We start from the raw sequence: 54,654 nt of genomic DNA, 5'->3' as shown, positions 1-54,654 counted from the left end.
TCACCGCCGTCACGTCCTCACCGACCGCCGCGGTCGCCTCCGTCCGTTGACCAGCCCTGCTGGAGGGAATGTGTCCACACTGGACAGCGCCACCGGTCCCGCCGTCGAAGAACCCGCCACCGACCCCACGGCCGAGCAGCTCACCAGCCTGAGCACCCGCGCGGCACGCCAGCTCGCCACGACCACCAAGTCCGAACCGCAGATGCAGGCCATCACCTCGCGGTGGCTGCTGAAGGCCCTGCCGTGGGTGGACGTCAAGGGCGGCACGTACCGGGTCAACCGGCGTCTGCAACTGCGCACGAACCGCGGCCGCGTGCACTTCGAGCACAACGGGAGCGACGACATCCGCGTCATCCCGCAGTCGCTCACCGAGCTGCCGGTCCTGCGCGGCTACGGCGACACGGACGTCCTGCGGGAGATCGCCGGCCACTTCCGGCCCCAGGAGGTACGTGCCGGGCAGGTGCTCTTCGAGGCCGGCCAGCCCGTGACGGAGGTGTACCTGGTCGTCCACGGCAGGTTCACCCGCTACACCAGCGGCAAGTACGGCGACGAGGGGATCATCGGGGTCGTCACGGACGGCGACCAGCTCGGCGACGAGGCCGTGGGGCAGTCCGACCCGCTGTGGTCGGCCTCGGTGCGGGCCGAGACGGCCGGGGTGGTCCTGGCGATGCCCTGGGCCGCCGTCGAGGACCTCACCGAACGGGCGCCCTCCCTCGGCGCGCACCTGCGGTCCTACGTCGACCGGCAGCACCGGCCGATGAACCGCAAGGGCGAGGCCGACGTCCCGGTCCAGGCCGGCCATGTCGGCGAGCCGACGCTGGCGGGCGGCTTCGTGGACTACGACCTCGCGCCGCGCGAGTACCAGCTGTCCCTCACCCAGAGCGTGCTGCGGCTGCACAGCCGGGTCGCCGACCTCTACAACGACCCGATGGACCAGACCGAGCAGCAGCTGCGCCTGACCGTCGAGGAGATCCGCGAACGGCAGGAGTGGGAGCTGGTCAACAACCGGGAGTTCGGCCTGCTGCACAACGTCGACTACGGCCAGCGGGTCAGCACCTTCGCCGGCCCGCCCGTCCCGGACGACATGGACGAGCTGCTGTCGATGCGGCGCAAGACGAAGGTCTTCCTCGCCCACCCGAAGGCGATCGCGGCCTTCTTCCGGCAGTGCAACCGGCGCGGTCTGATGCCCGGCACCGCGACCCTCGACGGCCACGAGGTGCCGGCGTGGCGCGGCGTCCCGATCCTGCCCTGCGGCAAGATCCCGATCCGCGACGACCAGACCACCAGCATCATCGCCCTGCGCACCGGCGAGGCCGACCAGGGCGTCGTCGGCCTCTACCAGACCGGCATCCCGGAGGAGCACCAGCCCGGCCTGAACGTCAGGTTCATGGGCGTCGACTCCGCCGCGATCATCAGCTACCTCGTCACCGCCTACTACTCGCTGGCCATCCTGGTGCCCGACGCGGCAGGGATCCTGGAGAACGTCCAGGTCGGCCGGCTCCCCGAATGACGGCCTGGAGCAGCCCGTGACCACACGACCCACCACCTTCACCCTGCCCGGACCCCCGAGCGTCGCCCGCGGCGCGGGAGCGCGGCGGCACGGCCCGATCCCCGGACTGCTGTACCGGCCCGCGGTGCCCGCCGACCCGGAGAAGGTCCAGGAGGTCGACCTGCGCGTGGAGGCCTGGGCCCGCGCCAACGACCTCTTCCCGGCGGCCTGGCGGGGCGACTTCGCCGGCTTCCAGTTCGGCCGTGCCGTCGTGCTCCAGCACCCGGGGGCCGCCGACCTGGAACGCCTCACCGCCGCCGGCAAGCTGCTGCTCGCCGAGAACATCGTCGACTCCTGCTACTGCGAGGAGGACGAGGGCCGCGGGGCAGCGCGCAAGGGCCTGGGCGGACGCCTGGTCATCGCTCAGTCGGCCCTTGACCCGTACCACGGCACCCCCGCGCTGGAGGAGGAGTGGCGGCGCGGCGTCCAGGCGGACGGCCCGCTGCGCTCGTACCACCTCGCGCTGCGGGACTTCGCCGTCCTGGCCTCACCGAGCCAGACCGACCGGTTCGTGCACGACGTCGCCCGGCTGCACCTGGGCTACCTGGCCGAGGCCGCGTGGGCGGAGACCCGCCACGTGCCGCAGGTCTGGGAGTACCTCGTGATGCGGCAGTTCAACAACTTCCGGCCCTGCCTGTCCATCGTGGACGCCGTGGACGGCTACGAACTGCCCGAGCAGGCGTACGCCCGCCCCGAGATCCAGCGGATCACGGCCCTCGCCTGCAACGCCACGACCATCGTCAACGACCTGTACTCCTTCACCAAGGAACTGGCCGGCGACCCGGCGCACCTCAACCTCCCGCAGGTCGTCGCCGCCAACGAGGGGTGCGGCCTAAAGGAGGCCTACCTCCGGTCGGTCGGGATCCACAACACGATCATGGCGGCCTTCGAGGAGGAGTCGGCCCTGCTCTCGGCCACCTCGCCCCTCGTGGAGCGCTACGCCCGGGGGCTCGCCGCCTGGGTGTCCGGCAACCACGAGTGGCACGCCACCAACAGCCACCGCTACCACCTGCCCGACTACTGGTGACCGACGCCCGTCAACACACCGGCACACCACCCATGCACCACGAGGAGCAACAGTTGACCAACGCCCCTGCCGCCCGGCCCGCGGTCCTTCCGGTCCCGGCCCAGTCCACCTACCAGAGCCGGATCGCGGACTACTGGAACGCCGAGGAGAACCCGGTCAACCTCGAACTGGGAAGGATCGACGACCTCTACCACCACCACTACGGCATCGGTGAGGCCGACACCTCGGTGCTCGACGAACCCGATCCCGACCGGCGGCGCAAGCGCCTGACCGCCGAACTGCACCGCCTGGAGCACGCCCAGGCCGAACTGCTCGCCTCCAACCTGGGGGACCTCTCCCCGGACGACCGGGTCTTCGACGCCGGCTGCGGACGGGGCGGCGGCAGCGTCGTCGCGCACCTGCGCTACGGCTGCCACGCCGACGGGGTCACCCTCTCGGCCAAGCAGGCCGCCTTCGCCAACGACCAGGCCCGGGCCCGGGGCATCGAGGACAAGGTCCGCTACCACCACCGCAACATGCTCGACACGGGCTTCGGGACCGGCGCCTACGCGGCGTCCTGGAACAACGAGTCCACCATGTACGTCGAGCTGGACCTGCTGTTCGCCGAGCACGCCCGCCTGCTGCGCCGCGGGGGCCGGTACGTGACCGTCACCGGCTGCTACAACGACACCTACGGCCGGGCCTCGCGCGAGGTGTCGCTGATCAACGCGCACTACATCTGCGACATCCACCCGCGCTCCGCGTACTTCCGGGCGATGGCGCGGCACCGTCTGGTACCGGTCCACGTCGAGGACCTGACCGAGGCCGCGATCCCGTACTGGGAGCTGCGCAAGCAGGCGGACCACCTGGTCACCGGCATCGAGGACACGTTCCTCGACGCCTACCGCAACGGCAGCTTCCAGTACCTGCTCATCGCGGCCGACCGGGTCTGACCCTCCGCACGGCGGCGGTCCCCGGTGCCCCGCGGACGCCCCCCGCGGGCAACCGCCCCCCACCGGCGCGTGACAGGCGCGCCGGTGGGGGGCGGCCGTGCGGACGAAACGGAGCCGTCGTGCTACGCGGCACCCCCTGATGGGACAATTCACCCAGGGGCGAGTCCCCGCCTGTCAGGGAACCGCGGGCGGAGGCCGTCGTGAGCCCCGCTCCCGGTTCTGGGAGGTGCACCGCGTGCGTCAGGTCCGACTCAGCAAGAGCTTCGTCCTCCTGCTCCTCAGCGTCGTGCTGATCTCGGTCGTGCGGCTGGCGCTGGCGGCCGCCGACGTGCACGTCATGGGCATAGCGGAGTACGCCGTCCTCATCCCGGTCGTGGCCAGTGCCCTGCTGCCGGTGCGGGAGACCGTGATAGTCGGAGTGTTTAACCTGGCCGCCGCCGTCGGGCTCTACGGGGTCCTGCTCCGGGACATGGGGCGGGCCAACCAGATCACGATCATCACGGCCCTGGCCCTGGCCCTGGGCGTCAGCTGGGCCGTCTGCAGCATCCGTGTCGCGGGCGAGAACCGCTTCCGGCGGCTGGTGATCGCCCGCGAGCGGCTCGCGCTCCTGAGCGAGGCCAGCAGCCGCGTCGGGAGCACCCTCGACGCGGCGCGGACCACCGAGGAACTGGCCGAGGTCGCCGCGCGCCGCTTCGCCGACCACGCCACCGTGGACCTCTTCGACAGCGTCCTGAACGGCGACGAACCCGTCCTGCGGCCCGGTTCGGGCGACCTCACCCTGCGCCGTACCGCCGAGGCGGGGGCGGCGCCGGCTCCCGGAGGCGTCCGGCCGGGCGGGAGCGTCGTCTACCGAGAGGCGGCGGAAGCCACCCCCGGGCTCTTCACCGGCACGCCGAAGCTGCTGGAGGTCACCGATGGAGCCCCCGTGCCCGGCGCCGCGGGCACGGGCACGGGCACGGGCACGGGCGGAGCGTACTCGGCGCTGGCGATCCCCCTGCGCGCGCGCGGGGTGACCCTCGGCGCCGCGCTGTTCTCGCGTTCCCCGGGCCGGGACCCTTTCGACGCCGACGACCTGCTCCTGGCCCAGGAGATCGGGGCCAGGGCCGCGGTGTGCGTCGACAACGCCCGCCGCTACACCCGTGAACGCAACACCTCCCTCGCGCTGCAGCGGAGCCTCCTCCCACCGTCCGCACCGAGGCAACCGGCGGTGGAGGCGGCCACGCGCTACCTGCCCGCGGGGCTGTTCGCGGGCGTGGGCGGCGACTGGTACGACGTCATCCCGCTCTCCGGCGCCCGGGTCGCCCTGGTGGTCGGCGACGTGGTCGGCCACGGCGTCCACGCCTCGGCGACGATGGGGCGGCTGCGCGCCGCCGTACGCACACTGGCCGACATCGACCTGCCGCCCGACGAACTCCTCACCCACCTCGATGACGTCGTCACCCGCCACCACGTCGCCGGCGACGCCAGGGACGCCAGCCGCGGTACGGGACCGGCCGCCGGCGAGATCGTGGCGACCTGCCTGTACATGATCTACGACCCGCTGTCGCGCCGGTGCACGGCGGCCAGGGCCGGCCACCCGCCGCCCGCCGTCATACGCCCCGGATCGGACGTCGAGTACCTCGACGTCCCCGCCGGTCCGCCGCTGGGCGTGGGCGGGCTGCCCTTCGAGACGGCCGAACTGGAACTGCCGGCGGGCACGCGGCTCGCCCTCTACACCGACGGCCTCGTCGAATCCCCGGGACACAGCATCGACGAAGGCCTCGGAGCCCTCCGCAAGGCCCTGTCCGAGCCGCTCTCCTCGCTCGAGGACATGTGCGACCACGTCCTGCACACGGTGGCGGCAGAGGGGTCGCGGGACGACGTCGCCCTCGTCATCGCCCGCACCATGGAGCTCGACGGCACGCACGCCGCCTCGTGGAACCTCACCGAGGACCTCGCCGAGGTCGCCCGCGCCCGCGACCTCGCCGCGTCCCGGCTGGAGGGCTGGGACCTGGGCGAGCTGGCGTTCACCACGGAGCTGGTCATCAGCGAGCTGGTCACCAACGCCATCCGCTACGGCTCGGGCCCGGTCCAACTGCGGCTCATCCGCGAGGACACGCTGATCTGCGAGGTGTCGGACGCCAGCAACACCGCACCGCACCTGCGCCGGGCCCGGATGCTCGACGAGGGCGGCCGGGGGCTGTTCATCGTGGCGCGGCTCGCCGAGCGCTGGGGCACCAGGCAGCGCCCCGACGGGAAGACCATCTGGGCCGAGATCGCCCTCCCGGACCTGGGCCCCTGGCGGGCCGGGGACACCTCCGTACGGTAGGGCCCCGCGTCGGCGGCGGGGCGGGCATCGGCCGCAACAGTGCCTGAGCGGGGCCGGCGCCGCGGGCCGGGCCCACCGCCGGGAAGGACAGGGATCCACGTGGACGAACTGCTCGGCGCGGCCGTCGAGGCACATGGCGGAAGCGCGCGCTGGAGTGCGCTGACCCGGGTGCGGGCCACCCTGGTCAGCGGAGGACTCCTGTTCGCGGCCAAAGGCCTGCCGCAGGATCCCGAGCCACGCGAGATGACCGTACTGCTCCACGAGCAGCGTGCCTCCGTCACACCCTTCGGCGCCCCCGACCGGCGGACCGACTTCACGCCGCGGCGGGTGAGCATCGAGACGCTCGACGGGCGGACGGTGGCCGTGCGCGACGACCCGCGGTCGTCCTTCGCCGGCCACACCCTCGACACCCCCTGGGACCCGCTGGACCGCGCCTACTTCAACGGCTACGCGATGTGGACCTACCTGACCACGCCGTTCCTGCTGACCATGCCCGGCTTCACCGTGACCGGGATCGAGCCGTGGCGTGAGGGGGACGAGCTCTGGCACGGCCTGCGCGCCGCCTTCCCTCCCTGGATCGCCGGCCACAGCACCCACCAGGACTTCTACTTCGGCCCCGACCACCTGCTGCGCAGGCACGACTACCACGTCGACGTGGCGGGCGGTCTCGCCACCGCGCAGTACGTGTACGACACCGTGGAAGCGGACGGCATCGTCGTGCCCACCAGGCGCCGGGCCTACCGCCGCGACGCCGGCGGCCACCCCCTCCGCGACCAGGTCATGGTGGCGATCGACCTCAGCGACATCCACTTCGGCTGACGCACGACGCGGCACCGGCGTACGACGCGGCACCGGCGCGGCCACAGTGCGTGATCGGTCAAGGTGCCATGCGCTGGGTGTCAAGATCCGCCGTCCCCCCGCCCCTACGGTCGTGCTGACCACCACGTCCGGACCGTGCGTGTACGCGTCGGCCGGGCCGGCCCCGCGCCACGCGCGCAGGACGGGAGGCAGGGAATGAGCGGCCCGAAGCAGTTCGAGGAGAGGTCGCAGGACGCGGCACTGGTGTGGCACGCGGTAGGTGCGGGGGCCCTGATAGGGGTGGCGACGGTCTGCGCCGTCGTCCTGTCGTGCCCCAGGGTGCGGCTGGTGTTCCCGGTCACCGCGTCGGTCGTCGCGCTGGCGCACGGCTGGCTCCAGTGGCGGGACCACCGGCGTGCGAAGGCCGCCCGTGAGGCGTCCGAGGTGGTGCGCGGTGTCCTGCTGCGGCCGCTGCCCGCGCGCATGGGCGGCCTGCTGCTCGCCTCCGTCTACCGTCCGTGCGGGGGCAGGGAGCTGGTCGGCGGCGACCTGTACGCCGTCGCGCGCACCGCGGGGGCGACCCGGCTCATCATCGGGGACGTGCGCGGCAGGGGACTGTCCTCGTTCCTGGACGTCGCCGCCGTCCTCGGGGCCTTCCGTGAATGGGCCCCGCGGGCGGCCTCGCTGACCGAGCTGTCCCTGCGGCTCGAGGAGAGCTACCTGCGCCACCTGGCCGACACCGGCGACGGCGCGGCCTCGGAGACCGACGAACGCTTCGTGACGGTGCTGATGGTGGAGGTGCCGGACGGTGACACCGTCGCCCGGATGGTCAACTACGGCCATCCGCCGCCCGTCCGGGTCCGGCCCGACGACGTGCGGCTCCTGCCGGGCGTCCCCTGCCCGCCGCTCGGGCTCGGCCCGCTGTGCGATGCCGAGGCGCACGAATGCACCTTCCTGTTCGGCCCGCACGACACGCTCCTGCTGTACACCGACGGCCTCATCGAGGCCCGCGACTGCGCAGGGGTCTGCTTCCCGCTGCTGGAGCACGCCCTCACCTGGATGTCGAAGGGGCGCTTCGCCGGCGGGGAGGGCCGGCTCTACGGGATCCTGGGGGACATCCTCGACGACGTCGTGGCCCACTGCGGTGTCCTCCCCGCGGACGACCTCGCGATGATCGCGCTGGCCCGCAGGCAGGAGGAGGGCGGCGGCGCGATCCCCCGCCAGCCGGCCGGTCAGGACCAGTCGGGCGACATGAGCCCGGCACGCCCCGCACGCCCGGACCGGTCGCCCCCGGGCCCGGGGTGAAGCCGTCGCTCGTCAGGGTCCCCCGGGTCGGCCCGGGCCGGCCGCCCTGCCGCGCCACTCGACCGGGGACATGCCGTACGCGGCGCGGAAGGCACGGCTGAAGTGGGCGTGGCTGCCGAACCCCCGCCGGTGCGCGATCGCCTCGACCGTCAGGCCGGCCAGGTCGGGACGCTCGAGGTCGTTCCGGCAGGCCTCCAGCCGCAGGTGCTGGATCAAGCGGCCGACGGTCCGGTCCTCGTCCTGGAACAGCTTGTGCAGGTACCGCACGGAGATGTGGTGCGCGGCCGCGACGGTGGCGGGGGTCAGTCCTGGCTCGTCCGCGTGCGCCCGGATGTACTCGCGGACGCGGAGTCTCAGCGTCGCCCCGGAGCCCGGCGCCTGCGGGTCGCGCCGGGTCTCCCCGGTGGCCAGTGCGGTCAGCACGTCGACCAGGCCGCGCTGCAGGAACCGTTTCGGCCCGGTCACGCAACTGCCGGCCGCAGCCGCGGTCGCGAGCCGGTTCACGTACGCGGCGAGGATCGCCGCGACGTAGTGCTCGGGAGGGTAGGTCCGGCCCGTGACGTCCAGCAGGATCGCGTCGGGAAGGTCGAGGAGTTCGAGGGGGACGACCGCGGCGTTCTGGAACACGCCTCCCGGGAAGTCACGGACGAAGGGCCGCCGGGTGTCGAGCAGGAGCAGCTGTCCCGCGGTGAGGAGCATTTCCCGTCCGTCCTGGACCGCGACGCTGCTGCCCGCCCCTTGAAGGCTCACGATGAGTGCGCCGACGCCATCGGCGGTGGCCATCTCCGGTGTCCGGGCCATGCGTTGGGCGCTCGCCTCGACGTGCCCCACGCGTATCGCGCCGACGGAGGTGCGCCGGAGGGAACCGTGCAGGGCGACACTTCGGTGACAGCTGACCTCGAGCTGGGTGAAGGAACTCCGGACCGTCTCCGTCCAGAATTCCGCCCTCTCGTCGGGCGGGACGACGTCGGTGTGAAAGGACTCGATCACGATGCCCTCCCTCGAGGGGAGCCGGATCACAGGAATTCCGGTCCCCGAGTGGAGTCGCTTCGCAGGGGGCACGCCCGAGCGACCGCTGCTGCCACGATAACCGTCCTGGACGGCCGGTGTACGGGGCGTCCCGACTGTGCGGGGAACCCGCAGCCGGGCGCCGCGGAACTGCGGGAAAGCCGCACGGGGCCGCCGGCCCGGCCGCGGGCGGGGTGCCGGAACCGTCGGCGCGTGTCGCGGTCATGCCCCCGCCAAGCCGCCCGCCGCCGCGGGCGGTTCGGGGGCGCGGGCCGCGGCGGCGGGCGGCGTTCGCCCGGTGCGCCGGCGCCCTCGTCGCGCGGACACGAGGGGGATCGCGAGGGGGCGCCGGCACCCGGCGGAACAGGCCGTGTCGTCACATGCCCTCCCCCAACCTTCGGCCGGGGGTGCCCCCACCCAGCGACGCTCCCCCAGCTCCGCTGTGAGGTGCCCCCACGCTGCGTTGTCGAATCGTCCGAGTAGCCCACTACGAGGACGACTCCCCGCCTTGCGATGCACCGCACCTGGGGGCACCTCCCGGCGCAAGCCGGGGGAGCCGCTGAGCCCGCCCTTCGGGCGGTGGGGGCACCTCCCAGCGGTAGCTGGGGGAGCTCGTTTGACGACACGACCTAGCCGCGCAGCAGCGAGGCGAGCAGCGGGAGGAAGTGCTCGAACGGGGGCGTGACGGCGTCCGGGTCCTTCGCCTCCTCGTCCCAGCGGCGGACGGCGACCGCGTCGGCCGCGCCCGGCAGCCCGGCGAACTCCGCCGCCTGACGGGGCGTCATCACGCCGCCCTGGACCGCCAGGGTGTACTTCGACGCCTCGGACAACCGGTCGTGGTAGCCCGGTTCGACCGCGCAGAGGTAGCGCTTGGCGGCCACGTGCAGCCGCACCGGCTCGGTGACCTCGGGGCCGAACCAGCGGCCCAGCAGGTCGGCGCCGGTGTGGCTGTGCCGGTTGTCGCTGCCGCTCATCAGGTCGTGGCCGGTGACGACGTCGCCCCGCACGTGCCCGAGGTCGTGCAGCAGCGCGGCGGCCACCAGGTGCGGCGGGGCGCCGGCGGCCTCGGCCAGGGCGCCCGCCTGCAGCATGTGCTGGGCCATGGTGACGGGTTCGCCGAGGTACTCCGCGGACACCGCGCCCGCGAACAGCTCGGCGAGCGGGTCCAGGGTGTCCGCACGGCGCAGGACGGCCAGGGTGCTCGCCAGCCCGTCCAGGTCGGCGTAGCAGCCCTGCAGGTGGCGCGCCCCGTCCTGGGCGAAGGCCGTGCGGGCGTGCAGCAGCCGGGTGTTGTCGAAGACCAGGCAGTCGCCTGGCGTCAGGCGCAGGTCCAGCTGCAGCTCGGGGCGGAGCAGCAGCTCGGCGAAGGTGCGGTAGGCCGTGTAGAACGCCTCCAGCTCGTCGGCGGCCATCCGCAGCGTGCCGATCGAGCGGTTGTTGAACCGCACCTCCCGCACGCGGCCCAGCGGGTCGGTGCCGATCAGCGGGCGGTCGGCGCGCAGCCCGGTGCCCGCGTCGCGGAAGACGAACGGGACGGGCGTACGGGTGAGCACGTCGAAGGCCTCCGGGTCCTCGCGGCGCAGCAGCGCGGCCGCGGCGAAGCCGTCGACGAGGCCGGAGTCGCCGCCGGCCGCGTCGTTGACCAGGCAGTGCAGCAACTGGAGCGTCGGAACCGGGTCCCGGTACGGGTTGTCGGTGTGCGGCGTGATGGCGGCCGAGGTGAAGGCCAGGTTGTTGGGGTCCGGCTCGACGCGTACGTCGAAGAGCTTGCCGTAGTTGGTCTCGCGGACGTACCCGAAGGTCTCCGCCACTTCGAGCACCTGGCCCTCGCGCCCGGGCACACCGCGCAGCAACATGAACCCGAGCCGCAGCACGGACTCCAGCATCCGGGCCCGCACGCCCGGGTCGCCCGCGTACTCCTCCCAGCCGGCCTCGGGCAGGCGTCCGGCGACCTCGCGCGCGGTCCACAGCTCCTTCCCGGCCTCGCTGCGCAGGTCCCCGTGCCCGGTCCGGCCGGGCCGGACGGCCTGCAGCCACGCCAGCGGGTACGACGAGCGGTGCCCGTCGGGTTCCCAGACCACCGCCACGACGGGTTCCCCGTCCCCGGCGGCGTCGGCCGCCGAGCCCACCCGCAGCCCGTCGGGCAGGGAACTGATCTGGAACAGCTTCTGGCCGGACCGCGGGTCGCGGCACTCGGCGCAGGGGCAGTTGTCACGGAGCCACATCGCCGGCAGGTCACCGACGGGGAAGCTGGGCAGGGCGGACACGGTCACTCCTCGGGGCAAAGTTGTATAGCCAACTTCTCCGACCGTCACAGGCGGACGCGACCTGGAGATGACCTGGATGTGGCGCGGCGGCGAACAACGCCCCGGCGCGCGCGGAGGGGGGACACGGGGCGGCGTTGCTTGTAGCATGGCGACCGGTTACCGACCGGTAGGTACGTCCCCGGGCCGCCCACCAACCCACGGAGCAGCCATGCCCACGCTCGACCGCCAGGACGACGTCTTCATCCTCGACCTCGGGGACACCGAGAACCGCTTCCACCCCGACTGGATCGCGTCCCTCGACGCGCTCCTCGACGAGGTGGAGAAGGCGGAGGGGCCGCGCGCCCTGGTCACCGCGGCCACCGGCAAGTTCTGGTCCAACGGACTCGACCTGGAGTGGCTGTCCGCCCACAGCGACGGGGCCGGCGCGTACGTCACCGGCGTGCAGGCGCTGCTCGCCCGCTTCCTGACCCTGCCGGTGGCCACCGTCGCCGCGCTGCAGGGCCACACCTTCGCCGCGGGCGCGATGCTCTCCCTGGCCCACGACCTGCGCGTGATGCGTGCCGACCGGGGCTTCTGGTGCCTGCCGGAGGCGGACATCCACATCCCGTTCACGCCGGGCATGTCGGCCCTCATCCAGGCCCGCCTGCACCCGCAGACGGCCCACGAGGCCATGACCACCGCGCGCCGCTACGGCGGTTCCGACGCGCTGGCGGAGCGCATCGTCGACCGTACGGCGGGCGAGGACGAGGTCCGCGCGGCGGCCGTCGCCCTCGCCCGTCCCCTGGCGGGGAAGGCGGGTCCCACCCTCGGCACGATCAAGACCCGTATGTACGGTCCCGCGCTGGCCGCCCTCCGTCAGGAGGACGTCCCCCTGGGCTGAGCCGCGCGCCGGGGGCCGGCGTCAGCGGGGGTCGTGGAACCAGCTGCCGGGCAGGTCGTCGCGCACCCGGTCGAGCGCCTCCCCGGTGCGGGCCCGTGCCCACAGGAAGGCGCGGTCGTCCTCGCGGAGTATGACGTCGGTCCCGGCGAACCAGCGCGTGCCCGGGTCCTCACCGGCCGGGTAGGCGGGGAACGGCAGCGGGGTGAACCGGCCGCCCAGGGACTCGAATTCGGCCTCGTCGAGGTCGTCGCGGAAGTCGCCGAGCCCGGACGGCCCGTGCAGCGACTCCGACAGCACGATCTCGACGCAGGCCCACGAGAAGCGGTCCAGCCACCCCGACCACCGCTCGGCCGACGTGTCCGCGAGGTCCGGCTTCATGACGACCGGCGGATCGGCCCTGTGCAGGTCGGTGAGGAGGACGCCCCACGACGCGGCGCCCTGGTTCTCGTACCGGAAGACCAGCGCCTCCTCGCGGGGGTCCACGTGCAGTTCCGCCGGCGTGAGCAGCCTGTCGTGGTTGCTGGTCAGGTCCGGGCGCCGGCCGAAGAGCCGGTAGGCGTCGCGGAGCACGGCGGGGAGGGCGAAGCCCAGGCGCTCCTCGGCGGCGGCCAGTTCCGGCTCACCGCACCCGTCGCCGTCCCGCAACGGCGCGAGCCAGTGGCCGGCGAAGCCGCGCACGAACCGCAGGGCCCGGGCCGGGTCCGTCATGCCCGCGGCCAGCTCCCGCCGCACGTCGAAGTCGTCTGTCATGCGCGCACGTTATCGCGCCGCCGCTCCGCGCCCGCCACCGCGGACCGCGCGCGGCGCGACGACCGCGAGGGCACGTGGAGGGCGAGGCCCGCCACGGGGCGGAGGGCCCGCCCCGCGGCTCCCGGCGGTGCGCGCGGCATCGTCACGGGACCGGCCGCCACCGCGCGGAGGCGGCCCGGCCACAGGGTCACCGTCGCGGCGACGGCGACTCGACCGCGAAGCGGTCCTCGTCCATCAGCGACCCGGACTGCTTCACCGACGTCACCACCGGGGTGAGCTGGCTGCTCTGCACACCCTCGATCCGGGCGATGCCCTGGGTGAGGAACAGGTAGAGCTCGTCGAGGGAGCGGCACATCACCGCCGCGAACAGGTTCTGCCGACCCGACATCGCCCCGACGTACGTGACCTCGGGCATCGCGGCGATCGCCCGGCCGGCCGCCTCCAGCCGTGACGGCGCGACGCTGAGCCACAGCCCGGCCCGCGACGTGTAGCCCAGCGCGGCCACGGCGAGGTCGACGTCGATGGCCACGACACGGGCTTGCGTCAGCAGCTCGAAGGCCCGCGCGGCCCGGCCCTCGGTGATGCCGGCCGCCGCCGCGAGGTCGGTGTAACTCGCGCGCCCGTCCCTGGCCAGCACGGCGATGATCGCGCGGTCGTGGTCCTCGAGCGCGACCGCTCCGCCGTGGAAGGGCGGCGCCGGGTCGGGGGCGTCCTCGGCGCGGAGCCGGGCACCGGCGGTCCCGCCGAGGGCGTCGGCGAACATCGACCGGTAGCGCGCCGCGCCTCCGAGGTACTGGTGGAGTTCCACCGCCGCGTCGATGGCCAGTACCGGAGTGCTGCGCGGAAGGCGCTGGATCAGGAGGTCCTCACGCGTCTCCGCCGAGAGCGACCGGACGGCGAAGGTCACCTCGGCCCCGTCGGCGCTGGTCGTGACCCAGGACACGTCCTCCCGGTCGGCGAGCGAACGGGCCAGCGCCGCGGTGCCGTGCGGCTTGCAGCGCAGGCGCACCATCCACGTCGCCTGCCCCAACGGCCGGGGGTTGACCACCCCGATGACCCGCACGAGACCCGCCCGGACGAGGCGGTGGTAACGGCGTGCCACCGTCGGCTCGGACACCTCCACCGCCGCGGCGATCCGGCCGAAGGCCGCGCGCGGCGCGATCTGCAGGGCGTGGATGATTCTGCGATCGACGTGATCAACCGTGAGGTTTCTCGTCTCTTTGGCGCTGATCATATGGGCGATCATACGCCGTGCGGCAAAAGCGTGAGGGATGTCGACGGGGCCTCGGTAGCGTCGGGGCACCGATTCGAGGAGACCTTCATGCGTAAATGGCTGCCCCTGCTCACCGTGTGTCTCGGCACCTTCATGTTGCTGGTGGACGTGACGATCGTGAACGTGGCGCTTCCGTCGATGGCGGAGGACCTGGACACGTCGTTCGGTTCGCTGCAGTGGGTGATCGACGGTTACGCGCTGGCGCTGGCGGCGTTGCTGCTGGGCGCGGGGGCGTTGGCGGACCGGCGCGGGCACCGGTCGCTGTACGTGCTGGGGCTGGGGGTGTTCGCGGCGGCGTCGCTGGCGTGTGCGTTCGCGCCGTCGGCGACCGGTCTGGTCGTGGCACGGGTCGTGCAGGGCGTCGGCGCGGCGGCGATGTTCGCGACCACGTTCGCGCTGCTGAACAGCAACTACACCGGCCGCGACCGCGGCCACGCGTACGGCGTCTGGGCCGCCGTGGCCGGGGCGGCGTCCGCTGCCGGGCCGCTGCTGGGGGGCCCGCTCACCCAGGCCCTGACCTGGCATGCGATATTCCTCGTGAACCTGCCGGTGTGCGTGCTGGCGATCGCGTTGTGCGCGGTCGCGGTCGAGGACACCCACGCCCCCGAGAAGCGGCACCTCGACCTGACCGGCCTGGCCACCTTCACCGCGTCCGCGGCCGCGATCACCTTCGGTCTCATCGAGGCCAACGAGGCCGGCTGGTTCAGCCCCCGCAGCTGGGTGCCGATCGTGGCCGGCGCCGTGATGCTCGCGCTGTTCGCCCGGGCCGAAAGCCGGGCCCGCGTCCCGCTGCTGGATCTGCGTCTGCTGCGCAACCGGGTGTTCGCCGGGGTGCTGCTGGTCTCGTTCTCGCTGAGCGCGGCCGCCTTCGTCTCCTTCACCTACACCTCGATCTGGCTGCAGTCGGTGGCCGGGCTCTCGCCGGTCTCCGCCGGCCTGGTCGGGTTGCCGATGTCCGCCGCGGCGTTCGTGGTCTCGCTGGCCGTGGGGCGGGTCCTGCACCGCTGGCACGCCGGGCCCACCATCGCCGTCGGCCTGGCCCTGATCGGCGTCGGGAACCTGGCCACGTGGTTCGTCCTCGGCCGGGCCACCGGCGCTGCCGCGTTGCTGCCCGGCTACCTCGTCGTCGGCCTCGGTGTCGGGCTGATCGCCCCCACCCTCAACTCCACCGGCATGGCGGCGGTCCCGGCCCAGCGCGGCGGAATGGCCGCCGGCGCGGTCAACACCGCCCGCCAACTCGGCGCCGCCTTCGGCATCGCCCTGCTCGGCAGCGTCTTCGCCGCGGGTGTGCGTTCCTCGCTGAACGGTACGACGCTGCCCGATCCGGGAGCGCTGGCCACCGCCGTGGCTTCAGGACAGGCCGGCTCCGTCCTCGCCGGCGCCCCCGCAGCGGCACGCGACACCGTCCAGGCCGCGTTCAGCGCTGCCGCCGTCCACGGCATCCGCGAACTGTTCCTCGTCAGCGCCGTGATCGGCCTCGTCGTCGCCGCGGTGACCCCGGCACTGATCGTCCGGCGCCCGAAGGAGAACGGGCGGCCGGTCCCGTCGTCGCCGCCGGCCCGTCCCGCACGGGAGAACGCATCCGACCCCGGTTCCGGGGCCGACGCCGCCGGCCGGCCGTGACCTTCGGCGCGGCGGCGCGGCGACGCGGCGTCTCGCGTCGCCGGACGCGGCGCGCGCCACGCGGGATCAGGGCGCGTCCTGGATCACTCCGCCGGGGCTACCACCCTGCGCGGCCGATCAGCCGGCGACGGCGAAGGAGTGGTGCTCGTGGGCCACCAGCCAGCGTCCCTCGTGCTTGCGCAGCCCGAGCGTGAGCCGCAGCCGGAGTCCGGGGTCCGCGGCGAAGTCCTCCGCGGTTCCGCAGCGGAGCAGGGCGTGGGCGAACGCCACGTCGTCGCCGGCGGTGACCTCCAGGGACACGAGCTCGAACGCGGCGCCGCCGGCCTGCCACGCGAAGAACGGCGGCCACACCTCCCGGTACGAGGCCAGGCCCCGGACGCCGTCGTGGGGAGGCGGGACGTCGAACATCACGATGTCCTCGGCGTGGTCCGCGACCACGGCGTCCAGGTCGCCGCGGTGCACCGCCTCCGCCCAGCGTTCCACCAGCGCCCGGATCCGCGCCTCGTCGTCCCGCATGCCGGCCCTTCCCGTGCCGCCCGCGCGGCGGACACCCACCGGCGTCATCCTGCCACCCGGGGGTGACGGTGCGCGTGGGGCGCGTGGGCGGGAATCCCGCGAGTCGGTGCGGTGGCGTGCCCGCCGGATTAGCGTGCGGGCATGGCACTCCGCTTCCCTGCTCCGGTCACCATCGACGGCCGGTACGCGCGGCTGGTCCCGCTGTCGCCGCTGCACGTACCCGCGTTGTTCGCCGCCGCGCGCGCCGACGAGGGCATGTGGCGCTGGCTGTCGACGACACCACCGGGTTCACCGGGCGAGATGGCGTCGCTGGTGGAACAGCGGCTCGCGCAGGCGGCGGCGGGGGAGTCCGTGGTGTTCGCGGTCGTCCCGCACGCCACGGAGCGCCCGTCGGGATGGGCCGCGTACATCGACGTCTCGGTCGTCGACGAGCGCGTGGACATCGGCTGGAGCTGGCTGGATCCGGCCCTGTGGGGCAGCCCGGTGCACCTGGAGACCCACTTCATGCTGGTCTACTACGCCTTCGAGGACCTGGGCTTCGGGCGCGTCCAGTGGCGCCTGGACGACCTGGACCTGCCGACCCAGGACGCGGTCTCCCGCATCGGCGGCATCCGCGAGGGCGTGCTGCGCCGGCACTGCCGCCGCGTCGACGGGTCGTGGCGTGACACCGTCTACTACTCCCTGGTCGCCGCGGAGTGGCCGGCCGTGCGGGAACGCTGGATGGCGGGCTGGATCCTCGAGTGACGCCGGGGGCCGGTGTCGGCCCCGGTGCCGGCGTCAGTGCCCCTTGCGCGTGCGCCGCCAGGAGAACGGCCCCGGGAGGTCGACGGACTCGGTGCGCTCACCGCGGGTGTTGACCGTGTGGTGGACGCCCTTGCTGCCGGTGGTGATGGACAGCGAGCGCTTGTTGATGTTCAGGCGGACGCCGGGCAGGATCCGGAACGACTTGCGGAAGTGCAGAGGCATGTCGCGCTCCTTTGCGAGAGTTCGGTCTGGAGTACGTGTGCCCTGCTGACGCCCTTTCATCAGGGGCTCTTCGCGGCGGAGTCGTGCGACGCCGGGTCAGCCCCCGGGGCCGAGCTCGAACGGCACGCGACCGACGCCTTCGGCGCCCCCGTGCCGCTGCGCCGGGCCGGGGACACCGTCGGCGTCCCCCTCTCGGTCACCCCGGTCTTCCTCTCGGCGGAACCCGGGGGCGGGTGACCGCGCGGGGCTCAGGCCCCGGCAGCGTGGGCCCAGAACGCGCGCATCGTCGCCGGGGCCGCCGGGCCGGTCAGCTCGACCTGGGTGAGGAGCACCGTCACGGTGTCCGTGGCCGGGACGATGTGCGCCGCGGTGCCGGTCCCGCCGATCCAGCCGTAGCGTCCCGTCACGTTCCACGGGGCGAGGGGCACGACGTCCACGGACCCGCCGAACCCCCAGCCCTGGCCCTCCAGGAAGAGCTCGTTCGCGCCGCGCTCCTCCGGCGGCAGGTGGTCGGTCGTCATCAGGCGCACGGACTCCTCCGACAGCAGCCGCCGGCCGCCCGCGGTGCCGCCCGCCAGCAGCATCCTGCCGAAGGCGTACCAGTCGTCGACGGTGGACACCAGGCCGCTCGCGCCGGACGGGAACGCCGGAGGGCTGCTCCACTGCCCGCCGGGGGCGTCCACCAGCTCGAGACCTCCCGGCGGATCCGGACGGTAGTAGCCGGCGAGGCGGCCGATGCCGGAGGGCGGCACGGAGAAGCCGGTGTCGGTCATGCCCAGCGGTCCGAAGATCCGCTCCGCCAGGAACTCGGGCAGCGGACGGCCGGACACCCGCGCGACCAGGACGCCCTGGATGTCGGAGCACGTGTTGTAGAGCCAGGCCTCGCCCGGCTGACGCAGCAGGGGGATCCCGCCCAGCGTCGCCATCCAGGCGTCCGGCGCCATGACCTGCTGCGGCCGGGGCGGCCCCTGCAGCAGCTCGCCGAACAGCGGGGCGAGCGCGGGCAGGGAGAAGTCCGCGGGGAATCCGTAACCGGCGCGCGAGGTCAGCAGGTCGAGGACGGTGATCGGCGCCGCCGCCGGCACCACGTCGTCGAGCGCGCTCGCCGGGGTGCGGACGACCACGGGCCCGGCCAGCTCGGGCAGCCAGGCGGCGACGGGGTCCGACAGGGCGACGAGCCCGTCGTCTACGAGCATCATGACCGCCGCGGCGACGACCGGTTTGGTGATCGACGCGATGCGGAAGAGGGAGTCCCTGGCCATGGGGGCCGGGTCCGCGACGCCCAGTGTCCCCACGGCCGCCACCTCCACCCGGTCGCCGCGCGCGACCAGGCCCACCGCCCCGGGCACCGACCCGTCGTCCACGAACGCCTGCAGGACCTCGCGCAGCCGCGGCTCCATCGCCTCCACCTTCCCTCGTCTGCCGTCACAGGGAAGGACCCCCGGAGCGACGAGGACTCATCGGCGCGCGGACGGCGCCCCGTTCGGCGGTGTGTTGCAGGGGGCGGCCCCGGGCACCCGCGTAGCGTACGGAAGGCCGGCCCGTATCGGGGTGTATGCGGAGGAAAGGGCACCGGATCCATGCAGCAGGAACGCGGTGGCCGCTGTGACGTGATCGTGGTCGGGGCGGGCGCCGCCGGGCTGGCCTGCGCGGCGGACCTCGTCGTGGCGGGCCTGACGGTACGGGTGCTGGAGGCCTCGGACGGCGTCGGCGGGCGGATGCGCACCGACCGGCACCGCGGCTTCCTCCTCGACCGCGGCTTCCAGGTCTTCAACACCTCCTACCCCCAGGTGAAGCGCCGTCTGGAGCTGGAGGCGCTGCGGCTGCGGCCGTTCACCCCCGGCGTCCTGGTGCACACCGCCCGCGGCCGGCTGCGCTTCGCCGACCCGACCCGCCCGCCGTACGCGACCGCCGACCTGCTGCCCGGCCGGCTCGCGTCGGGGCGCGACCTGGCGGCGCTGGGCGTCCTGAGCGCCCGTGACATGGTGCTGCCCGCGGGCAGGCTGCGCGCGGGCGCCGACACCACGACGCTCACCGCGCTGGCCGCCGCGGGCATCTCGCCCGAACTGGTGGAGACCCTGTTCCGGCCGTTCCTGTCCGGGGTCTTCCTGGAGGACGAACTGGAGACCTCCAGCCGCTTCTTCCACTTCGTCTGGCGCAGCATGCTGCGCGGCACCCTCGCGCTGCCCGCCGAGGGGATCGGCGCCGTGCCCGCGCAGCTCGCCGGGCGACTGCCCGCCGGCACGGTCCGCACCGAGGCCCCGGTGCGCGAACTGACCGGCGACGGGGTGCTGCTGGAGGACGGCACGGACCTCGCCGCGCCCGTCGTGGTGGTGGCCACCGGACCGGGAGCGGCCGCACGCCTGCTGCCCGGCCTCACGACCCCGGCCACCCGGACCGTGACGACCTACTACCACGCCGCCGACGGGTCGCCGCTCGCCGAGCCGACGCTGATGGTGGACGAACGTCGCCGCTTCCTCAACACCGTGGTCCTCACCGAGGTGCAGCCCGGACTCTCCCCGGACGGCCGCGCCCTGGTGGCGACCTCGGTGCTCGGCGCGCCGGGGCCCGCCGACGAACCGGCCCTGACCGCCGCGCTGTCGGACGCGTACGGCACGGACGCCGCCGCCTGGGAGTCGTTGCACCGCTGCACCGTGCGCGAGGCCCTGCCCGCGATGCCGGCGCCCCATCCGATGAGCCGCACGACCCGCTTCGCCCCGGGGCGCCATGTGTGCGGCGACCACCGGGCGACCGGGTCGCTCCAGGGCGCGCTGGCCTCGGGGACGCGGGCGGCCCGCGAGGTGCTGTCGGACCGCCGAAGGGCGCAGACGCGGCTGCGCTGAGCGCCTGAGTTCCCGGGGCCCCGGGTGCCGGGGGCGGCGGTGCGCCCGGGCGCTCAGTCGATCGCGGCGTCCACCAGCACGGTGGCGATGGCGCGGGCGTGGGCGCCCGGGCCGCTCGCGTTCAGCGCGGTGCTGCGCGAGACGGCGCCGTCGTACAGCAGGGCGAGCCGCTCGCCGAGTTCCTCGGGGTCGCGGGCACCGGCCTGCCGCGCGAGGGCGGACAGCCTGCGGGCGAACTCGGTCTTGTAGGCGGCCACCAGCACGTGGACCGGGTGGCCGGGGTCCGGGACCTCGACGGCGGCGTTCAGGAAGGGGCAGCCGCGCAGCGGGCCGTCCGTCGTCCGCGGGCGCCAGTCGAAGATCGCCAGGAGCTGCCCCCGCGGGTCCGGGCAGGGCTCCCCGGGGACCACCTCGGGGGGGAGCAGGCCGTCCTCGAGTGCGCTCAGGTAGGCCTGGACGAGGTCGTCCTTGCTCGCGAAGTGCGTGTACAGGGTGCGCTTCGACACGTTGGCGACGGTGGCCAGCTGGTCCATCCCGGTCGCGTTGACCCCCTGGGCGATGAACAGCTCCGTCGCCGCCTTGAGGATCCGCTCCCGGGCGCCTCGGCCACTGCGCCGGCGTACGGGGGAGGGTGCGTCGCTCATGCGTCGAGGATACCGATCGTTTTACTTCACCGGAAACGGCTGCTACGGTTGCGCTTAAGTAAACCGATCGGTGTACTTAAGTCGGTGGGGCTTCCCCCGCCGGAACCCGCCGCCCCGTCCCCGTTCCGTCCCCTTCCCGCGGGGACGAGGGCCCCGTTTCCCCCACGCCCGCACCGCTTCGCGCCGCGACGCCGCGGCGACCCTCCGACGTCCCGTCGTACCGGGCCGCCCCGGCCCGTGTACGGCGCGACCGTGCCCCTTCCGGGAGACAGACCATGACCCGTACCCCCTCGCACCCCGTCGGCGCCGGCGCCGTCGGGCGGACGCCGGCCGCCGGCGGCCCGGCCGTCCCACGCCGCATCCCGCACCCCGGGGTCGTGCTCGCCGTCCTGGCGACCTCGGTGTTCCTCTCGGCCCTCGACGCCTTCGTCGTCAACGTGGCCCTGACCCCCATCGGGCGCGGCGTGGGCGAGACCTCGCTGTCCCGGCTCAGCTGGATACTCAACGGCTACGCGATCGTGTACGCCGCGCTGCTCGTCCCGGCCGGGCGGCTGAGCGACCGCTACGGCCGCAAGGCCGGATTCCTGCTCGGGCTGGGCGTGTTCACCCTCGCCAGCCTCGGCGCCGCCCTCAGCGGCGACCTGTGGGTCCTGGTCGCCTTCCGCTTCCTGCAGGCCGCGGGCGCGGCCGTCCTCACCCCGGCCAGTCTCGGTCTCGTCCTGACCACGGCGCCGCCCGCGAAGGTCGCCCGCTCGGTGCAGATCTGGGCGGCCAGCGGCTCGCTCGCCGCCGCGGCGGGGCCCGTGGTCGGCGGTCTGCTCGTCCAGCTGGCCTGGCAGTGGATCTTCCTGCTCAACCTGCCGATCGGCGCCGCGGCGTTCGTCCTCGCGGCGCGGCTCCTGCCGGGCGGCCGGGCCGCCACCGACGCGCGGCTGCCCGACCTCGCCGGCGGGGCGCTGCTGGTGGTGGCCATCGGCGCGCTCGCGCTGGGCCTGGTCCAGGGCCCGGAATGGGGGTGGGCGACCGCACCCACCGCCGGTGCCTTCGCCGTCGCCGCCGCGGCGCTGGCCGCCTGCCTGCTGCGCTCGGCCCGCCATCCCGTCCCCGTGGTCGACCTCGCCCTGCTGCGCGACCGGGTGTTCGCCTCGGCGAACGTCGCCGCCCTGCTGTTCTACGCCGCCTTCGCGATCCAGTTGCTGGGCCTGACCCTGTGGCTGCAGCAGGTGTGGCACTGGTCGGCCGTCGAGACCGGGCTCGGCGTCGCGCCCGGCCCGGCCATGGTCTTCGCCGCCTCGGCCCTCGGGCGGCGGATCGGCCGGCGCGTGCCGGTCGGCACCGTGGCGGCGCTCGGCTCCGTCCTGGTCGCCCTCGGTACCGCCTGGACCGCCCTGCACGCCGGAGGGGACCTCGACTACGCCGTGGACATCCTGCCCGGCTGGCTCGTCGCCGGTGTCGGCGTGGGGCTGGCCCTGCCCACGATGATCTCCTCCGCGACCGCGGGCCTGCCCAGGGAACGCGCCGCCACCGGCAGCGCCGTCGTCACCATGGCCGGCCAGGTCGGCACGGTGCTCGGCGTCAGCGCCCTGGTCGTCGTCCTCGCCGCCGCCGGTCCCGGGGACCCGGCGCACACCTTCGCCGTCGCCTGGTGGATCTCGGCCGGCGTCGTGGCGCTGAGCGCGCTCGCCGTCCTCGGGATCAGCCCCCGCGCCGCCCGGCGCGGCTGACGAACCGCCGGCGGCCCCCCCGAAGCCCTCCCACCCCACCTCACCCCGCAATACAGCGACCACCCGTCAAGGAGAGAAGCCCCCATGCGTCACACGACCTTCGGACACCGGACCGGACTGCGCGTCTCCGAGTACGCCCTCGGCACCGGCAACTTCGGCACCCGCTGGGGCGCCGGCGCCGACCTGGACGAGTCCCGCCGGATGTTCGACAGGTTCGCCGAGGCCGGCGGCACCTTCATCGACACCGCCGACACCTACCAGGCCGGCGAGTCGGAGGAAGTCCTCGGCACCCTCCTCGCCGCGGACCGCGACCACTTCGTCGTGGCGAGCAAGTACAGCGTCGGGGCCGGCCCGCACCCGGACGTCTCCCGGAGCGGCAACGGCCGCAAGAACATGGTCCTGTCGCTGGAGGCCAGCCTCAAGCGCCTCGGGACCGACCACCTCGACCTGTTCTGGGTGCACTTCCCGGACGACCTCACCCCCGTCGAGGAGATCCTGCGCGGCCTGGACGACCTCGTCAGCGCCGGCAAGATCCTGCACCTCGCGCTGTCGAACTTCCCCGCCTGGCGCGTCGCCCGCGCCGTCACGCTCACCGAGCTGCGGAACCTGGCCCCCGTCGCCGGCATCCAGGTCGAGTACAGCCTCGTGGAGCGGACCGCCGACCGCGAGCTGCTGCCCATGGCCGAGGGCCTCGGGCTCGGTGCCGCCCTGTGGTCCCCGCTCGGCGGCGGCCTGCTTACCGGCAAGTACCGAGGCGGTTCCGAGGGCCGGCTCAGCGACCTGAAGACGCTGATCCACACCGAGTCCTCCGCCCGGAAGACCGCGGTCGTCGACACCGTCCTGGCCGTCGCCGAGGAGACCGGGGCGACGCCGGCGCAGGTGTCCGTGGCCTGGCTCCGCGAGCGCGCCGCCCGCGCCGCCACCTCCTTCGTGCCGATCATCGGCCCGCGCAACACCGCCCAGCTCGAGGACTACCTCGGCGCGCTCGACGTACGGCTCGCCCCCGAGCAGTACACGCGCCTGAGCGAGGTCAGCGCCGTACCGCTCGGCGTCCCCCACGAGGCCACCGCCGGCATGATGGGCCGGCTCCGCGGCGGCGACGCCTCCCTGGTGGCCGGGCCGGTGCGGCCGGTCGCCTGATCCCGTGCGGCGGAGGCGGCACCGGTCACCGCGACCGGGGCCGCCGTCCGGCGGGCTCCGGTGGACCGGATTCCCCCGGTCCGCGATGCTGGGGGTCCGCACCACGGGCGAGCCGGGGCGGCGAGCAGAGGAAGGACGGCGCGGCATGCCCATCATCTCGCGCGGATTCCACGGCCGGCGCCCCACGTCGGGCAACAAGCTCCCGCCGGGACAGTACGAGACCTTCGACTTCCCGGTCTTGTCCGCCGGCCCCACCCCGCGGATCTCCCACGACGACTGGGAGTTCACCGTCGTCACCGAGGACGGCACCCGCCACCGCTGGAACTGGGCGGAACTCCTCGCGCTGCCCGCCGAGACCCCGACGGTCGACCTGCACTGCGTGACGAAGTGGTCCAGGTTCGGTACCCACTGGCGGGGCGTCTCCCTCGACACGCTGCTCGCCGACGTCGAGACCGCCGCCGAGTACGCCCTCGTTCACTCCTACGGCGGCTACACCACCAACCTGCCCTTGGAGGACCTCCTCGACGGGCAGGCGTGGATCGCCCACGAGTACGACGGCGACGAACTCGCCGCCGAGCACGGCGGTCCCGCCCGGCTGCTGGTCCCGCACCTGTACTTGTGGAAGTCGGCGAAGTGGGTCCGCGGCATCCGGCTGCTCCTGGAGGACGAGCCCGGCTTCTGGGAGAGCGTCGGCTACCACGACTACGGAGACCCATGGCGCGAACAGCGGTACCAAGGCGACTAGGCGACCGCCTGCGCTGGCAGGCGGCCGAACTGGCCGAACGGCGACCCGAGTCGGTGGCGGCGTGGACCCTCGTGTTCGACGTGCCCGGCTGGCCGGGCCACCTGCCGGGACAGCACGTCGACGTCCGGCTCACCGCGGAGGACGGCTACAGCACCCAGCGCAGCTACTCCCTGGCGTCCGCCGCCGACGGCGACCGGGTCGAACTGACCGTCCAGCGCGTCGAGGACGGTGAGGTCTCGCCCTACCTGACCGACGACCTCGCCGTGGGGGACGCCGTCGAGATCCGCGGCCCCGTCGGCGGCTGGTTCGTGTGGCACCCCGGGCAGACCGAGCCGGTCCTGCTGGTCGGCGGCGGCTCCGGGCTCGTCCCCCTCATGGCGATGCTCCGCGGCCGCGCCGCCGCGGGCAGCCGCGCCCCGTTCCGGCTGCTGTACTCCGTGCGCACGCCCGAGGACCGGTTCTACGCCGCCGAACTCGACCGGGGCGCGCCCGGCGTCGACACCACCTACCTCTACACCCGTTCGGCACCGGACGGCGGCCCCCGCCCCGCGGGCCGGATCCAGGCGCGCGACCTGGCGGAATGGGGCTGGCCCGCGGACTTTGAACCCACCTGCTACGTGTGCGGACCCACCGGCTTCGTCGAGACGGCCGCGGGACTGCTGGTGGCCCTGGGGCACCATCCGGACCGCATCCGCACCGAACGCTTCGGCCCCAGCGGGGGCTGACCCCGCGTCACCGCACCGTGAGGAGACCGACGGCCATGACCGAGCGCTACGCGGCCCGCCTGATCGAGGTGCCCGACGAGGGCGTCCGCCTCCACCCGGAGCAGGGCACGGCACCGCCCGAGCGGCCGACGGAGGTCAACCTGCTCGGCATGGCCGTCGCCCTCGCGCTCGGTGCGGCCGGCTACGAGCACCACCCGGCCCTGCGCGACCCCCGGCTGCAGACCCTGGAGGCACTGCTCGCGGGCGAGGCGGTCATGCCCTGGCGCCCGCCCGCCGCGGAGGCCGGGACCGCCGCGTACGTCGAGTGCGAGCGGTCCGGCTCCGGCGTCTTCACCTGCGCCGTACGTCACCGGCCCGCCGAAGGGGCCTGACCCCCGCGCCGGGGTGGTACCGGCGTTCCCAGGTTCACCGGGGCCTGCCCGTCCTGCGATGGAGGGCGCCGCGCCCGCTGTTCCAACGGATCGACGGGTGGTGGTCCGGGACACGGCCGCCACGGAGACCCGAACGAGGAGAGCAGTGCCGATGCTTGCCACCGCCGCCCCCGGGGACCGATGGTTCGTGGGCTTGCAGTTCAGCACCCCCCGCGGTGCCGTGCGCAGTCACTACTACGTGGTCGGAGAGGCCGCCGACGCCGACGACGCGGTGCGGACCGCGATGGACCGTGCCGCGGACGCCTACGAGCGCGCGGCACGGGAGGACGCCGTGATCGACGGCGTCGAGGTGCGCCGGCTGTGCTGGAACCCCCTGGGCTGGGCCTACCTCACCGCCCCCGACCGTGCCGCCGGCGCGACCGGACGCCCGGGGCCCGGTCGCGCCGGCGGCACGGAGGACCGGTGGGCCCCCTCCGTGGGAGGCGGGTGCGCGACGGCGTGGAGCACCTGATCACCCGGGGCGACTCCGGGCGCGTGGTGCCCACGGACCGCGCGGCCCCGGCACGCGCGGTGGCCGGCCTGCTCGACGGACCCCTCGACGGTCCGGGCCCGCTGCGCCGGGCGGGCCTGGGACTCCTGGTGCTGGGCCGCCACGTGGAGGCGGTCACAATCCTGGAGCGCTCACTTGCGCTCGCCGACGAGCGGTTCGCCGTCGCCGTGCACATCCACCTGGGCGACGCCCACCGCTGCGCCGGTGCCCCGGACGCGGCCGGGCCCCACTACCGGCAGGCCCTGCGCCCGGCCGAGGAGCACGCCCCGGACCTGCTCTCCTTCTGCTGCCGGCACCCGGGCAAGCATCGCCTGGAGCAGGGACGCACCGAGGAGGCCCGCGAGTGCCTGGAGGAGGCGCTGCGGCTCGTCGACCGGGCCGGACGCCCCGCCCGCCGCCGCCCCGCCCCCGGTGGCGCGGCCGGACCATCGGCGGGTTAACTGGGTGGGTCGATGGGAGGTGGACCGTGCCTCGTGACCAGCGACCCGGGCACGGACCGTCAGCGTGAGCGGCACCGGCGCCCCCGACGGGGCGGGCATCTACGAAAAGGCCCTGTTCGAGCAGGCCAGGACGGCCCTCGAGGTGTACGACCTGCGACTGCGCGTTCTGCGGGCCAACCCCGCGGCGCTCGCCGTGCGTGGCCTGCCCGAGGACGCCGTCGTCGGCGCCGCGCTCGCGGACCTGGACGACGGCATCCCGCTCTCACCCGTCATGCAGGAGGTCCTGGACAGCGGCTCCGCGGTCTTCGACCGTCCCGTCAGCGCCCGTCCGGCCACCGATCCGGGCACCCTCCACGACTACGCCGTCACCGGCTACACCCTGCGGGACGACGGGCGGGCCATCGGCGTCGCCGCGATGGTCCACGACGTGACGGAGGAACTGCGCAAGCGCAGGGAACTGGACCTGCTGAACATCGCGCGCGCCACCATCGGCAACTCGCTGGACCCGCTGCGCACCGCGCAGGAACTGGCCGACATGGCGGTGCCGTGCTTCGCGGACGCCGTCGCGGTCGACCTCATGGAGTCCGTGCTGACCGGGGACGCGCCCGTCGGCCCGGTCACGGTCCGGCTGCCGATGCGCCGTGCCGCCTTCTCGTCCCGCGACGGGCAGTACGGCGCCTACGCCGTGGGCAGCGCCAGTCACTTCGCGTTCCCAACGCCGTACACGCAGGCCCTGGGCGACCTGCGGCCGCGGCTGGTGGAGGCGGTGCCGTCCTCCGGCGGCTGGCTGGTGCACGACCGGGCGCGCGCGGACTTCATCGCCCGCTCCGGGACGCACTCGCTCATCGTGACGCCGCTGACCGTCCACGGGCTCGTCATGGGCCTGGCCAGCTTCTACCGGGGCGACCCGCGGACGTCCTCCTTCGACGAGGAGGACCTGTCCCTGGCGACCCAACTCGCCACCTGCACCGCGATCTGCGTCGACAACGCCCGCCGCTTCACCCGCGAGCACACGGTCGCGACCACGCTGCAGCGCAGTCTGCTGCCCCGCATGCCGCCCGACGCGGCGGCGGTCCGGTCCTCGCACTGCTACATGCCGGGCCGCTACGGCGCCCACTGGTTCGACGTCCTGCCCCTGTCGAGCTGCCGTGTGGGGCTGGTCATCGGGTACGTCCCCGGCGAGGACCTGCAGGCGTCCACCGCGATGGGGCGGTTGCGGACCGCCGCCTCCACGCTGGCCGCGATGGACCTCCCGCCCGACGAACTGCTGGCCCACCTCGACGACGTGGGCCGCCGGCTGGCGCTGGAGCAGGACGCGGACCCCGTCACGCTGCACCGCGCGCGGCCGCCGTTCACCGCCTCCTGCCTGTACGTGACGTACGACCCGGTCACCCGGGAGTGCGCGGCGGCGACCGCCGGGCACGCCGCCCCGCTGGTGACCGCCCCCGACGGGGTGGTGAGCACGCTGGAGGTGCCGCCCGGGGCGGACCTCGGCCAGGGCTCGCCCTACGAGACGGTGACGAAGCGGCTGCGGGCCGGGAGCCTGCTGACGCTGTACTCGGACGGCAGCAAGCGGCGGCACCCCGCCGAGGCCGAGGAGAGGCTCAGCCGGCTGCACGAGGTGGTCGCCGATCCCTGGACGTCCCCCGAGGATGTGTGCGACCAGATCGTCTACAAGGTGCTGCGCGGTGCGACCCCGCAGGACGGCTCCGCCATCCTGGTGGCCAGGACCCGGGTCATCGAACCCGGCCACATCTCCTGCTGGACCTTCCCCGCGCAGGCGTCCTCCGTCCGCGAGGCCCGCCGTGCCGCGCACGGCCGGCTCGCGGAGTGGGGGCTGGAGGACCACGCACCCGTCACCGACCTGGTGGTCAGCGAACTCGCCACCAACGTCGTCCGGCACGCGAAGGGACCCATCCGGCTGCGGCTGATCCTCGACCGGGCACTGACCGTGGAGGTGCACGACGACGCCGACACCGCGCCGCACCTGCGCCACGCGCGGCTGCAGGACGAGGGCGGCCGCGGTCTGTTCCTCGTCGCCTCCCTCACCCAGCACTGGGGCACCCGCTACGAGGAGACCGGCAAGACGATCTGGGCCGAGCAGGAGCTGACGGACGCCTGACGCGGGCAGGGGCCCTCTTCGTCCGCACACCGCCCTCCCGCCGCCCCTCCCGCCCTCCCGGCCCGGACCCAACCGGTGGCGGGGAGGGCCCATAGGCGGACGTCGCGGGACCGTCTTCCGCGGTGCGCGATCGGGACGCCGCGACGGACCCGGGGTTCCGGGATCACGCCCGCCCCGGACGCAGGGCCGAACCCGTCGCGGAGGCGCCCCGGTCCCGGGCGGTGACCTCGGGGTACCCCGGCGTGGTCGTTCCGCTCCTCCCGGGCACGACCGCCCTCCGGCCTCCCGGGGCGGCTGCTAGGGTGGCGCGGATCTCCGAATCGGGAACCAAGGGAGTCAGAACGTGGCGGGTGACGACGACATCTCCGGGTGATACCGGGTGTCCTCGGCCACCGGCGGGTGCGCACGATGCGCCGGCGCCGTGGCCGTTTCGTCATGCCTTCCCACACCTCCCTTCCCGCGCGGCGGCCCCTTCGCCGTCCGCGGCGACCACCCGAGGGCCCACCCATGTCCGACGCGTACGCCATCTGCGCCCATCTGCCCTTCTCCTTTCCTGACGACACCCCCGTCCTTCAGGACCTGTCCTTCACCGACGGCGGCGGGCGGACCGCCCTGACCGGCCCCGACGGCGCCGGCCAGTCCACGCTGCTGCGCCTGCTCCACGGCGACCCCGAACCCGGGGAGGGCGGCCTGGTCAGGCGCGCCGACGGCCGCGTCGCCCACCTCTCGCAACGTCTCGACGTGCCGGACGCCGACCGCACGGTGACCGAGAACCTCGTGCGGTTCGCCCAGGCCGCACCGGAGGCCGAGCCAATGAACCCGCTCGCCCGCTTCCCGTTCCGGGGCTCGCGTGCGCACCTGCCGGTCCGGGTGCTGTCCGGGGGCGAACGCCTGCGCGCCGCCCTGGCCCGCTTCCTGTGCGCCGGGCCCGCCCCGCACGTGTTCCTGGACGAGCCGACCGACGACCTCGACCTGGTCAGCCAGGACGAGCGCTGCATCGAGCGGATCGGCGCCGGGCGCCGACCGCACCTGCCGGAGGGGCGGCTGCGGGAGACCGGCGCCGCCGCTCCCGCATAGCCCGCGCTCCGCGCCCGGCCCCGGTCCGCCCCCGCCCTCCGTCCTCCCCGCCCCGGCCGCCGTCGCGGCGGCCGGGGCCTGCGACCCCCTCCCCTGGTGATGCCGTGAACCAGCCAGTCCTGTCCGCCCTGTCCGCCCACGACCTCGTCCGCACCTTCGGCGGCCGACGTGTGCTCGACGGCTTCTCCCTCACCGCCGCCCCCGGGCACCGGATCGGTCTCGTCGGCGAGAACGGCGCCGGCAAGTCGACCCTCCTCGAACTGCTCGCCGGAGTGGCCGAACCCGAGGCCGGCACCGTGGTCCGCCCGCCCGACCTGGGCTTCCTGCGCCAGGAACTGCCCTTCCCCGGCAGCGCGACCGTCGGCGACGTCCTCGACGACGCCCTGCGCGAGGCGCGCCGGTCGCTGGCCGAGCTCGACCGTCTCGCCGACGCCCTCGCCGCGACCCAGCAGGACGCGCCCGGCCACGGCGGACTGCTCGACGCGTACGCGGCGGCGCTCGACACCGCACAGACCCAGGAGGCATGGGACGCCGACCGCCGCGCCGACGTCGTGCTCGCCGGTCTCGGCCTCGGGGACGTCACCCGCGACCGCGAACTGGCGCGGCTGTCCGGCGGCCGACGCGGCCGTCTGGCGCTCGCCGCGCTCCTGGTACGACGGCCCACCGCGCTCCTGCTCGACGAGCCGACGAACCACCTCGACGACACCGCCGCGGCCTTTCTGGAGGAACAACTGCGCGGCCTGCCGGGCGCCGTGGTGGTCGCGAGCCACGACCGGGCCTTCCTCGACGCCGTCTGCACCGATGTGATCGACCTCGACCCGGCGGCGGACGGCCCGGTCCGCCACGGCGGCAACTACAGCGCCTACCTGAAGGAGAAGCACGCGGAACGGGCCCGCTGGCAGCGGCGCTTCGAGGCCGAGCAGGAGGAACTCGACCAGCTGCGGGGGTCGGTGGAGGTCACCGCGCACCGGGTCGCGCACGACCGGCCGAAGCGCGACAACGAGAAGATGGGGTACGGCCACTCCGGCGGCCGCGTGCAGCAGCAGATCTCCCGCCGCGTGCGCAACGCCGCCCGCAGACTGGGCCAACTGGAGCGCGACCAGGTCGCCAGGCCGCCGGAGCCGCTGAGGTTCCGCGCCGCCGCGCTCGCCGCCCGGTCCACCGAGGGCGTCCTGCTGGCGCTGCGCGACGTCCATGTGCCCGGCAGGCTCACCCTGGACCGCCTCGACGTGCCGGCGGCCGACCGGCTGCTGGTCACCGGCGTGAACGGCGCGGGGAAGTCGACCCTCCTGGCGGTGCTCGCCGGGCGGCTGGCGGCGGCCGGCAGCGTACGCCGCAGGGAGGGTCTGACCGTCGGGTTGCTCACCCAGGACACGGTCTTCGAGCGGCCGCACCGCACGGCACGGGAGACCTACCTGGCGTCGCTCGGCGCCGGGCGCGCGGAGGCGGTTCCGCTGGCCGACCTCGGGCTGCTGGGCGCCCCGGAGCTGGACCGGCCGGTCGGGCAGCTGTCCGTCGGGCAGCGGCGCCGGCTGGCCCTGGCGCTGCTGGTGGCCGACCCGCCCGAGTTGCTGCTGCTCGACGAGCCCACCAACCACCTCTCGCCGCGGCTCGCGGACGAACTGGAGGACGCGCTCGGCCCGGGACCGGGCGCGATCGTCGTCGCCAGCCACGACCGCCGGCTGCGTTCCCGCTGGAGCGGCCGCGAACTGCGGCTGGACGCCTTGTGACCCGTACCGGGCCCGCCGCGCCCCACGCCCCGCGGGTGTAACCTTCAAAAACGCAATGGAGGGTTACCTGGGAACGGGGGCGCCGAGCATGACGGCCGCTACGACGGACGACGACTTCCTGCTGGAGCTGCTCAACACGACCCCGGTCGTCGACGGGACACCGGTGGACGAACTGGCCGGCCCGGACGCCGGCCGCCGCTGGCTGCGCGCCCACGGCGGCACGGGGACCGCCCCGGAACTGCGCCACCTCCTGGCGGCGCGCGACGCGCTGCAGGGCGTCACGCGCGGCGAGGGGGATGCCGCGGACCTCCAGGAGCTGCTCACCGGCGTGGCCCGGGTACCGCGGGTGGGCGCGCACGGCATCGACTGGGTGCTGGAGGCGCCCGCCGACCGCATGCCGGCCGTCCGCGCCGTCACGGCCTGGGGCGCGCTCCAGGAGGGCAGGCCCGGACGTCTGCGGCCCTGCGCCAACGACGAGTGCCGGCTGTTCCTGCTCGACCGCAGCAAGGCCAACACCGCCCGCTGGTGCTCCATGGCCGCCTGCGGCAACCGCATGAAGGCCCGGCGGCACCACCGCCGCGCCCGCGCCACGGCCGCCGACTGAACGTACGACCGGCGGAACGTACGACGGCGGCCCGGGACCGCAGGGGTCCCGGGCCGCCGAGGGCCGCCACGCCGCCCGAGCCCGTCACCAGGGCGACGCGGCGGGGCCGGTCAGTCCTTCGCGCGCACCGGCAGCCGCCAGTTCGCCCGCGGGAAGTGGCAGGTGTACCCCTCGGGGTAGCGCTCCAGGTAGTCCTGGTGCTCCGGCTCGGCCTCCCAGAACGGCCCCACGGGCTCGACCTCGGTGACGACCTTGCCGGGCCACAGGCCCGAGGCGTCGACGTCGGCGATGGTGTCCTCCGCGACCTGCTTCTGCTCGTCGTCCACGTAGTAGATCGCCGAGCGGTAGCTCAGGCCGATGTCGTTGCCCTGGCGGTTGCGGGTCGACGGGTCGTGGATCTGGAAGAAGAACTCCAGCAGTGCCCGGTAGTCCGTCGCCTCGGGGTCGAAGAGGATCTCGATCGCCTCGGCGTGGGTGCCGTGGTTGCGGTAGGTGGCGTTGGGCACGTCGCCGCCCGTGTAGCCGACGCGGGTCGCGACGACGCCGGGCTGCTTGCGGATCAGGTCCTGCATGCCCCAGAAGCAGCCGCCCGCGAGCACGGCCCTCTGTGTCTGTCCTGCCATGTCAATCCTCCGAATCGGTCCTGTCACCATTGTCGAACAACCCGAGGTAGGCCCCGTAACCTTCCCGCTCCAGGTCGTCGGCGTGGACGAAGCGCAGCGAGGCGGAATTGATGCAGTACCGCAGTCCGCCGGTCTGCCGGGGACCGTCGGGGAAGACGTGCCCCAGGTGGCTGTCGCCCACCGCCGAGCGGACCTCGGTGGCCAGCAGCCCGTAGCCCGGGTCCGGGCGCTCCACGACGGTGGTCCGGTCCAGCGGCCGGGTGAAGCTCGGCCAGCCGCTGCGGCTGTCGTACTTGTCGACCGAGGCGAACAGCGGCTCTCCGGAGACCACGTCGACGTAGATCCCGGGCTCCTTGTTGTCCAGGTAGGCGCCCGTGAAGGGGCGCTCGGTGCCGTTCTCCTGTGTCACGCGGTACTGCTCCGGTGACAGTCGCGAGACGGCCTCCGGGTTCCTGCGGTAGCCGGTCACGGTCCCTCCTTGCTCGCGGCTCTCTCTTTTCCGTACGCCCATTGGTGGCGCGCAACGGCCGGGTCTTACCTCCCGGGAGCGGGCGGTTTCCGGCGGCCGTTCCCGGCGGGCGCGGCGGGGCACCGCCGTGGAGGTGGGGGCGGGCGGCCGCGTCTAGGATCGCTGCATGGGTTCCGCAGAGAACGACGGCCGGGCCGGCGACGGCGACCGCGGCGGCCGCACCCTGGACGCGGAGTCCGCGCAGTGGGTGCGGGCGCTGTCCGCGGACGGCGAGGTCCACGAGGAGGCGACCGGCCGGCTGCACGCGCTGCTGCTGCGGATCGCCTACGCGGAACTGAACCGGCGCGGGTCGCGGCACGGCATCACCGGGCCGGAGCTGGACGACATCGCCCACCAGGCGGCGGGCGACGCCCTGCTGTCGATCACCCGGAAGATCGGCGACTTCCGCGGCGACAGCCGCTTCACGACCTGGGCGTACAAGTTCGTCATGCACGAGGTGTCGAGCAAGCTCGGCCGTCATTTCTGGCGGACGGCCGGCGTGCAGCTCGACCCCGAGGCGTGGGAGCGGCTGCCCGACCGGCTCGGCGTCGACCCCGTGCACCAGAGCGAGGCCCGCGAGCTCGTCGAGGCCCTGCACGAGGCCGTCGACGAGGAGCTCACCGAGCGGCAGCGCCGGGTCTTCACCGCGCTCGCGGTGAACGGCGTCGACGCCGACACCCTCGCCGCGGAGCTCGGCACGAACCGCAACGCGCTCTACAAGACGATGTTCGACGCCAGGCGTAAGCTCCGCGCCCGGCTCGCAGCCAACGGACATCTGCCCCTGACGACAGCGAGGCGCTCATGAACGCATGGCAGGGCCTGGACGACCTTCTGCGCAACGATCCGCTGGACCCCGGCTGCGACGCCGCGCTCGACCTGATGGACGTCTACCTGGAGCTGTTCCTGGCGGACGCGGCACCGGAGCGGAGCCACCCCGGTGTCGCGGCGCACCTGCGCGGCTGCCCGTCCTGCGCGGAGGACTTCCGCGGGCTGCTGGCCGCGGTGACCGGCGGCTGAGCACGGTCAGGCGGTGAGGGGCGGGTTCCGCCGGTAGGGGAGGACGCCCTCCGCCCGGACCGGAACCCGCCCGTCGGCGACGTACCGCGGGGTGAACCGGACCCGGCGGCCCGTCCCGCCGTCGTCGCCGGGGGTCCCGGGCGCCGTCCAGTCGACCTCGGCGGTGCCGGAGAGTTGCAGCGTCGTCCCCGTGGGGAAGTCCACGAAGAGCAGGGCCGCGGCCGGATCTGCGGCCAGGTTGCCGAGGCTGTTGAACATGTTGTTGCCCGGGTAGTCCGGCCACCACAGGCCGCCGTCCTCCGTCACCCGGACGAAGCCGGGCGGGCCGCCCCGGTGGGAGACGTCCGCGCCGCGCACGGGGTGGGCGGTGCCGAGGAAGAAGGTGTCGGCCCGGGCGACCAGGGCGGCCTGCGCCGCGTCGAGCCGGTCCGCGGCCCGCGCCCCGCCGGCGGGCGCGTCCCCGCCGCCGGAGCCGCCCGCCGGTGCGGGGCCGAGCACGCGCTGCTGGATGTACTGGGGGCAGTTCCCGTACGCCTGGTCGACGGCGAGCTCGAAGCCGGCGTCGCCGGCCGAGGCGAGGGTGCCGTTGAGACGCAGCCGGCGGCGGCTCGCGAAGTCGATCGCGATCAGGGCCGCCGCCCCGCCGGCGGGAAGTCCGGCGAGCGGGTCGCCCGCGCCGGGACGGGCCGCGACCCGTACGGTGTCGCCCCGGGTGGTGAGGAAGCCGGGGGCGCCCGTGAGCGGCGAGGCCCACAGGCGACCCTCCTCGTCGTGTGCGCCGAGCACGGCCAGGTCGCGGTCGGCGAGGAAGAGCGCCACTCCGCCGCCGAGGCGCGGCGGGTCGAGCATGCCCCGCAGGCGCGCGGCCTCCTGTGCGACGCCGGCCCGTCGCTGGACGGCCAGTTCTCCCTCGTGGAAGCCGGTGTGGTGGGTCATGGCCCTCGCAATCGTCGTACGTGCGGTGTGGGGTGCGGGGGTAGGGCCTGTGGGGCGGGCGCGGGGCTCAGCCCGGCAGGCCGGCCCCGTCGAGGAAGCCCAGGACCAGTTCCGCGACGGGCTCGACGTGGGTCTCCAGGAGGAAGTGGCCCCCGTCGAGCAGGTGCACCTCCGCCCGCTGCGCGTCGTCGGCGAACGCCCGGGCGCCCTCGGGGCCGAAGACGGGGTCGTTCTCACCCCAGACCGCGAGCACCGGCACGGGGTGGCTGCGCAGGTACTCGTGCAGACGCGGGTAGAGCGGGAAGTTCGTGGCGTAGTCGCGGAAGAGCGCGAGCTGCACGAGGTCGTTGCCGGGCCGGGAGACCAGCTGGAAGTCGTGGTGCCAGGTGTCGGGGCTGACGGCGGTCTCGTCCGGCACTCCGGTCACGTACTGCCACTTGATGCCCTCCAGGCTCAGCGCCGTGCGGACGCCCGCCTCGGTCTCGGGGGTCTGCGCGCGCTGGTAGGCGCGGACGTCGTCCCAGAACTCCTTGACGAGCCCCGCCTCGTAGCCGTTGCCGTTCTGGGTGACGATCGCGGTGACGGCCCCGGGGTCGCCCAGCGCGAGGCGCCAGCCGATCGGCGCTCCGTAGTCCTGCACGTAGAGCGCGTAGCGCGTGACGCCGAGCCCGTCGAGCAGGCCCTTGGTGAGGCCGGTGAGGGCGTCGAAGGAGTACGCGAACTCGTCGGTGCCGGGGGCGTCGGAGAACCCGAAGCCGAGGTGGTCCGGAGCGATGACGCGGTAGCGGCCGGCGAGCCTCGGGATCAGCTCGCGGAACATGAAGGAGCTGGTCGGGAAGCCGTGGAGGAGCACGATGACGGGCGCGTCCGCCGGACCCGCCTCCCGGTAGAAGAGCCGGTGCCCCTGTACCTCGGTCCAGCGGTGGTGCACGGTGACCATGTCTAACCCCTTCGATTCGCTTCAACGGTTACATGCAAACAGGATCGGGGTAACCTGTCAAGTGAGTGATGGGGGTTAGCCCGGTGCCGGGCCGGCGCGGATGGGAAGCGATCGCGGCCCCCTGGTGTTGTGCATGGTCACAGGGGACTTCGGGCGCCCGCCGGACGTACGGCCGGCGGAGCCCGCGACAGGGACGGAAGACGCAGATGACTGGTACGGCCACGGCGCAGCGCGCGAAGGGCAACGAGGAAACCCGGATCGTCACCCCCCGGCTTGTCCTGAGGCCGTGGCGCGCCGACGACGCGGAAGCGGCACTGGCCGTCTACGGGACGGACGACGTGACGCGCTGGCTGGCCCCGGCGATGACCCGGCAGGCCGACGAGGCGTCGATGCGCGAGCTGATGCGCTCCTGGAACGAGGAGGGCGCCGCCCTGGAACGGCCGGCCGGACGCTGGGCGGTCGAACTGCGCGAGACCGGCGAACTCGTCGGTGGAGCCGCCGTCCTGCCGCTTCCGCCGTACGGCGTCGACCTCGAGATCGGCTGGCAGCTCGCCCACCCGTTCTGGGGCCGGGGCCTGGCCACCGAGGCCGGACGCGCCCTGGCGCGTTACGCCTTCGCCTCCGGCGTCGACGAACTGTTCGCCGTCGTCCGCCCGCGCAACGACCGCGGCGCCGCCACCGCCCGCAGCGTCGGCATGGAATGGGTGGGGGAGACCGAGAAGTACTACGACCTGCGGCTGCAGGTGTACCGGCTGCGCAAGGGGGAGTTCGAGGCCTCCGACGCACCGGGGCCGGCGGCCTGACGCGGAGCCCGCGCCTGACGCGGGGCCCACGCGTGGAGGCCGGAAAAGCCGGGTGCCGGACCGTACGGAGCACGGTCCGGCACCCTTGTGTCACACACGGCGCGTCACCGCGCCGCCGTCACTGACCTGGGTCAGTGACGGGCCGCTGCGCGACGCTTGCGGTTCGCGAAGAGCAGACCGCCGCCGGCGAGCAGCGCGACGGCCGCACCACCCGCGAGGAGCGGGGTGGAGCTGGAGGCACCGGTCTCGGCGAGGTCGCCGGCCGGGGACTCGTCGGTGGAGGGGGTGGAGGGCGCAGCGGAGGGGGCCGTGCCGGCCGACTCGCTGGGCGCCTCGCTGGGCTTGGGAGACTCGGTGGTCTTCGTCTCCGTCGGGGTGGGGGTCGGGGTCGGCGTGGGCGTGTTCTGACCCTCGCAGACCGGGGCGGTCTTGTCGTCCTCGAACGAGTAGCGGTCGCCGTCGCCGGCCTTCACGCTGAGGTGGAGCTTCACCTCGGCGCTGTGCGCCGGAAGGTCGACCGACTGGTCGAAGGAGGACCCGAAGGTCTCCGTCAGCAGGTCCTTGCCGTCCGCGGTGATCGTGACGGTGTTCTTGACGCCGCCGTTGTACGCCTTCAGGTGCACCTCCACCTTGGAGCAGTCCGCGCTCCAGTTGGGGGTGTGGGCGGACGCCGGGGTGGCGCACAGGCCGAGACCGATGACGCCGGTAGCGGCTGCTGCTATCAGGGTGCCGGGGCGGTACCAGGCACGGCGGGGGGATGCGGTCACAAGTTCTCCAGGCTGTAAATCCGATGCCAATGGCAGCCGCAATCTACTCCCCCTCTTCACACCGCTCACTGCCACCCCACAGCTAACGCGGAAACCCGTGGGAAAACGCCCGATTCGCCTGATGTGCACGGCCGTTGTCGGACCCCTGCTGAAGACTGCCGCCATGTCCTCGAACGACGCCACCGCCGCCCTGCCCGACCCCGCCGCCCTGTTGACGGAGACGGACTGGGCCGCCCTCGCCCACGCCTATGGGCCCGCCGACGGCACCCCGGACGACCTGCTCGGCCTCCTGCACGACGACCCGGAGGTGCAGGCGGAGTCGCTCGGCCGGCTGGAGATGTCCGTCCTGCACCAGGGGTCGTTGTACTCCGCCACGCCGCCGGCCGCGCTCTTCGTCGCGGGCATCCTCGGCGACCCCCGCACGCTCGCCGCCCACGAGAGCTGGTTCCCCTGGGACGACCGCGTGCGGCCGCTGCGTGCGGCGCTCCTGGAATGGCTCGGCGAACTCGCCGAGTCCGCGGCGTACGAGGACGAGGAGGCCGTCGACGACGAGGCCGCGTACGACGAGGAGTGGGCCGAGGAGATCGCGGCGGTCGAAGCCTGCCGTGCCGTCCGGCCGCGGCTGTTCGACGCGGTCGCGCCCTGGCTGGACGACACGGACGCCACCGTCGTGGAGGCCGCCCTCGGCGCGGTGACGCATCTGCTCAGGGCGCCCGAACTCGCCGACCGCGTACCGGTGGCGGCCGAGCGCCTGGAGCGGGTCGCCCGGGGCGGCGGCGAACGCCGCGAACGGGCGGGCGCGCTCATGACGCTGAGCGCCTGGGGCCACGACACCGGTGGCTTCCTGGCGGACCCCGACCCGGCGGTGCGTGCCTGCGCCGCCCTGGGCACCACCGGCCCCGGCGCCGTGCCGGCCCTGCTCGACGCGCTGTCCGACCCCGCTGCCGCCGACGCGTGGTTCGCCGAGCCGCTGCCCCAGTTCGACGGCTGGTTCCGCTTCACCCTGCTCCGCGGACTGCTCGACCGTGCCCGGGACTTCGACGAGGTCCTCCCGGCGGCGCTCGCGCTGGCCCCGATGTGCAGCCAGTACACCGTCGACCGCGAGTGGGGCCCGCTGCTCGCCTGCGCCTTCCCGGCCCCCCGCACACACGGCCGGCCGCTGACGGAGGCCCAGAGCGCCTTCCTGCGGGCCCTGGTCGCCCAGGACGACTGCTGGGGCACCATAGCCAACCGCGTCTCCTGGCTGCGGTCCGCGGGGCTCCCCACCGAGCGGGAACCGCTGCGTGCGCTCCTCGCCGCCGCGCCGCCCGGCACGGCCTGAGAACGCGGCCCGCTCCCGCGGCCCTTCGGCGCGCCCGCCGGAGGTCACGCGCCGCAGGGCGCGCGGCGTCGTCCCCGATCAGCCGCCGCCGCGCAGGTAGCTCGCCCGCCCGTCGTCGTCGAGCTCGAACGGCCCCTCGGGGACGACGCAGAACTCGTTCCCCTCGGGGTCGGCCATGACCAGGAACCCGCCCTCCGCGTACTCCTGGAGCACCCGCCCGCCCAGTGCCTCGATCCGCGCCCGCTGCGCCCCCGGATCCGCGGCGGCCACGTCGAAGTGGACGCGGTTCTTCCCGGCGGTGGGCCGCTCCGTCCGCTGGAAGCCCAGGCCCGGCCCCTCGCCCCGCGCGAGCCACACGTACGGCCCGATCCGCGCGACGACCGGGCGCCCCAGGAGCTCACCCCAGAACGCCGCCAGCCGCTCCGGATCCACGCAGTCGACCACAAGGTCCTTGACGCTCAGATGACTTCCGCTCATGATCCAATGCTCGCAGACCCGTTTCCGGGACTCGGTGGGAATGGCGCTCTGTGTGGGGGAATGGTTGTCATGCTGGAATTCATCGCTCTGGCTGTGATCGCGGTACTCACGGGTGGCGTGACCAGGGCGGTTCATGCACGGCGGTCGAACGGGCGGGCGGCCCGGTCCCAGGCGGGGGTGGCGGTCGCGGTGCCCTGCCGGGTGTCGTGGCGGCGCGGTCTGGGCCGACGGGCCTTCGTGTACGGAAAGCTCAGCGGTGGCGAGGACGGTGCGCTGTTCGCACGCCCGGTGAGGCGCCCCGTGCCGCTGCCGGTCGGTGGACGCGCCGTGACGAGCAGCAGTCGCCGGCCCGGCATGCAGGTGCTGGACTACCGGACGCACGACGGCGATGAACTGCGGATCCTTCATTACGAGGACGACGTCGAGCTCGTGGTGCGCTACCTCCGATGCGCCGAGATCGGCGGCCGCTGAGCATCGCGTCCGCACGGACGCGGCATCGGCTCCTCGTGCCGCGTCAGCTCCCGTCGAGGGGGAGCGACGCCACGAACTCCGCGAGGCCGGCGGCCCGCGGGGCTTCGGCGCGGGGGAGGAAGCGCCGGTAGTGGTCGGCGACGAGGCGGCGCAGTTCCGGCTCGTCCGGCGCGGCGCCGGTGAGTTCGAGGGTGACGCGGTAGGGCTCGCCCGTCATGCCCAGGGGGCGCGCCCGCGCGTCGAATCCGCAGGTGTACTCCTCCGGCAGCTCCCAGTAAGCCTCGGCACGGGCGACGTCCGCCAGGACGTACATGTGGAAGTCGTCGTCGAAGAGGATCACGGGGCCGGTCGGTGCGGTCATCCGGTCAGCTTGGCGGAGGCCGGCGGCCTCCGCCAAGCAGTATGACGGGGGAGGGTGTCAGTCGGCGGCCGCGGGCTGCCAGGGGACCCCGGGGACGACGAGGGGGCTGCCGGTGACCGGGTCGGGGACGATGACGGACGTGAGGCCGAAGACCTCGTGGACGAGCTCGGCCGTGACGATGTCGCGGGGCGGGCCCTCGGCGACGACGCGGCCGGCCTTCATGGCGATCAGGTGGTCGGCGTAGCGTGCGGCCTGGTTGAGGTCGTGGAGCACGGCGACGACCGTGCGGCCGCGCCCGTGGTTGAGGCGGCGGACCAGGTCCAGCACCTCCACCTGGTGGGCGATGTCGAGGTAGGTGGTCGGCTCGTCCAGCAGGAGCAGGTCGGTCTCCTGCGCGAGGGCCATGGCGATCCACACGCGCTGGCGCTGTCCGCCGGACAGCTCGTCCACCGGCCGGTCCGCGAGGTCGGCGGTGCCGGTGTGCTCCAGCGCCTCCGCGACGGCGCGTTCGTCGCCCTCGGACCACTGCTGCCACCACTTCTGGTGCGGCTGGCGCCCGCGCGCCACGAGGTCGGCGACGGTGATGCCGTCCGGCGGCGTGGGGCTCTGCGGCAGCACGCCGACGGTGCGGGCGATCTGCCGGCCGGGGATGCGGGCGAGTTCGGCGCCGTCCAGCAGGACCGTGCCGGAGCGCGGCTTGAGCAGCCGGCCGAGCGCGCGCAGCAGCGTGGATTTGCCGCAGGCGTTGGGGCCGACGATGACGGTGACCCGGCCGTCCGGGATCTCCAGGTCCAGGCCGTCGACGACGGTGCGGTCCTCGTACGCCAGGGTCAGCCCGCGGGCGGTGAGTCGGCTGGTACGGCTCATGGGGTGGTGCCTCCGGAACGGCTGCGGGTGCGGGCGATCAGCCACATCAGGTACGGGGCGCCCACGGCTGCGGTGAGGACGCCGACGGGGAGTTCGACGGGGGAGAACAGGCGCCGGGCCAGCAGGTCGGCGACGACGACCACGAGCGCCCCGGTCAGCGCCGAGGACAGCAGCGGGATCTGCGCGGTACGGGTCAGCCGCCGGGCGATCTGCGGGGCCAGCAGGGCCACGAAGTCGACCGGTCCGGTGGCACCCGTCGCCACGGAGGCCAGGACGATGCCGAGCGCGGTCAGGCCGAGCCGTACCCGGTCCAGGCGGATGCCGAGGGCCACGGCGGTGTCGTCGTCGAAGGACGCCCCGCGCTGGGCCCTGGCCGCCCACAGCACCGCGGGGACCGCCAGGAGCAGCACCGTCGCCAGGGGAGCGGCCTGGTCGTAGCCGCGGCTGTTGAGCGAGCCGGTCAGCCAGACCTTGGCCTGCTGCGCGACGAGGAAGTCGCCCTTGGTGAGGAAGAGTTGCGTCAGGGAGCCAAGGGCCACCGAGACGCCGATCCCGACGAGGACGAAGCGCGACGCGTGCAGCCCGCGGCGCCAGGCGAAGACGTAGACCAGCAGCGAGGCCGCCAGGCCGCCGGCGATCGACACGTACGGGAGCGCGGTGTGCGAGGCGAGGCCGAAGCTCATCGCGGCGACCGTCGCCGCGCCCGCGCCGTGCGTCACGCCGATGACGTCGGGGCTGGCCAGCGGGTTGCGCGCGACCGTCTGGACGAGCGCCCCCGCGACGCCGAAGGCGAGCCCGGCGAGCAGGCCCACGACCAGCCGCGGCAGCCGCAACGTGCCGACCACGAGCTGGTCGGGGCTGGGCCGGCCGAGGAGGACGTTGACGACCTCCACCGGGGAGACGAAGGACTCGCCCACGCAGAGGTAGACCACGACGGCCGCCGCCAGCAGCACGGCGAGCACGCCGGAGACGAGGACGGCCCTGCGGTGGACGAGGAAGCTGCCGCGCCCGCGGCGCAGCACGGTGTGCCCCGCGGGGCGCACGGACCGGGCGGCGACCGCGGCGGCGACCGCGGAGGGGGCGGGCGAGGGGACGGCCGGTCCGACGGCCCGCGCGGTCTTCGTGGCGCTCGTGGCGTCCGTGGGGCCCGGACCGTCCACACCGTTCGTGCGGCTCGTGCGGCTCATGCGGCGACCACCGTCCGGCGCCGTACCAGCGCGATGAGGAACGGCACGCCGAGCAGGGCGGTCATGACGGCCACCGGCACCTCCGAGGGCGGGAAGACGATACGGCCGAGCACGTCGGAGGCGAGGATCATCACCGGTCCGAGGAGGGCGGCCACCGGCAGCACCCAGCGGTGCGCCGCACCGACCAGGGCCCGGGCGATGTGCGGAACGGCCAGGCCGGTGAAGGCGATCGGACCCACGGCCGCGACGGCGGCGCCGGTCAGCACGGTCGCCCCCACGGCTCCCAGGACGCGGAGCAGCGCCACGTTGTGGCCGAGGCCCTTGGCCGCGTCGTCGCCGAGCGCGAGCGCGTCCAGGCCCCGCGCCATCAGCGCGACCAGCAGCAGTCCGGCCGCCACGAACGGCCAGATCTGGCCGATGACATCGCTGCCGCGGCCGCTGATCGAGCCGACCTGCCAGAAGCGGAACTCGTCCAGGGCGTGGGCGTCGGTGGTGACGATCCCGGAGACCACGGAGGCGAGGAAGGCGTTCATCGCGGCGCCGGCCAGCGCGAGCTTCACGGGGGAGGCGCCGCGGTAGCCGCCCGCGGCGACGGCGTAGACGGCGACGGCGGCGACCGCCGCGCCCACGAAGGCGAACCAGACGTACCCGGTGAGCGTGTGCACGCCGAGGAACGCGATCGCGCACACCACCCCGACGGACGCGCCCTGGCTGACGCCCAGGATGCCGGGTTCGGCGATGGGGTTGCGGGTGATGCCCTGCATCACGGTCCCGGCGACGGCGAGGGCGGCGCCGGCCAGTACGCCGATGACGGTGCGCGGCACCCGCAGCGCCCGCACCACCTGGGCGTCGTCACTGGTGCCGCCGTGCAGCAGGGCCTGGACCACCTCGCCGGGGGCGATCTGACGGCTGCCGACGGCCAGGCTCAGCAGGACGGCGATCAGCAGCATCGCCACGCACCCCGCCAGCCAGGCGGTACGGCGACGGGTCGGTCGCGCCATGCGCCGCGCTCACTCTCTCTTTCCGGGTCGGGTGTCGTACGGGCGCCGGGCGCCGGCGGGCTCGTCGGCCCGCCGGCGCCCGGCGTTCGGCTTGCTCGGCCTCACCGGCTCACGCCGTGAGGTGCTTCTCCAGGTCGTCCAGGACCGCGTTGGCCGCGGTGACCCCGAGCCCGAGGTACCAGGTCTCGTCCGGGACGTCGAAGGCGTGCCCGTCCTTGACCGCCTCCAGGTTCTTCCACAGCGGGTTGCCCTGGGCCTTGGACTTGTCGGTGGCCTTGGGGTCGCCGTACACGCCGGTGAAGATGTAGTCGGCGTCGGCCTGGTCGATGTTCTCGGCGCTGATCTCGGCGGCCAGGTCCTCGATGTCCTGGTTCTTCGGCCGCGGGATGCCGACGTCCTTCAGGATCGTGCCGATGAAGGAGTCGTTCGCGTAGAGGCGGATCTTGCCCTCCGGCATGTAGCGCACCATCGACACGCTCGGCTTGTCGGCGCCCAGCTTGGTGCCGAGGGCCTGCGCCTTCTTCGCGTACGCGGCCAGGTTCGCCTTGGCCTGCGCGGTCTTGTCCAGCGCGGCCGCGTTGAGGAGGTAGTTCTCCTTCCACGTGAAGCCGGGGCGGATGGAGAAGACGGTCGGCGCGATCTGCGACAGCTCGTCGTAGGAGTCCGCGGCGCGCAGCTGGCTGCCGAGGATCAGGTCCGGCTTGAGGGCGGCGATCGCCTCGAGGTTGAGGCTGTTGATGGTGCCGATGTTCGCCGGCTTGCCGGCCTCGCCCTCGAGGTAGGACGGCAGTTCGGGCGAGCCCTCGGTGGGCGCGAGGCCGACCGGCTTGACGCCGAGGGAGACAACGTTATCGAGCTCGCCCACGTCGAGGACGACCACGCGCTTCGGCTGGGCCTTGAGGACGGTGCTGCCCATGGCGTGCGTGACGGTGCGCGGCCACTCGCCCGGCTTGGCGGTGGTGCCCAGGGCGGCGGTCTTCTCCGCGGCGTCCCCGAAGTCCTCGCCGCCCTGCGCGACGGACTTGGAGTCCTTGGACCCGGCGGTGGCGGAGGCGGCTGCGCTGCCCTCCTTCCCGTTGCTGCTGGACCCGCCGCAGGCCGCGAGGGACAGCGCGGCGGCGATGACGACAGCGACGGCGGCTGTACCGCGGCGCCGAAGAGACATGTGGGGACTCCTGTACGTGGTTCACCTTTGAAGTATTAGGCGAGCCTAACCTTATGCGCTGCCTGTGTGCATCCCGCAACCGGGGGTCCGCCCCACGTCGTCCGACGGCGCCGGCGTCGTGCTCTTGGCCTGGTCTTGACCGGCTCTGGACAGTTACATCAGGTTGATCAACCTACTGTTACTACATATGGATGCGAAGGCACTCGAAGCCGGTGACCCGACCGAGGTCGGGGCCGCGTTGCGGCTGAGCGTGGGGCGGATCGCGCGGCGGCTGCGGCAGGCGCACGCCGTGGGGGACGTCACCCTGTCGGAGGTGTCGGTGATCGCGCGGCTGGACCGGGACGGCCCGGACTCTCCCGGGTCGCTGGCCGAGTTGGAGCGGGTGCGACCGCAGGCGATGGCGACGACGCTGGCCGGGCTGGAGGAACGCGGGCTGGTGAGCCGCAGCCCCGACGCCCACGACAGGAGGCGCGTCGTGATGACGGTGACCGGGGCGGGGCGGAAGGTGCTCGCGGACCGGCGCTCGGAGTCGGTGCGGCGGCTGGCCGCCGTGCTGGACGGGCGGTTCACCGCCGAGGAACGGCGGCAACTCGTCGACGCGCTGCCGCTGCTCGACCGGCTGGCGGAGGAACTGTGACCGCCACCCCGGCCGACGACGGCGGCCGCTACAAGTGGGTGGCGCTGTCGAACACGACGCTCGGCGTGCTCATCGCGACCATCGACGCCTCGATCGTGATCATCTCGCTGCCCGCCATCTTCCGCGGCATCGGCCTCGACCCGCTCGCCCCCGGCAACATCGGCTACCTGCTCTGGATGATCCTCGGTTACCTGCTGGTCTCCGCCGTGCTCGTGGTCGTGCTCGGCCGCCTCGGCGACATGTTCGGCCGGGTCCGGATGTACAACATGGGCTTCGCGATCTTCGCCGCGGCCTCGCTCGCGCTCTCCCTCGACCCGCTGCGGGGCGGGGGCGGCGCCCTGTGGCTGATCGGCTTCCGGATCGTGCAGGCCGTCGGCGGGTCGATGCTGACCGCGAACTCGGCGGCCATCCTCACCGACGCCTTCCCCGCCCGGCAGCGCGGCATGGCGCTGGGCATCAACCAGATCACCGCGCTCGCCGGCCAGTTCCTCGGGCTGATCGCGGGCGGGCTGCTGGCCACCATCGACTGGCGCGCCGTGTTCTGGATCAGCGTGCCCATCGGCGTCGTCGGCACCTTCTGGTCGTACCGCAGCCTCCGGGAGACCGGCGCGCGCAAACCCGGGCGCATCGACTGGGTGGGCAACCTCACCTTCACCGCGGGGGCCGGCGGGCTGCTCGCGGCCATCACGTACGGCATCCAGCCCTACGGCGGCCACCCCACGGGCTGGACCAACCCCTGGGTGCTGGGCGGCCTGGCGGCGGGTGTGCTGCTGCTCGTCGTGTTCTGCCTCGCCGAGACCCGGGTCGCGGAACCGATGTTCCAGCTCGGCCTGTTCCGCATCAGGGCGTTCGCCGCCGGCAACCTGGCGGCACTGCTCACCGCGATCGCCCGCGGCGGACTGCAGTTCACCCTCATCATCTGGCTGCAGGGCATCTGGCTGCCGCTGCGCGGCTACGACTTCGAGCAGACGCCGCTGTGGGCGGGCATCTTCATGCTGCCGCTGACCGTCGGCTTCCTGGTGGCGGGACCGCTGTCCGGGTACCTGTCGGACCGCTTCGGCGCCCGACTGTTCTCCACCACCGGACTCGTCCTCGTGGCGGCCTCGTTCGTCGGCCTGCTCGCCCTCCCGGTCGACTTCCCGTACCCCGCCTTCGCGGCGATGCTGCTGGTCAGCGGCATCGGCCAGGGCATGTTCTCGGCGCCCAACACCTCCGCGATCATGGGCAGCGTCGCACCCGAACAGCGCGGAGTCGCCTCCGGCATGCGCTCCACCTTCCAGAACTCCGGGACCGCGCTCTCCATCGGCCTGTGCTTCTCGCTGATGATCGCCGGACTGGCCGGCTCCCTGCCGCAGACGCTGGAGAACGGGCTGCGGGCGAACGGCGTGCCCGCCGGGACCGCGGAACACGTCTCCGGACTGCCGCCGGTCAGCACCCTGTTCGCCACGTTCCTCGGCGACAACCCCATCGGCCACCTGCTCGGGCCCAGCGGGGTGCTGGCCACCCTGCCCGAGCACCAGGTGCGGATCCTCACCGGCACGGGCTTCTTCCCCACCCTCGTCTCCGGCCCCTTCCACCACGGACTCGTCACCGTCTTCGGCGCGGCCACCGTCATGGCCCTGATCGCCGCGCTCGCCTCGGCGCTGCGCGGCCGCCGCGACACCGCCGCGGGCAGCGGTCGCGGTGACGACCCGAACGGCACCAGCAAAGGACAGCAAGAATGGCGCACAGCGCGCTCCTCGTGATGGACGTCCAGCGGGCCATCACGGACCGCTTCACCGGCGACGACGGCTACCTGCCCCGGGTGCGTGAGGCGATCGACGCCGCGCGCGCCGCGGACGTCCCCGTCCTCTACGTCGTCATCGGCTTCCGGGCCGGGCACCCGGAGGTCAGCCCCCGCAACAGGACGTTCGGCGTGCTCGCCCGCGGCGGCGGCTTCGCCGCGGGTGACCCGGGTGCGGAGATCCACCCCGACGTCGCGCCGGCGCCCGGCGACGTCGTCGTCACCAAGAAGCGCGTCAGCGCGTTCGCGGGCAGCGACCTCGACATGGTCCTGCGGGCGGGCGGCGTCGACAGCCTGGTGCTGACCGGGATCGCCACCAGCGGCGTCGTCCTCTCCACCCTGCGCCAGGCCGCCGACCTGGACTACGGCCTCACCGTCCTGTCCGACGCATGCCTGGACGCCGACCCCGAGGTGCACCGCGTGCTCACGGAGAAGGTGTTCCCGCGGCAGGCCGACGTCGTCACCGTGGCGGAATGGACCAAGTCCGGCACGCCCTGACCCCCGTGGACTCCCCGTGCCCACCGAGGGCGCGGGCGAGCCGCTCCCACTGGGTGACGGTGACACCGGCGTTCCGCAGCAGCGGGGACTCCCGCAACGCGGTGTCCACCGGCGGGGGCGCGTCGCGACCGCTGAGCGGCGAACCCCACGCCGGGTCGTGCCAGACGTCGGGCCGCAGCCCGCGCACCAGGCACCCGGCCGCGAGCGCCGCGGTCCCCTCCGGAGCCCCGACGCCGACGAGCGCGTCCGCGATCCCCGGCCCCGCCTCCGCCACGTGCCGGTCACCGTCGACGAGGAAGGGCAGCAGGAGCAGCAGCCGGGCGGCGGGATCGAGCACGCCCGGGACCGCCCCGGACCGCGGCACGTCAGCGGCGACGTGGGCCAGTTCGCGCCAGTTCGGACCGCTGCCGTACCAGTCGCCGTCGTACGAGGACAGTTCCTCGGCGCGGGCCCAGCCGGGATGGGTGAGCAGGAAGTCGAGCCCGGGGTCACCGTCGAGGTTCCGGTACACCACGACGGCGCAGTGCCCGTCCCCGAACGGCACCCGGAACACCGGCCAGGCACGCTCGTCGTGCAGCACCTCGGTCAGGGCGTCGGCGTCCGCCCCGTCGTCCCCGAACCACTCCGGCTCGGGGCGTCCGCCGTCCGGCCCGGCCTCGCACCAACCCAGGAGGTGGTTCGTCCAGAAGCCGGGCCGGTCCGTCAGCGGCTCACCGGCCGTCAGGGGTCCGTGGTCATAGCCCTTGATCAGCACGCCGCACACGATGCCACGCGCCGCAGGTCAGACCAGCGGCACGGTGCCCTCCGAGGACGCCGCGGCGGCGACGCGGCCGCGCAGGTCGAGCCGGAGCCGCAGGAAGTCGACGCCACCCGGGCCCGGGCGGCGGCCGCCCTCCGGGACCCAGCCCTGACGGGTGTAGAACGCGAGGGCGCGGCTGTTGCGCTCCCAGGCGTCCAGCAGCCCCGTCTTCAGGGAGGAATCGCGCAGGAAGCGCACGAACTCGGCGTGCAGCTGCCCCCCGACGCCGCGGCCCCAGCGGTCCGGGCGCACATGGATCCGGTGCAGCTCACCGCAGGCCGGCGCGGCCTGCGCGCCCTCCTTGGGCGGTCCCATGGCCACCACGCCGACCACCTCGGTGTCCTCGACGGCGCACAGCACCGTCGTCGCGCTCGACTGGATGGCGTGCGCCCAGGACGCGCGGCGGCGTGCCCACCCGTCGGGGCTGTCGATCTCTGATCCGGGCAGGCCGCCCGCCTGGTAGTACGCGGCACGTGCTTGCGTGTGCACGTCCACGATGGCCGCCAGGTCGCCGAACCGCGCCGGGCGCATCAGGGCTGGAGAAGTCGTCACCTCCTGTCAGACGTGCGCGATGTGGGACGGGTTCCCGGCGCGCGGTACCGCCGTGGCGGCCACCCGGAAGGTGGCCGCCACGGCGGCGCGAGCGGCTACGGCTGCGCGGTGACCGCGGGCACGTTGTAGCCGTCGACCCGCAGCTTCGGCCGCTTCGACGACAGGGCCCCGGCCGGCCAGGACAGCGTGACCGTACGGCTCTCACCGGGCAGTAGCCACAGGTAGTTGTCGCTGTACAGCGTCGGCAGGACCCGGTCGCCGCTGCGGGAGTCCAGCAGGGAGAGCCGGACCAGTGCGGCGACCGAGGATCCCCGGTTGCTCACCCGCGCGGTCAGCCCGTGGCGGTCGCCCGACAGGTCGGTGTCCGTGACGTCGGCGGAGACCCGGGTCCGCGCGGCCTTGTTGAGCGCCTGCATGTGCTCGGGCTTGCGGTACCGCCAGTAGACGTTCTCCGACAGCACCTCGCCGTGCCGGTCCGCCAGCCGCAGCCGCAGCAGGTGGAAGTCCGGCAGGTCGTCCGTCCAGGCCACGGTGAACGCCTCGGCCTTCTCGGACGCCGCCACGTCCAGCGTGCCGCGCCGCTCCGCGGACAGCGGACGGCCGGACAGGTCGAGCAGACGGGCGGTGACCGTCGCGCCCTTCAGGGCCCGCGGCGTGTGGTTGACCGCCACGACCTTCCCGCTGACCGGGTCGGCCTGCACGTGGACGGGCTCGGAGGCCTTGCGGACGCCGTAGTAGGCGCCGTTGACGTCGAAGTCGTAGTCGTACGTCTGCCACACCGTGCTGTACCAGGCGGGGTGCGACATCCACAGCATCAGGCCGGAGGCGTCCTCCCACAGCCGGCCGTTCCAGGCCTCGAACATGGCGCGGAAGTTCTCGTAGTTGACGAACTGCGCCTTGCGGGCGAAGTCGTCGAGGTCCTCCGCCGCACCGAGCCGGCCCTCGATGGCCGCGCGGTAGTTCTGCGGGGCCTGGTTGCCGCGGGTGCTCCAGTCGTGGTGGTACCAGACACCGCCGACCGGCCACTCGGGCTCTTCGCCCGCCATGCGCCGCATGGTCTCGGCGGTCGACACGACGGGCATGCCGATCTCGGTGTGGAACCCGAAGCTGCCGCTGCCGTACGTGGACGCGGAGTAGTACCGCTCGGGCTCCACCCAGCCGTAGGGGCCGCCGCCCGAGACGATGCCGCCCGCGGAGTTGTTCTGGTAGAGCAGGCCGGGCGCCTCGGCGCGCACCGCGGAGCGCATCCCGTCGTCCACCGGTCCCGGGGGGTTGCCCTCGTTGGCGCCGCACCACACGACGACGCTGGGGTGGATTCGGTAGCGCCGCACGGTGTCCCGCGCCAGGTCGAGGAAGGCCTGGCGGTTCGGCGGGTCCATCCCCCAGGCGTTGGGGAAGTCGTTCCACACCAGGATGCCGTGCTCGTCGCAACTGGCGTAGAACTCCTCACGGTTGCTGCTGCCGACCCAGTTGCGGATCATCGTGAAGTTCATGTCGCGGTGCATGCGCACGGCCGCGTCCATGCGCTCCGCCGGCATGCGGCGCAGCAGCTCGTCCCAGCCCCAGTTGCCGCCGCGGGCGAAGACGCGCACGCCGTTGACGCTGATCTTGAGCGGGACGGTGGAGTTGTCGACGGACTTCACGTCGGTCCAGTCGTCGCCGTTGTCGGAGACCTGGACGGTGTAGGTCTTCGCGTACGCCTGCTCCCAGGTGATGACGACCCGGTCGAACCGGACCGGAAAGCCCAGGTCGACCCGGATCCACTGCTCGTCCTCGTACTTCGAGGACCAGCGGGTGCCCGGCTTGCCGTCGACCGCGTTGCCCGGCCCGCTGCCGTCGCCCTCGGAGGACGAGGCGGTGGCGTCCTTGCGCAGCGCCAGGTCGGTGCCGGGCGTGGCGCTGTCGACGACCGACAGGCCCCACATCGACGCACCCCAGCTGGTGGCGCGCGTGTGGCACAGGATCCGCAGGTAGCGGGCGGTGGTCGCGGCGAACTCCACGTCCTGCAGGCTCGCCGAGCCCGAGGTCTGGAAGGGCAGCGGGACGGCGGCGTTGTCCACGGACGCGGCGTCGGTCCAGTCGTCGCCGTTGTCGGAGACCTGGACGGTGTACGTCTCGGCGTAGGCCTGTTCCCAGGTCACGACGACGCGGTCGAAGGAGACCGCGGAGCCGAGGTCGACCCGGATCCACTGGTCGTCCTCGAACTTCGAGGACCAGCGGGTGCCCGGGTCCCCGTCCGTGACGTTGCCGGGACGGTTGTTCGGGTCGTCGGTGGAGGAGGCGGTGGCGTCCTTGTGCAGGGCCAGGTCGAGGTCGGGCACCATGCTGTCGGCGACCGACAGGCCCCACATCGACGAGCCCCAGTCGGTGGCCCGGGTGCGGCACAGGACGCGCACGTAGCGGGCGGTCCGGCGGGTGAACGTCACCGTCTGGGCGTAGGCGTTGGAGCCGGACTGGAACGTCAGCGGCACGTCGTACTCGTAGCCGAACTGGCGCATGCCGAAGCGCGTGGTGCGCCGGTCGCTCTCCTGCCCGGCCACGGAGGCGGTGAGGGTGAGCCGGTGCAGCTCCGGCTCGCCGTAGCCGTTGGGCCACCACAGCTTCGGGTTCCGCACGCGCAGCTTCGGGTCGGAGGCCGGGTCGAAGACGACGTCGGCGCTGCCGCCCCCGGGCACGGTGACCGTGCGCTGCACGCGTACGTCGCCGAACGCGGCGGTGACGGTCACCGACCTGGCGTCCGCGGCGGCGTTGCGGACCGGGACGACGACGGTGACCTCGGCCGTGCCGGTGCCGGGCAGGTCCGGCAGGACGGTGTCGACGCGGGCGTCGCCGAGGACGGCGTCGCCGGTGGAGCGCAGGCGTACGTGGTTCCAGATGCCGGCGGCCCGGTCGCGCACGGCGGGCATCCAGTCCCAGCCGGAGGAGGCCAGGTAGGTCGGCGAGTTGCGGTTCATCATGTTCGCGCCGGCGTCGACGAAGGCGAGCCCGGCCGGGCCCTTGTCGCCGGGGCTGCCGGGGAGCGGCATGGGGCTGATCCGCACCGCGAGGGCCTGCGGGCCCTCGGCGGCGAGCAGCGCGGTCACGTCGTAGGCGGCGCGGGCGAAGGGGAAGGTGAGGGTGCCGGCCTGCTTGCCGTTGAGCCAGACCTCGGCCTCGTGGTTGACCCCGTCGAACTCCAGCCAGACGCGGCGTCCGGCCCCGGTGCGCAGGCCCTTGGGCAGGCGGAACTCGCGGCGGTACCACCAGGAGTGACGGGAGAGCGCCTCGGGGACGTGCAGGTTGGCGAAGCCGGCGACCGGGTCGGGCAGGTGCCCCTCGGCCACGAGCGAGGACAGCACGGTCCCGGGCACGACGGCCGGCAGCCAGGCGCTGGTGTCCACGGAGGGCGCCGACAGCTCGGCGGCGGTGCCGCCCGCCCAGTCGTCCATCGTCAGGTCCCAGCCGGACTCCAGCGGGACGGTGCCGTCGTCGGCGACCTCCAGGGCCGGGGGCGTGCGGTGGTGGGTGCCCCAGTCCGTCCAGCCGGTGGCCTCGGGGCGCCTGCCGCGCGGGGTGCCGTACACCTGGAGGCCGTTGAGGCCCAGCGGGTTGGCGTTGGAGCGCTTGGTGACGGTCATCCGCACCCAGCGGGCGGTCACGGGCTTCGCGAGGGCGATCTCCACGACCCCGCCCTTGCCGTCGTCGGTGCGGTGCACGACCGTCCACGACTTCCCGTCGCGGGAGGTCTCGATGACGAAGGCGACCGCGCAACTCGACAGGACCTCCTGCCCGGTGGTGTTGTCGCGGGGGTTGCCCCCGGTCCCGGGGGTGAACGGCGGGTCGTCGGCCGTCGCCTCGAAGGTGAGGCGGACCGACTCGACCTCGCACAGGGCCTCGAGGTCGACGGCTATCCACTGGGGGTCGCCGTCGGCGGCCCGCCATCCGGAGCCGCGGACGCCGACCCGGTCGAGGCCGTCGACGGCGAACTCGGCCGGTGTGGGGGCGTAGTCGGTGGAGGACACGGTGACCGGGCGGTACGCGGCGAGTTCGCCCCGGGACCCGGCCGGGTCCGAGGGCCGCGCGTGCGCGCCGGCGGCGGCGGGGAAGGCCATGCCGAGCCCGAACCCCGCGAGGAGGGTGGAGCCGGTGGAGAGTACGGCGCGACGAGAGGGCAGGGCGGACATATCCGGCATGAACAGCGGCTCCGTTCAGGGATGTTCAATGACGAGACGGCCTGGCATCATGGCGATGACAACGTTGCCATCGCGATGACAACGTTGCCGAACATGCACCCGCCGGGAAGAGCCTGTCAAGGTTTTGGGCACGCCGCGTTCCGGGTTTCTCCTAAATTAGGAATACATATTGACATGAGTCGGGCTTCACGTCAGAGTCGTTGGTCCGTCCGCGCCGGAGGCCGTCCGGGACCGGGGGTGTCGCCTGCCGAGTGGTCGTCAGGGACGCCCGTACGACCGGGAGAAGAAGGATCGTGCTCCTGGGCGGGCGGGTTCTCCGTGCGGCGCACGACGCGGGCCTGCCGCTGTGCGGCAGCGGCATCGGCGAGGGCGTCACGTCGTACGGCGGCAACCCGGAACGCGGCGCCGGAACCGGCCCCCGCCCGGCCCGAAGTCACCGCGCCCGACGAGAGCCCGGCCCGCCTGCCGGGCTCTCGTCAGGTGCCGACTGTGCGGCGACTCGGATCCCGCCGTGTCCCCGGAGGGGTGCCGCTTACAGGCGCTCGCCGCCGGTGGCGTCGATGATCTGGCCCGTGATCCACCGGGCGTCGTGGGAGGCGAGATGGACGACGACGTCGCCGACGTCGCCGACGTCGGCGGGCTCGCCCATGCGCCGGAGGGTGCGCTGCGCGACGACGGCGGCCATGGCCTCGGAGTCCCGCGCATCCGGCCGGCGTTCATGGGCCTCGGAAGTGCGCGGCCGTCCACGAAGCGGGCGAGCTCGCGCGTTCTCTCGACAACGACCCTCGCCGGCCCCGCTACCCGGCAGGTCGCGGACCCTGGTGGTCCGGCGCCCCCCCGGCGTTGTCGGCGGGGAGGTCGGGGCGGACGGCGATGTGGTCGGGTTCGAGTTCGAGCATGACGCGGTTGCGGATGTCGAGGGCGTGGGTGAAGTCGCGGGGGAGTTGGAGGCGGCCGGAGCGGTCGACGGTGGCGTACTCGCTGGCGTGGACGGTGGTGCGGCCCTGGTCGTCGGTGCTGGTCCGGCGGACGACCTCGGAGGCGGTGCGGCCGTCGCGGATGGCGACGGTGCGGTCGACGGCGGTGGCGACGGCCTGGTCGTGGGTGACGACGACGATGGTCGTGCCGAGTTGCTCGTTGGCGGTGCGGAAGGCGCCGAAGACCTGTTCGCCGGTGGCGGAGTCGAGCTGTCCGGTGGGCTCGTCGGCCAGTACCAGCGAGGGGTGGTTGGCCAGGGCGACGGCGATGGCGGTGCGCTGCTGCTCACCGCCGGACATCTGCTGGGGGCGGCGGTCGGCGCAGTGGCCCACGCCCATCATGCCGAGGAGTTCGGCGGCGCGGGCGTGGCGGTCGCGGCGGCGGCCCGCGAGGCCGCTCAGCCGCATCGGCAGGACGACGTTCTGCAGGGCGGTGAGGTAGGGCAGCAGGTTGCGCGCGGTCTGCTGCCAGACGAAACCGACCGTGCTCCGCTGGTAGCGCAGGCGGGAGGCGGCGTTCATGGTGAGCAGGTCGTGTCCGGCGACCCGGGCGGCCCCGGCGGTGGGGGTGTCGAGCCCGGCCAGGATGTTGAGCAGGGTGGACTTGCCGCTGCCCGACGCACCGACCAGCGCCATCAGTTCGCCCTCGGCGACGAGCAGGTCGAGCCCCTGGAGCGCCTGGACCTCCACGCCCTGGGCGGTGAAGATCCGCACCAGCCGGTCGCAGACGATCAGGGCGTCGTGCCCGTAGGCGGGCTCCTCCCGGCTCTCGGCGACGCGCCGTTCCAGCTCCGCGAGCGTCGTGGTGCCGGGCTCCGCCGGCACCGGTGTGTCCTGGCTCATTCCCTTTCCCCCATCCGCAGTTCGGTTCCCTC

At 73.8% G+C, this 54,654-nt stretch carries 53 protein-coding genes and 1 pseudogene (1 of these 54 running past the window's edge); 29 read left to right on the top strand and 25 right to left on the bottom strand.

The window, feature by feature from the left end:
- Positions 1-70 precede the first annotated feature (70 nt).
- The 6 genes from ACZ7MY_RS26960 (at position 71) to ACZ7MY_RS26935 (ending at position 7,919) form a co-directional block, all read left to right on the top strand.
- Positions 71-1,510 (top strand): family 2B encapsulin nanocompartment shell protein, encoded by a 1,440-nt coding sequence (locus tag ACZ7MY_RS26960; RefSeq protein WP_499605578.1) that lies wholly within the window; start codon positions 71-73, stop codon positions 1,508-1,510.
- A gap of 16 nt (positions 1,511-1,526) precedes the next feature.
- Positions 1,527-2,576, top strand: coding sequence for a family 2 encapsulin nanocompartment cargo protein terpene cyclase (locus ACZ7MY_RS26955; protein WP_499605576.1), 1,050 nt, complete (start codon positions 1,527-1,529; stop codon positions 2,574-2,576).
- A 32-nt stretch (positions 2,577-2,608) separates the two neighbouring features.
- Positions 2,609-3,508 (top strand): geranyl diphosphate 2-C-methyltransferase, encoded by a 900-nt coding sequence (locus ACZ7MY_RS26950; RefSeq protein WP_499605574.1) that lies wholly within the window; start codon positions 2,609-2,611, stop codon positions 3,506-3,508.
- Between the two features lie 235 nt (positions 3,509-3,743).
- On the top strand, positions 3,744-5,816 hold the full coding sequence (locus ACZ7MY_RS26945) for an ATP-binding SpoIIE family protein phosphatase (protein WP_499605572.1): 2,073 nt from the start codon (positions 3,744-3,746) through the stop codon (positions 5,814-5,816).
- Positions 5,817-5,915: 99 nt separating this feature from the next.
- Positions 5,916-6,635 carry a hypothetical protein gene (locus tag ACZ7MY_RS26940; RefSeq protein WP_499605570.1) on the top strand — a complete coding sequence of 240 codons (720 nt, stop codon included), beginning with the start codon at positions 5,916-5,918 and terminating at the stop codon, positions 6,633-6,635.
- Positions 6,636-6,830: 195 nt separating this feature from the next.
- Positions 6,831-7,919 carry a PP2C family protein-serine/threonine phosphatase gene (locus ACZ7MY_RS26935; protein WP_499605569.1) on the top strand — a complete coding sequence of 363 codons (1,089 nt, stop codon included), beginning with the start codon at positions 6,831-6,833 and terminating at the stop codon, positions 7,917-7,919.
- A gap of 12 nt (positions 7,920-7,931) precedes the next feature.
- On the opposite strand, the gene ACZ7MY_RS26930 is transcribed toward ACZ7MY_RS26935, so the two are convergent.
- Together ACZ7MY_RS26930 and tmpA are read right to left on the bottom strand one after the other, a co-directional pair.
- Positions 7,932-8,909: a helix-turn-helix domain-containing protein gene (locus ACZ7MY_RS26930; RefSeq protein WP_499605567.1), complete on the bottom strand. Its 978-nt coding sequence runs from the start codon at positions 8,907-8,909 to the stop codon at positions 7,932-7,934.
- 647 nt (positions 8,910-9,556) lie between these two features.
- A complete protein-coding gene (gene tmpA, locus ACZ7MY_RS26925; RefSeq protein WP_499605565.1) occupies positions 9,557-11,194 on the bottom strand; it encodes a 2-trimethylaminoethylphosphonate dioxygenase in 1,638 nt (545 codons plus the stop codon).
- Between the two features lie 208 nt (positions 11,195-11,402).
- Between tmpA and ACZ7MY_RS26920 the strand changes: the two genes are divergently transcribed.
- Positions 11,403-12,074 carry an enoyl-CoA hydratase-related protein gene (locus ACZ7MY_RS26920; protein ID WP_499605563.1) on the top strand — a complete coding sequence of 224 codons (672 nt, stop codon included), beginning with the start codon at positions 11,403-11,405 and terminating at the stop codon, positions 12,072-12,074.
- 21 nt (positions 12,075-12,095) lie between these two features.
- Here ACZ7MY_RS26920 and ACZ7MY_RS26915 read toward each other — a convergent pair whose 3' ends face one another.
- Positions 12,096-12,824: an SMI1/KNR4 family protein gene (locus ACZ7MY_RS26915; protein WP_499605562.1), complete on the bottom strand. Its 729-nt coding sequence runs from the start codon at positions 12,822-12,824 to the stop codon at positions 12,096-12,098.
- Positions 12,825-13,011: 187 nt separating this feature from the next.
- A complete protein-coding gene (locus ACZ7MY_RS26910) occupies positions 13,012-14,058 on the bottom strand; it encodes an Lrp/AsnC family transcriptional regulator (RefSeq protein WP_499605560.1) in 1,047 nt (348 codons plus the stop codon).
- Positions 14,059-14,145: 87 nt separating this feature from the next.
- Between ACZ7MY_RS26910 and ACZ7MY_RS26905 the strand changes: the two genes are divergently transcribed.
- On the top strand, positions 14,146-15,720 hold the full coding sequence (locus ACZ7MY_RS26905) for an MFS transporter (protein ID WP_499605558.1): 1,575 nt from the start codon (positions 14,146-14,148) through the stop codon (positions 15,718-15,720).
- A 117-nt stretch (positions 15,721-15,837) separates the two neighbouring features.
- On the opposite strand, the gene ACZ7MY_RS26900 is transcribed toward ACZ7MY_RS26905, so the two are convergent.
- The gene (locus tag ACZ7MY_RS26900; protein ID WP_499605556.1) at positions 15,838-16,236 is read right to left on the bottom strand and encodes a YybH family protein; all 399 of its coding nucleotides are present in this window, start codon (positions 16,234-16,236) and stop codon (positions 15,838-15,840) included.
- Between the two features lie 141 nt (positions 16,237-16,377).
- Here ACZ7MY_RS26900 and ACZ7MY_RS26895 point away from each other — a divergent pair, with 141 nt between their 5' ends.
- Entirely contained in the window at positions 16,378-16,980 is a 603-nt protein-coding gene (locus ACZ7MY_RS26895) for a GNAT family N-acetyltransferase (RefSeq protein ID WP_499605554.1), read from the top strand.
- 33 nt (positions 16,981-17,013) lie between these two features.
- Here ACZ7MY_RS26895 and ACZ7MY_RS26890 read toward each other — a convergent pair whose 3' ends face one another.
- On the bottom strand, positions 17,014-17,202 hold the full coding sequence (locus tag ACZ7MY_RS26890) for a DUF4236 domain-containing protein (RefSeq protein ID WP_499605552.1): 189 nt from the start codon (positions 17,200-17,202) through the stop codon (positions 17,014-17,016).
- 248 nt (positions 17,203-17,450) lie between these two features.
- Positions 17,451-18,602: a serine hydrolase domain-containing protein gene (locus ACZ7MY_RS26885; RefSeq protein WP_499605550.1), complete on the bottom strand. Its 1,152-nt coding sequence runs from the start codon at positions 18,600-18,602 to the stop codon at positions 17,451-17,453.
- Between the two features lie 180 nt (positions 18,603-18,782).
- Here ACZ7MY_RS26885 and ACZ7MY_RS26880 point away from each other — a divergent pair, with 180 nt between their 5' ends.
- Positions 18,783-20,045 carry an NAD(P)/FAD-dependent oxidoreductase gene (locus ACZ7MY_RS26880; protein WP_499605548.1) on the top strand — a complete coding sequence of 421 codons (1,263 nt, stop codon included), beginning with the start codon at positions 18,783-18,785 and terminating at the stop codon, positions 20,043-20,045.
- A gap of 53 nt (positions 20,046-20,098) precedes the next feature.
- Here ACZ7MY_RS26880 and ACZ7MY_RS26875 read toward each other — a convergent pair whose 3' ends face one another.
- The gene (locus ACZ7MY_RS26875) at positions 20,099-20,689 is read right to left on the bottom strand and encodes a TetR/AcrR family transcriptional regulator (RefSeq protein WP_499605546.1); all 591 of its coding nucleotides are present in this window, start codon (positions 20,687-20,689) and stop codon (positions 20,099-20,101) included.
- Positions 20,690-20,964: 275 nt separating this feature from the next.
- Here ACZ7MY_RS26875 and ACZ7MY_RS26870 point away from each other — a divergent pair, with 275 nt between their 5' ends.
- From ACZ7MY_RS26870 to ACZ7MY_RS26820, 11 genes and pseudogenes are all read left to right on the top strand, one after another.
- Entirely contained in the window at positions 20,965-22,413 is a 1,449-nt protein-coding gene (locus ACZ7MY_RS26870) for an MFS transporter (protein ID WP_499605544.1), read from the top strand.
- An 84-nt stretch (positions 22,414-22,497) separates the two neighbouring features.
- Positions 22,498-23,553, top strand: coding sequence for an aldo/keto reductase (locus ACZ7MY_RS26865; RefSeq protein ID WP_499605542.1), 1,056 nt, complete (start codon positions 22,498-22,500; stop codon positions 23,551-23,553).
- Between the two features lie 145 nt (positions 23,554-23,698).
- Positions 23,699-24,298: a sulfite oxidase-like oxidoreductase gene (locus ACZ7MY_RS26860; RefSeq protein WP_499605540.1), complete on the top strand. Its 600-nt coding sequence runs from the start codon at positions 23,699-23,701 to the stop codon at positions 24,296-24,298.
- Positions 24,268-25,023 (top strand): ferredoxin reductase, encoded by a 756-nt coding sequence (locus ACZ7MY_RS26855; RefSeq protein WP_499605538.1) that lies wholly within the window; start codon positions 24,268-24,270, stop codon positions 25,021-25,023. Before ACZ7MY_RS26860 ends, ACZ7MY_RS26855 begins: the two co-directional genes overlap by 31 nt.
- Before the next feature lie 35 nt (positions 25,024-25,058).
- On the top strand, positions 25,059-25,394 hold the full coding sequence (locus tag ACZ7MY_RS26850; RefSeq protein ID WP_499605536.1) for a hypothetical protein: 336 nt from the start codon (positions 25,059-25,061) through the stop codon (positions 25,392-25,394).
- Between the two features lie 151 nt (positions 25,395-25,545).
- Positions 25,546-25,905, top strand: a complete 360-nt coding sequence (locus tag ACZ7MY_RS26845) for a hypothetical protein (RefSeq protein WP_499605534.1) — start codon at positions 25,546-25,548, stop codon at positions 25,903-25,905.
- Positions 25,893-26,384: a hypothetical protein gene (locus ACZ7MY_RS26840; protein WP_499605532.1), complete on the top strand. Its 492-nt coding sequence runs from the start codon at positions 25,893-25,895 to the stop codon at positions 26,382-26,384. Before ACZ7MY_RS26845 ends, ACZ7MY_RS26840 begins: the two co-directional genes overlap by 13 nt.
- Positions 26,385-26,448: 64 nt before the next feature.
- Positions 26,449-28,506, top strand: coding sequence for an ATP-binding SpoIIE family protein phosphatase (locus tag ACZ7MY_RS26835; RefSeq protein WP_499605530.1), 2,058 nt, complete (start codon positions 26,449-26,451; stop codon positions 28,504-28,506).
- Positions 28,507-29,100: 594 nt separating this feature from the next.
- Positions 29,101-29,583: pseudogene (locus ACZ7MY_RS26830) on the top strand (ATP-binding cassette domain-containing protein); the annotation flags it as partial.
- Positions 29,584-29,687: 104 nt separating this feature from the next.
- Entirely contained in the window at positions 29,688-31,313 is a 1,626-nt protein-coding gene (locus ACZ7MY_RS26825) for an ABC-F family ATP-binding cassette domain-containing protein (protein ID WP_499605528.1), read from the top strand.
- Between the two features lie 55 nt (positions 31,314-31,368).
- Complete coding sequence (locus ACZ7MY_RS26820; protein WP_499605525.1) at positions 31,369-31,917, top strand: CGNR zinc finger domain-containing protein; 549 nt, start codon at positions 31,369-31,371, stop codon at positions 31,915-31,917.
- Positions 31,918-32,027: 110 nt separating this feature from the next.
- Here ACZ7MY_RS26820 and msrA read toward each other — a convergent pair whose 3' ends face one another.
- Entirely contained in the window at positions 32,028-32,540 is a 513-nt protein-coding gene (msrA, locus tag ACZ7MY_RS26815; protein WP_499605523.1) for a peptide-methionine (S)-S-oxide reductase MsrA, read from the bottom strand.
- Position 32,541: 1 nt separating this feature from the next.
- Positions 32,542-33,009 (bottom strand): peptide-methionine (R)-S-oxide reductase MsrB, encoded by a 468-nt coding sequence (gene msrB / locus ACZ7MY_RS26810; RefSeq protein ID WP_499605522.1) that lies wholly within the window; start codon positions 33,007-33,009, stop codon positions 32,542-32,544.
- A 166-nt stretch (positions 33,010-33,175) separates the two neighbouring features.
- Between msrB and ACZ7MY_RS26805 the strand changes: the two genes are divergently transcribed.
- The gene (locus tag ACZ7MY_RS26805) at positions 33,176-33,853 is read left to right on the top strand and encodes an RNA polymerase sigma factor (RefSeq protein WP_499605520.1); all 678 of its coding nucleotides are present in this window, start codon (positions 33,176-33,178) and stop codon (positions 33,851-33,853) included.
- Positions 33,850-34,065 (top strand): hypothetical protein, encoded by a 216-nt coding sequence (locus tag ACZ7MY_RS26800; RefSeq protein ID WP_499605518.1) that lies wholly within the window; start codon positions 33,850-33,852, stop codon positions 34,063-34,065. The genes ACZ7MY_RS26805 and ACZ7MY_RS26800 overlap by 4 nt, the downstream gene beginning before the upstream one ends.
- 6 nt (positions 34,066-34,071) lie before the next feature.
- Here the strand turns inward: ACZ7MY_RS26800 and ACZ7MY_RS26795 are convergent, their stop codons facing one another.
- On the bottom strand, positions 34,072-35,001 hold the full coding sequence (locus ACZ7MY_RS26795) for a pyridoxamine 5'-phosphate oxidase family protein (protein ID WP_499605516.1): 930 nt from the start codon (positions 34,999-35,001) through the stop codon (positions 34,072-34,074).
- Between the two features lie 67 nt (positions 35,002-35,068).
- Positions 35,069-35,941, bottom strand: a complete 873-nt coding sequence (locus ACZ7MY_RS26790; RefSeq protein ID WP_499605514.1) for an alpha/beta fold hydrolase — start codon at positions 35,939-35,941, stop codon at positions 35,069-35,071.
- Positions 35,942-36,147: 206 nt separating this feature from the next.
- On the opposite strand from ACZ7MY_RS26790, the gene ACZ7MY_RS26785 reads away from it, so the two are divergent.
- The gene (locus tag ACZ7MY_RS26785; RefSeq protein WP_499605512.1) at positions 36,148-36,744 is read left to right on the top strand and encodes a GNAT family N-acetyltransferase; all 597 of its coding nucleotides are present in this window, start codon (positions 36,148-36,150) and stop codon (positions 36,742-36,744) included.
- Between the two features lie 131 nt (positions 36,745-36,875).
- Here the strand turns inward: ACZ7MY_RS26785 and ACZ7MY_RS26780 are convergent, their stop codons facing one another.
- Positions 36,876-37,511, bottom strand: coding sequence for an LAETG motif-containing sortase-dependent surface protein (locus ACZ7MY_RS26780; protein ID WP_499605510.1), 636 nt, complete (start codon positions 37,509-37,511; stop codon positions 36,876-36,878).
- 163 nt (positions 37,512-37,674) lie between these two features.
- Here ACZ7MY_RS26780 and ACZ7MY_RS26775 point away from each other — a divergent pair, with 163 nt between their 5' ends.
- The gene (locus ACZ7MY_RS26775) at positions 37,675-38,832 is read left to right on the top strand and encodes a HEAT repeat domain-containing protein (protein WP_499605509.1); all 1,158 of its coding nucleotides are present in this window, start codon (positions 37,675-37,677) and stop codon (positions 38,830-38,832) included.
- Positions 38,833-38,910: 78 nt separating this feature from the next.
- On the opposite strand, the gene ACZ7MY_RS26770 is transcribed toward ACZ7MY_RS26775, so the two are convergent.
- On the bottom strand, positions 38,911-39,309 hold the full coding sequence (locus tag ACZ7MY_RS26770; protein ID WP_499605507.1) for a VOC family protein: 399 nt from the start codon (positions 39,307-39,309) through the stop codon (positions 38,911-38,913).
- Positions 39,310-39,636: 327 nt separating this feature from the next.
- On the opposite strand from ACZ7MY_RS26770, the gene ACZ7MY_RS26765 reads away from it, so the two are divergent.
- Positions 39,637-39,780: a hypothetical protein gene (locus ACZ7MY_RS26765; protein WP_499605506.1), complete on the top strand. Its 144-nt coding sequence runs from the start codon at positions 39,637-39,639 to the stop codon at positions 39,778-39,780.
- A 43-nt stretch (positions 39,781-39,823) separates the two neighbouring features.
- On the opposite strand, the gene ACZ7MY_RS26760 is transcribed toward ACZ7MY_RS26765, so the two are convergent.
- The 5 genes from ACZ7MY_RS26760 to ACZ7MY_RS26740 all read right to left on the bottom strand — a co-directional run bounded on the left by ACZ7MY_RS26760 (position 39,824) and on the right by ACZ7MY_RS26740 (position 44,361).
- Positions 39,824-40,141, bottom strand: a complete 318-nt coding sequence (locus ACZ7MY_RS26760; protein WP_499605505.1) for a hypothetical protein — start codon at positions 40,139-40,141, stop codon at positions 39,824-39,826.
- Positions 40,142-40,198: 57 nt separating this feature from the next.
- On the bottom strand, positions 40,199-41,008 hold the full coding sequence (locus ACZ7MY_RS26755; protein WP_499605504.1) for an ABC transporter ATP-binding protein: 810 nt from the start codon (positions 41,006-41,008) through the stop codon (positions 40,199-40,201).
- Complete coding sequence (locus ACZ7MY_RS26750) at positions 41,005-42,195, bottom strand: FecCD family ABC transporter permease (protein WP_499605502.1); 1,191 nt, start codon at positions 42,193-42,195, stop codon at positions 41,005-41,007. The genes ACZ7MY_RS26755 and ACZ7MY_RS26750 overlap by 4 nt, the downstream gene beginning before the upstream one ends.
- The gene (locus tag ACZ7MY_RS26745) at positions 42,192-43,196 is read right to left on the bottom strand and encodes a FecCD family ABC transporter permease (RefSeq protein WP_499605500.1); all 1,005 of its coding nucleotides are present in this window, start codon (positions 43,194-43,196) and stop codon (positions 42,192-42,194) included. Before ACZ7MY_RS26745 ends, ACZ7MY_RS26750 begins: the two co-directional genes overlap by 4 nt.
- 109 nt (positions 43,197-43,305) lie before the next feature.
- Complete coding sequence (locus ACZ7MY_RS26740) at positions 43,306-44,361, bottom strand: ABC transporter substrate-binding protein (RefSeq protein WP_499605498.1); 1,056 nt, start codon at positions 44,359-44,361, stop codon at positions 43,306-43,308.
- A gap of 187 nt (positions 44,362-44,548) precedes the next feature.
- Between ACZ7MY_RS26740 and ACZ7MY_RS26735 the strand changes: the two genes are divergently transcribed.
- From ACZ7MY_RS26735 to ACZ7MY_RS26725, 3 genes are read left to right on the top strand one after another with little or no spacing between them, the layout of a single operon-like run.
- Positions 44,549-44,998: a MarR family winged helix-turn-helix transcriptional regulator gene (locus tag ACZ7MY_RS26735; RefSeq protein ID WP_499605496.1), complete on the top strand. Its 450-nt coding sequence runs from the start codon at positions 44,549-44,551 to the stop codon at positions 44,996-44,998.
- Positions 44,995-46,743, top strand: a complete 1,749-nt coding sequence (locus tag ACZ7MY_RS26730; protein WP_499605494.1) for an MFS transporter — start codon at positions 44,995-44,997, stop codon at positions 46,741-46,743. Before ACZ7MY_RS26735 ends, ACZ7MY_RS26730 begins: the two co-directional genes overlap by 4 nt.
- On the top strand, positions 46,719-47,279 hold the full coding sequence (locus ACZ7MY_RS26725) for a cysteine hydrolase family protein (protein WP_499605492.1): 561 nt from the start codon (positions 46,719-46,721) through the stop codon (positions 47,277-47,279). The genes ACZ7MY_RS26730 and ACZ7MY_RS26725 overlap by 25 nt, the downstream gene beginning before the upstream one ends.
- Here ACZ7MY_RS26725 and ACZ7MY_RS26720 read toward each other — a convergent pair.
- From ACZ7MY_RS26720 to ACZ7MY_RS26695, 6 genes are all read right to left on the bottom strand, one after another.
- Complete coding sequence (locus ACZ7MY_RS26720; RefSeq protein ID WP_499605491.1) at positions 47,242-48,033, bottom strand: hypothetical protein; 792 nt, start codon at positions 48,031-48,033, stop codon at positions 47,242-47,244. The two genes, ACZ7MY_RS26725 and ACZ7MY_RS26720, sit on opposite strands and share 38 nt — an antisense overlap.
- A 27-nt stretch (positions 48,034-48,060) precedes the next feature.
- Positions 48,061-48,630, bottom strand: coding sequence for a GNAT family N-acetyltransferase (locus tag ACZ7MY_RS26715; protein ID WP_499605489.1), 570 nt, complete (start codon positions 48,628-48,630; stop codon positions 48,061-48,063).
- A 95-nt stretch (positions 48,631-48,725) separates the two neighbouring features.
- Complete coding sequence (locus tag ACZ7MY_RS26710) at positions 48,726-52,802, bottom strand: discoidin domain-containing protein (RefSeq protein ID WP_499605487.1); 4,077 nt, start codon at positions 52,800-52,802, stop codon at positions 48,726-48,728.
- 532 nt (positions 52,803-53,334) lie between these two features.
- Positions 53,335-53,487, bottom strand: coding sequence for a hypothetical protein (locus ACZ7MY_RS26705; protein ID WP_499605485.1), 153 nt, complete (start codon positions 53,485-53,487; stop codon positions 53,335-53,337).
- 112 nt (positions 53,488-53,599) lie between these two features.
- A complete protein-coding gene (locus tag ACZ7MY_RS26700) occupies positions 53,600-54,622 on the bottom strand; it encodes an ATP-binding cassette domain-containing protein (RefSeq protein WP_499605483.1) in 1,023 nt (340 codons plus the stop codon).
- A protein-coding gene (locus ACZ7MY_RS26695; protein ID WP_499605482.1) for an FtsX-like permease family protein crosses the window boundary here: on the bottom strand, positions 54,619-54,654 show its final stretch. It continues 2,730 nt past the right edge of the window; only the last 36 of its 2,766 coding nucleotides appear in the window; its start codon lies beyond the right edge, outside the window — the gene reads right to left on this strand; the stop codon is at positions 54,619-54,621. Before ACZ7MY_RS26695 ends, ACZ7MY_RS26700 begins: the two co-directional genes overlap by 4 nt.

This window comes from Streptomyces sp. NPDC111520, assembly GCF_055635295.1.
The sequence above is the reverse complement of the archived record's forward strand: the minus strand, read 5'-3'. Positions and strand labels throughout refer to the sequence as shown.

What these genes read in the sequence shown, in the direction of transcription:
- ACZ7MY_RS26950 (WP_499605574.1), top strand. Translation starts at nt 2,609, where the DNA reads ATGCACCACGAGGAGCAACAGTTGACCAACGCCCCTGCCGCCCGGCCC.
- ACZ7MY_RS26935 (WP_499605569.1), top strand. Translation starts at nt 6,831, where the DNA reads ATGAGCGGCCCGAAGCAGTTCGAGGAGAGGTCGCAGGACGCGGCACTG.
- ACZ7MY_RS26920 (WP_499605563.1), top strand. Translation starts at nt 11,403, where the DNA reads ATGCCCACGCTCGACCGCCAGGACGACGTCTTCATCCTCGACCTCGGG.
- ACZ7MY_RS26915 (WP_499605562.1), bottom strand. Translation starts at nt 12,824, where the DNA reads ATGACAGACGACTTCGACGTGCGGCGGGAGCTGGCCGCGGGCATGACG.
- ACZ7MY_RS26910 (WP_499605560.1), bottom strand. Translation starts at nt 14,058, where the DNA reads ATGATCAGCGCCAAAGAGACGAGAAACCTCACGGTTGATCACGTCGAT.
- ACZ7MY_RS26905 (WP_499605558.1), top strand. Translation starts at nt 14,146, where the DNA reads ATGCGTAAATGGCTGCCCCTGCTCACCGTGTGTCTCGGCACCTTCATG.
- ACZ7MY_RS26900 (WP_499605556.1), bottom strand. Translation starts at nt 16,236, where the DNA reads ATGCGGGACGACGAGGCGCGGATCCGGGCGCTGGTGGAACGCTGGGCG.
- ACZ7MY_RS26895 (WP_499605554.1), top strand. Translation starts at nt 16,378, where the DNA reads ATGGCACTCCGCTTCCCTGCTCCGGTCACCATCGACGGCCGGTACGCG.
- ACZ7MY_RS26890 (WP_499605552.1), bottom strand. Translation starts at nt 17,202, where the DNA reads ATGCCTCTGCACTTCCGCAAGTCGTTCCGGATCCTGCCCGGCGTCCGC.
- ACZ7MY_RS26885 (WP_499605550.1), bottom strand. Translation starts at nt 18,602, where the DNA reads ATGGAGCCGCGGCTGCGCGAGGTCCTGCAGGCGTTCGTGGACGACGGG.
- ACZ7MY_RS26880 (WP_499605548.1), top strand. Translation starts at nt 18,783, where the DNA reads ATGCAGCAGGAACGCGGTGGCCGCTGTGACGTGATCGTGGTCGGGGCG.
- ACZ7MY_RS26875 (WP_499605546.1), bottom strand. Translation starts at nt 20,689, where the DNA reads ATGAGCGACGCACCCTCCCCCGTACGCCGGCGCAGTGGCCGAGGCGCC.
- ACZ7MY_RS26870 (WP_499605544.1), top strand. Translation starts at nt 20,965, where the DNA reads ATGACCCGTACCCCCTCGCACCCCGTCGGCGCCGGCGCCGTCGGGCGG.
- ACZ7MY_RS26865 (WP_499605542.1), top strand. Translation starts at nt 22,498, where the DNA reads ATGCGTCACACGACCTTCGGACACCGGACCGGACTGCGCGTCTCCGAG.
- ACZ7MY_RS26860 (WP_499605540.1), top strand. Translation starts at nt 23,699, where the DNA reads ATGCCCATCATCTCGCGCGGATTCCACGGCCGGCGCCCCACGTCGGGC.
- ACZ7MY_RS26855 (WP_499605538.1), top strand. Translation starts at nt 24,268, where the DNA reads ATGGCGCGAACAGCGGTACCAAGGCGACTAGGCGACCGCCTGCGCTGG.
- ACZ7MY_RS26850 (WP_499605536.1), top strand. Translation starts at nt 25,059, where the DNA reads ATGACCGAGCGCTACGCGGCCCGCCTGATCGAGGTGCCCGACGAGGGC.
- ACZ7MY_RS26845 (WP_499605534.1), top strand. Translation starts at nt 25,546, where the DNA reads ATGCTTGCCACCGCCGCCCCCGGGGACCGATGGTTCGTGGGCTTGCAG.
- ACZ7MY_RS26820 (WP_499605525.1), top strand. Translation starts at nt 31,369, where the DNA reads ATGGAGGGTTACCTGGGAACGGGGGCGCCGAGCATGACGGCCGCTACG.
- msrA (WP_499605523.1), bottom strand. Translation starts at nt 32,540, where the DNA reads ATGGCAGGACAGACACAGAGGGCCGTGCTCGCGGGCGGCTGCTTCTGG.
- ACZ7MY_RS26805 (WP_499605520.1), top strand. Translation starts at nt 33,176, where the DNA reads ATGGGTTCCGCAGAGAACGACGGCCGGGCCGGCGACGGCGACCGCGGC.
- ACZ7MY_RS26800 (WP_499605518.1), top strand. Translation starts at nt 33,850, where the DNA reads ATGAACGCATGGCAGGGCCTGGACGACCTTCTGCGCAACGATCCGCTG.
- ACZ7MY_RS26795 (WP_499605516.1), bottom strand. Translation starts at nt 35,001, where the DNA reads ATGACCCACCACACCGGCTTCCACGAGGGAGAACTGGCCGTCCAGCGA.
- ACZ7MY_RS26790 (WP_499605514.1), bottom strand. Translation starts at nt 35,941, where the DNA reads ATGGTCACCGTGCACCACCGCTGGACCGAGGTACAGGGGCACCGGCTC.
- ACZ7MY_RS26785 (WP_499605512.1), top strand. Translation starts at nt 36,148, where the DNA reads ATGACTGGTACGGCCACGGCGCAGCGCGCGAAGGGCAACGAGGAAACC.
- ACZ7MY_RS26775 (WP_499605509.1), top strand. Translation starts at nt 37,675, where the DNA reads ATGTCCTCGAACGACGCCACCGCCGCCCTGCCCGACCCCGCCGCCCTG.
- ACZ7MY_RS26770 (WP_499605507.1), bottom strand. Translation starts at nt 39,309, where the DNA reads ATGAGCGGAAGTCATCTGAGCGTCAAGGACCTTGTGGTCGACTGCGTG.
- ACZ7MY_RS26760 (WP_499605505.1), bottom strand. Translation starts at nt 40,141, where the DNA reads ATGACCGCACCGACCGGCCCCGTGATCCTCTTCGACGACGACTTCCAC.
- ACZ7MY_RS26755 (WP_499605504.1), bottom strand. Translation starts at nt 41,008, where the DNA reads ATGAGCCGTACCAGCCGACTCACCGCCCGCGGGCTGACCCTGGCGTAC.
- ACZ7MY_RS26750 (WP_499605502.1), bottom strand. Translation starts at nt 42,195, where the DNA reads ATGAGCCGCACGAGCCGCACGAACGGTGTGGACGGTCCGGGCCCCACG.
- ACZ7MY_RS26745 (WP_499605500.1), bottom strand. Translation starts at nt 43,196, where the DNA reads ATGGCGCGACCGACCCGTCGCCGTACCGCCTGGCTGGCGGGGTGCGTG.
- ACZ7MY_RS26740 (WP_499605498.1), bottom strand. Translation starts at nt 44,361, where the DNA reads ATGTCTCTTCGGCGCCGCGGTACAGCCGCCGTCGCTGTCGTCATCGCC.
- ACZ7MY_RS26735 (WP_499605496.1), top strand. Translation starts at nt 44,549, where the DNA reads ATGGATGCGAAGGCACTCGAAGCCGGTGACCCGACCGAGGTCGGGGCC.
- ACZ7MY_RS26725 (WP_499605492.1), top strand. Translation starts at nt 46,719, where the DNA reads ATGGCGCACAGCGCGCTCCTCGTGATGGACGTCCAGCGGGCCATCACG.
- ACZ7MY_RS26710 (WP_499605487.1), bottom strand. Translation starts at nt 52,802, where the DNA reads ATGCCGGATATGTCCGCCCTGCCCTCTCGTCGCGCCGTACTCTCCACC.
- ACZ7MY_RS26705 (WP_499605485.1), bottom strand. Translation starts at nt 53,487, where the DNA reads ATGGCCGCCGTCGTCGCGCAGCGCACCCTCCGGCGCATGGGCGAGCCC.
- ACZ7MY_RS26700 (WP_499605483.1), bottom strand. Translation starts at nt 54,622, where the DNA reads ATGAGCCAGGACACACCGGTGCCGGCGGAGCCCGGCACCACGACGCTC.